This is a genomic window from Streptomyces sp. NPDC032126, assembly GCF_055580085.1.
This window is the reverse complement of the sequence record NZ_JBVIMA010000003.1, coordinates 284187-341152: the sequence shown is the minus strand read 5'-3', so window position 1 is coordinate 341152 and position 56966 is coordinate 284187. Positions and strand designations below refer to the sequence as shown.

Here is a 56966-nt window from a genome sequence, read left to right as displayed (position 1 = left end):
AGGATCTCCTCGTGCTCGGTGAGTGTCTTGGCGACGCGGTCGGGGTGGGCGTGCATGACGGCGACGCCCATCCGCAGCTGGCGGTCGCGCAGCTGGTCGTAGAGCCGGGACAGGATCTCGTTGCCGCCGCTGCGGACGATCTCGGCGTGGAAGCAGCGGTCGGTGACGGCTGCGGCGGCGAGATCGCCGGCGGCGGCCTCCCGCTTCTGCCGCTGAAGGAGTTCTTCGAGCCGTTCGACGAGGCCGGGCAGGGCGGGTACGGCCTTGCGGGCGGCGTGCTCCTCGACCAGGAACCGGGTCTCGACGACGTCCGCGATCTCCTGCGCGGAGACCGGCAGGACCAGGGCGCCCTTCTTCGGGTAGAGCTTGATCAGCCCCTCGGCCTCCAGGCGCAGCAGCGCCTCCCGGACGGGGGTGCGCGAGACGCCGACGGCCTCGGCGAGCTCGCCCTCGGTGAGGAGCGTGCCGCCCTCGTAACGGCGGTCGAGGACGCCCTGCTTGACGTGGGAGTAGACGCGGTCGGCGGCGGGCGGTTGTCTGACGGCCAGGCTCATGCCGACAGGATAGATACAACACGTACGCATGAGGGATCCGTTTCAGAATGCGGACCCGGTCCCGGCGAACCCGTACCCGAGTACGAAATTCCTCACAGCGAGACCGCAACCTTCTGTGCTACCTAGATGTCTCACACATGCGGCCCCACTGCTTTCCCCTCCAACTCGGCCGCACCACAGGGGCATTCGACGTATTCGGGGTATTTCAGTTGATAACCGCCATCAAGGGCTTCCGTGTCCGCAGAGCCGCAGCCGTCGCCGTGACGACCGGCGCGATGATCGCGACCGGAGCCCTCACCGCGGCGCCCGCGCAGGCTGCCGTCGCCGTGCCGACGATCACGGCCAAGAGCGGGTTCGTGATGAACGGCGCCACCGGTGCCGCCCTCTACAACAAGGCCGGTGACACGCACCGGCTCACCGCCTCCACCACCAAGATCATGACCGCGAAGGTCGTGCTGTCCACGGCGGGCGTGAACCTGGACACCAAGGTCACCATCCGGGGCGAGATCAGCAGCTACATGGTCTCCAAGGGCTACCCGTCCTCGGCCCACCTGATAGTCGGTGACAAGGTCACCGTCCGTCAGCTGCTGTACGGGATGATGCTGCCGTCCGGCTGCGACGCGGCGATGGCCCTCGCCGACAAGTTCGGCACGGGTACCACGGTCGCGGCCCGCACCAAGAACTTCATCGCCAAGATGAACACCACGGCCAAGAGCCTGGGCATGACGAACACGCACTTCGACTCGTTCGACGGTCTGAGCAACGGCAACAACTACTCGACCGCGCGCGACCTGACGAAGCTCGCCCGCAGCGTCATGACGAACGCCAACTTCAAGGCCGTCGTCAAGACCAAGGCGTACACGGCGAAGACCATCACCAGCTCGGGCGCCACCCGCACCATGGGCACCTGGACCAACACCAACACGCTGCTCGGCTGGAACGGCACGCTCGGCCTCAAGACCGGCTCCGGTCCCGACGCCAAGTACTGCCTCGTCTTCGCCGCCACCCTCAACGGGGAGTCGGTGATGGGCACCGTGCTCACCTCCGCCTCGGCGGCGGACCGCACCAACGACGTGAAGAAGCTCATCAACTTCGGCTACGCCAAGATCAGCTGACGCACCGCCACGGGCGTGCGGCCAAGGGGAAATCCACTTGGCCGCACGCCCGTTCGACCTCTAGCGTCAGCACCTCGACGTGTAGCTCAGCAGCAGAGCACCGGGCTCGAGACCCGGAGGGCGCAGGGGCGGCACCTGCCACGTCGGCTATGAACGACCACGCTGAGCAGCAGCACCCCGCCGAGGCGAACCCCGGTTACGCGGCCGGCCAACTGGCCCGCGCCCTGCACACGGCCCGCACCCACGACGACCCCGGCACCCGCCGGCGCGCCGAGGAACGGGGCCGCACCTGGCGCGCCGTGCTCGCCGGCATGGCGGACGGTCTGCTGACCATCGGCTCGCGCACGCCCGTCGCGGGACTGCCCGCGTGGGTCACACCCGAGGTCGTGCGCGGCGGCTTCGCCACCGGCGAGCCCAGCGCCGGCGGCCCCCTGCTCCCGTACGAGACCGAGGCCGCGCGCCGCGCCGGACTGCCCGAGACCCGGCGGGCGCTCTTCACCCACTTCCTGTCCGAGGACGGGCTCCCCACCCTCTACGGCCTTCTCGACAGCGGATGCTACGAGGTGGCCGTCCCCGAGGAGGCCGCCCTGCTCACCGTGGCGTGGCTCGTGCGCGCCGGGGAGACCGACGCGGCGCTGGACCTGGTGACGGAGCTGGCGCCGTTCGCGGACCGGCTGCGGTTCACGCCACGGCCCGCCGACCGTCCCGCGCCCGACGCCGACGCCGTCCACCGCGTCACGGTCGCCGACGCCCGCGCGACCCTCACGGCGCGCCGCCCCAGCACACCCGTGGAGACCCAGCGCGAGGCCCTCACCGTCTGGCAGCCGTTCGGCGACGAACTGCTGGCGCACTGGCTGGAGGTGACGGACCCGCAGGGCTGGATCCGGATCCCCGAGGACCCGGCCGCCCCCTGGCACGCACGCGGTGCCGCCCTGCTGCGCCGCTACCACGAGCTCGCCGGCCGGCACACGTACTGCGCCAGGCATCGCGACCCGAAGCGGAACCTGGGCATCCTGCGCGGCGCCCTGGAGGAGAGCGCCGCCGGGCGCGAGCTGACCGCGCGGCGGCTCGGGCTGCTGCGGCACGCCGTCGCCGCGATGGTCCGGCGCCGCGGACTGCCCGGCTCCGAGCGGCACACCGCGCTGCGCCGCGAGCAGGCGGTCCAGGCCGCGCTGCCCTCGCACCGGGCGCTGGCCCTGCTGGTGGCGGACCGTCTGGCCGGCCTGCCGCAGCAGGGCGGGGTGCCGGAGGTCGAGCCGCTCGTCGCCGGGGTGACCGAGGGGGAGGCGGCCCGCACCGGGCTGCCCGTGGGCTCGGCCGTGCCGCCGTCCGTGCGCCGCCCCGTCGAGGCCGCGCTCAGCGCACCCGTCGGCACGCTCGTGGAGCGTGGTGTGGTGCCCTCGGCGGAGGTCCTCGCCGAGCTGGTGCCGCAGCTCGTGGCCGCGACCGTCGCGCGGGCCCACCGGGACCCGGCCCTGCGCACCCTGGCCGCCGCGAACCACCGCGCGTTCGCCGGCCGCCGCTCCCTGCTGCTGCTCGGTCTGGAACGGCAGGTGCGGGCGGAGGAGCTGCCTTGGGTGCGGGCCGTGGCCGCCCACCGCGTCGACGGCGAGGCCGGTGAGGTGGCCGCCGCCGCGCTGCGCCGGCTGGGCGGACTGGCCGTGCACGCCTTCCCGGGCACGATCCTGCCGAATCCGCTGATCCGCGAGCTGTCCGTGCTCGCCCGCCAGGCCGACCTCGGCGCCCCCTTCGTGGAGGAGCTGGCCGCGGACATCTTCATGGGCACCTTCACCCCGAAGTTCCTCGTGGCCGCGCGTGTCGCGGCCGAGCTCCTCGGCGGCGGTTCCCTCTACGAGCGGTACTACGCCCTCGACTACCGGGCCGTGCGCAACCTCGCGATCGTCGAGGCCGGCGACGCCTGCACGGCCGACGGTGCCGACGGGACCGCGGGGCCCTCCCGTGGGGCGCGTACGTCCCCGGGGTTCGCCGCGTTGTGCGAGCGACGGGCCGCCGCGCTGGCGCCCGGGTCGGGAGGGGGCTCCTGGATCGCGGAGAACGGCACGGTGATCGAGCAGGCGCAGATCCTCACCACGCACAATCTGGCGGTCCTGGTCCACCGCGTGGGCATCGCCCCGGACGACGGCTGGGACGAGCTGGCCCGGCGCTCCTTCGTCACCGTGTGCCGGCTGACCCTCCGGCTGCACCACGACCGGGGGTCGCTGAGCACCATCAAGGACATCGCCTACGCCTGGCGGCAGATGGTCTTCCAGCTGTCCCTGTGCAGGCCGGGCGGGCGGGCCCGCACCCTGGCCTGGCTGTCCGAGGAGGTCGCCCGGCACCCCTGGCACGTCGCCGGCCGGCTCGCGCCCGCCCTGACCGGGCTCCACCAGGTCGCCGAGGGCGGCTCGGCGGAGGAGGGCACGGGCCGGCGCATGCTGGGCTGGAGCACCGGCGGCCACTGGCTGCGGCCCGACCCGGTGCCTCCGGCTCCTCGGGCGCCTACGCCCAGGTGATCAGCCGCTTGGGCTGTTCCAGGATGGCCGCCACGTCCGCGAGGACCTTGGAGCCCAGTTCGCCGTCGACCAGACGGTGATCGAAGCTCAGCGCCAGGGTGGTGACCTGGCGGGGCTTCACCTTGCCCTTGTGGACCCACGGCTGGAGCTTGATCGCGCCGATCGCGAGGATCGCCGACTCGCCGGGGTTGAGGATCGGCGTGCCGGTGTCGACGCCGAACACGCCGACGTTGGTGATGGTCACCGTGCCGCCCTGCATCGCCGCCGGGGAGGTCTTGCCCTCCCGCGCCGTCGACACCAGGTCGCCGAGGGCCTCGGCGAGCTGCGGCAGCGTCTTGTCGTGCGCGTCCTTGATGTTCGGCACGATCAGACCGCGCGGGGTGGCCGCGGCGATGCCCAGGTTCACGTAGTGCTTGAGCACGATCTCCTGGTTCGCCTCGTCCCAGGACGCGTTGATGTCCGGGTTGCGCTTGATGGCGACCAGCAGGGCCTTGGCGATCAGCAGGAGCGGGTTGACCCGCAGGCCCTGCATGTCCTTGTCCTGCTTCAGCTCGTCGACGAGCTTCATCGTGCGCGTGACGTCGACCGTGACGAACTCGGTGACGTGCGGCGCGGTGAAGGCCGAGCCGACCATCGCCTGGGCGGTCGCCTTGCGCACCCCCTTGACCGGGACACGGGTCTCGCGCACCGCGTCGTACGACGCGACCGGGGCCGGGGCGGGCGTGGCCACGGGGGCCGCGATCGCCGGGGCCGGGGCGACCGGGGCCGGGGCGGTGGGCGCGGCCGTCTGCTGCGGTGCGGCCGCCGCGTGGACGTCCTCGCGGGTGATGATGCCGTCCGGGCCGGTCGGGGTGACCGTGGCCAGGTCGACGCCGAGGTCCTTGGCCAGCTTGCGCACCGGCGGCTTGGCCAGCGGGCGCTCGGCGACGGCCGCCGGACCGGCGTGACCGTGCCCGTTCAGCTCGGCCTGGACGGCCTGGGTGACCTGGGTGGCCGGCGACGCCTCCCGGACCGTGACCTCGGGGCCCTTGCGGGGGCGGCGCTTGGTGGAGGAGGCCGCGACGCCGTAGCCGACGAGGACCGGCTGGCGGCCCTGCGGCTTCTCCTCCTCGGGGGCGGGCGCGGGCTGCGCCGGGGCCGCGGCGGCCGCGGGTGCCTCGGCCGGGGCGGCGCCGCCGGCCACGTCCACGGCGATGATCGCCGTGCCCACGTCCACCGTGGTGCCCTCGGGGAAGCGCAGCTCGCGCACGACCCCGTCGTAGGGGATGGGCAGTTCGACGGCCGCCTTGGCGGTCTCGACCTCGCACACCACCTGGCCGTCCGTGACGGTGTCGCCGGGCTGGACATACCACTTGAGGATCTCGGCCTCGGTGAGTCCCTCGCCCACGTCGGGCATCTTGAACTCCCGCACGGACGCTTCAGTCATCGTCGTCACGTCCCTCTCCTCAGTACGCCAGGGCACGGTCGACGGCGTCGAGCACCCGGTCCAGGCCCGGCAGGTACTCCTCCTCCAGGCGGGCCGGCGGGTACGGGGCGTGATAGCCGCCGACCCGGAGCACCGGGGCCTCCAGGTGGTAGAAGCAGCGCTCGGTGATACGGGCGGCGATCTCCGCGCCCGAGCCGAAGAACACCGGCGCCTCGTGGACCACGACCAGGCGGCGGGTCTTCTCCACGGACGCCTGGATGGCGTCGAAGTCGAGGGGGGAGACCGAGCGCAGGTCGAGGACCTCCAGGGACTTGCCCTCCTCGGCGGCCGCGTCGGCGACCTCCTGGCAGAGCTTCACCATCGGGCCGTAGGCGGCGAGGGTGAGGTCGGTGCCCTCGCGGACCACGCGCGCCTTGTGCAGGGGGCCGGGGATCGCCTCGGTGTTGACCTCGGCCTTGTCCCAGTAGCGCCGCTTGGGCTCGAAGTAGATCACCGGGTCGTCGCTCTGGATGGCCTGCTGCATCATCCAGTACGCGTCGGACGCGTTGGACGGGGAGACGATCTTCAGGCCCGCCACGTGCGCGAAGAGCGCCTCGGGGGACTCGGAGTGGTGCTCGACCGCGCCGATGCCGCCGCCGTAGGGGATGCGCACGACGACGGGCAGCTTGACCTTGCCGAGCGAGCGGGCGTGCATCTTCGCGAGCTGCGTGACGATCTGGTCGTAGGCGGGGAAGACGAAGCCGTCGAACTGGATCTCCACCACCGGGCGGTATCCGCGCAGGGCGAGGCCGATCGCGGTGCCGACGATGCCGGACTCCGCGAGGGGGGTGTCGATGACGCGGCTCTCGCCGAAGTCCTTCTGCAGGCCGTCGGTCACCCGGAAGACGCCACCGAGCTTGCCGACGTCCTCGCCCATGATGAGGACCTTCGGGTCCGCCTCCAGGGCGCGGCGCAGCGACTCGTTGATCGCCTTGGCCAGAGCCATCTTTTCCGCTGCCATGTTCAGGCCCCCTCTACGTCTGCGAACGACGCCTGGTAGGCGGCGAACTGGGCTCGCTCCTCGTCGACGAGCGCGTGCCCGTCCGCGTACACGTTCTCGAAGATGGCGAAGTGGTCCGGGTCCGGCATGGCACGGACCGCTTCGCGCACTCGCCTGCCCAACGCCTCGGACTCGGCTTCGAGTTCCGCGAAGAATCCCTCGTCCGCGTGGTTTGAGGCCTCCAGGTAGCGGCGCAGGCGCAGGATCGGGTCCTTCGCCTCCCAGGCCTGGCGCTCGTCGTCGTGGCGGTAGCGGGTGGGGTCGTCGGAGGTGGTGTGGGCGCCCATGCGGTAGGTGTACGCCTCGACGAGGGTCGGGCCCTCGCCGCGGCGCGCCCGCTCCAGGGCCCACTTGGTGACCGCGAGGCACGCGAGGACGTCGTTGCCGTCGACGCGCACACCGGGGAAGCCGAAGCCCTGCGCGCGCTGGTAGAGCGGCACACGGGTCTGCTTCTCGGTCGGCTCGGAGATCGCCCACTGGTTGTTCTGGCAGAAGAACACGACCGGGGCGTTGTAGACCGCGGAGAAGGTGAAGGACTCCGCGACGTCGCCCTGACTGGAGGCGCCGTCGCCGAAGTAGGCGATCACCGCGCTGTCCGCGCCGTCCTTGGCGATGCCCATCGCGTAGCCCGTGGCGTGCAGCGTCTGGGAGCCGATGACGATCGTGTACAGCTGGAAGTTGTTGCTGTTGGGGTCCCAGCCGCCGTTGTTCACGCCGCGGAACATGCCCAGCAGGTTCGTCGGGTCGACGCCCCGGCACCAGGCGACGCCGTGCTCGCGGTAGGTCGGGAAGACGTAGTCGTCCTCGCGGGTGGCGCGGCCGGAGCCGATCTGGGCGGCCTCCTGGCCGAGCAGCGAGGCCCACAGGCCCAGCTCGCCCTGGCGTTGCAGGGAGGTCGCCTCGGCGTCGAAGCGACGGGTGAGCACCATGTCGCGGTACAGGCCGCGCAGCTCGTCGGGCGTGATGCCGGCGACGAACTGGTCGTACGTGGTGTTCTCGACGCGCTCGCCCTCGGGCGTCAGCAGCTGCACGAGCTCGGGCTCGGCGCTCTTCGCGGCGGCCTTCTTCGCAGCGGCGGTGGTGCGCCTGGCGCCGGTGCCGGCCGCCTTGCTGCCGGTGGTGCCGGCCTTGCTTCCGGCGCTGCGTCGCGGCTGGCGCGCGGCAGTGCTCTCCACGGTCACGTGTGCTCCTCCGTCGGTCCGGCCCCCGGGGTTGCCGGGTGGCCAGTGCGGCTCACCTGATTCCGACATCCGGGCACGGGGTGGGTGCCACTCGGCCGGGAACAGGCGTGACAGGTGCCCCGGCGAGCGCCCTGCGGCTATCACGTTACCCAGTGCTCCACATTTCTGTGAAACATCCCCTGACCTGCGTTTTTGCTTGGATTTCCAAGTAAATCCGCAGACCCGGTAAGGACCCTGGTCACAGCCTTGCAGGAGGCCGGAGCAACGGCACGTTATCCCGCGCACCCAGGCCACGGGAAGAGTTTCTCGGCAGCCGCCCTCGCCGCGCTCCGGCGACCCGCCCCGGCGTACGAGCCTGACTTTCCGCGGGCGATTCCGCACCTCGCGACCGTGCGCTCACCGGACGACGGCCTGGAGCGACACTTCCCGCACATCCTGTGAACGGAAACGACTGTCTGTGACAACGCCCAGCTCACAGGCCCATTGTGTGCCCTAGCATCTGGCGCGTGCCGCGACTCTGTGTACCACCCCTCGTGCCCCACGCGCCCCCTTTGAGCGCCCTTCTCCGCCGGTACGCCGCCGGTACGGCCCTCGCCTGCGAGCCGGTCGAGCAGGGGCTGCTGAACCGGGGCTACCGCCTGCGCACCACCCGCGGCCACTACTTCCTGAAGCACCACTTCGACCCCGACACCGCCGACCCCGCCGCGATCGCCCGCCAGCACCACGCCACCCGGCGACTGGCGGACCTGGGCGTGCCCGTCGCGCCCCCGCTCCCCGGCCGGGACGGCCGCACGGTCGCCGTCGTCGGCGGCCACGCCTACGCCCTGCACCCCTGGATCGACGGGCGCCACCACCACGGCACCCAGCTCACCACGGCGCAGTGCGCCCGCCTCGGGGCGCTGCTGGGGGTGGTGCACGCCGGTCTGGAGCGCGTGATGGCGACGAAGGGGCGCGTGCCCAGCCGGTCGGGCCCCCACCCCGTGGAGAGCGCCGACCCCGTCGACACCTTCACGCTGATCGACGATCTCCTCGCGCGCGTGCGCCGGCACCGGCCGGCCGACTCCTTCGACGAGCTGGCCCGGCACCGGCTGCTGGAACGCCGGGCCCTGCTGGAGCGGCACGCGGACCGGCGGCCTCCGCGCGGCGGCTCGGTCGGCTGGGTGCACGGGGACTTCCACCCTTTCAACCTGCTCTACCGGGGCGAGGCCCCCGCCGCCATCGTCGACTGGGACCGCCTGTGCGTACAGCCCCGCGCGGAGGAGACCGTACGCGCCGCCGTCATCTTCTTCGTACGGCCCGACGGCACCCTCGACCTGCCCAGGGCCCGGGCCTACGCGCGCGCGTACCGCAGGGCGGCCGGGGCCACACCGTCCCAGCTCGCGGCGGCCGTGCACCGCGTGTGGTGGGAGCGCCTGAACGACTTCTGGATGCTGCGCTGGCACTACGAACGCGGTGACACGCGCGCGGACTCCCAGTTCCCCGCCTCGTCGGCGCTCGCCGTGTGGTGGACCAGGGAGTACGACACGGTGTGCGACGCGTTCGTCGACTGACCCGTCTGCCCGCCACGCACCACGCGCGCGGGGAGCGGCTCTTCGGCTCCACGCGCGCGTGAGGGACGGTCAGCAGGCCCGGGCGGCCCGGCGTTACGGCAGGCTGAACGGAGTCGGGTCGCCGCCCGAGCCGCCGCCCGAGCCCGGGTCCGACGTGCCGCCGTCGGTCGGCGTCGTGTCGGTCGGATCGTCGCTCGGCTGGGTCTCGGTGTCCGAGGGCTGGCCCGACGGCTCGTCACTGGAATCGCCGGACGGGCTCTCCGACGGCTTGTAGGACGGCTTGTAGGACGGCGACCAGTTCGACCCGGAGTCGGAGCCGGTGCTGTCGTCCGAGGTGTCGTCGGAGGACTCGTCGGACGTCTCCTCGCTCGGCGACGCGGTGGCGGAGTCCTGGGTCGCGCTCGGCGAGGCGGTCGGCGACTGCTTCGTACCGCCCTTGTTGTCGTTGCCGCCCGCGTTCTGCAGCGCCAGCGCGACTCCCGCGGCGATCGCGATGACCGCGAGGACGGCCAGCACCCACAGCTTGCCGCGGCCGCTGCCCTTGTTGCCGTGGCCCTCGAAACCGCCGTCGTCGCCGCCCCCGTACCCGGTGGGCAGGATCGGCTGGGGGATCTGCGTGGTGCCGTCGCCGGCGTGCGCCATGACCGCGGTGCCGGCGAAGCCCGCCGACGGGGTGTTGCCGTTCGCCGGCGCGTCGACCGGGCCGGTGTTCCAGGTGCCGGTGTGGGCGCCCTGGTCGTAGAGCATCTGCAGCGCGTACTGCACTAGTCCGCGCATCTCCTCGGCCGTCTGGAACCGGTCGTCGGGTTCCTTGGCGAGGGAGCGCATGACGAGGCCGTCGAGCTCCGGCGGGCAGGCGCCGTCCGACTGCCGGGACGGCGGGACGGGGATGTCCTGAACGTGCTGGTAGACCACCGACAGCGGCGTCTCGCCGGTGAACGGGGGCCGCAGCGCGAGGAGTTCGTAGAGGAGGCAGCCCGTCGCGTACAGGTCGGAGCGGTGGTCGACGGCCTTGCCGAGCGCCTGCTCCGGCGACAGGTACTGCGGGGTGCCCATCACCATGCCGGTCTGCGTCATCGTCGTGGACGCGCCGTGCAGGGCGCGGGCGATGCCGAAGTCCATCACCTTGACGGCACCGTTGTGGGTGATGATGACGTTCGCCGGCTTGATGTCGCGGTGCACGATGCCGTGCTGATGCGAGTAGGCCAGCGCCTCCAGCACCCCGGACACGATGATCAGCGCCTGCTCGGGGCCCGGCGCCTCGGCGTTGAGGAGGAGGTCGCGGATCGTGCGCCCCTCGACGATCTCCATCACGATGTACGGCACGGACTGGCCGCCGACGAAGTCCTCGCCGGAGTCGTACACGGCGACGATCGCGTGGTGGTTGAGACCGGCCACCGACTGGGCCTCGCGCGTGAAGCGGGCCTTGGACACCGGGTCTTCGGCGAGGTCGGCGCGCAGCAGCTTGACCGCGACGGTGCGTCCCAGCCGGACGTCCTCCGCCGCGAACACTTCGGCCATGCCGCCCCGGCCGAGCCTGCGGGTCAGGCGGTACCGGCCGTCCCCGACGAGCCCGCCGTTGCCCCAGTTCTCCGGCGCGTCCGACATGCCGCCGCCAGTCGCCTCGGGGTCGGACGGGCCCTGAGAGCGCTGCTGCTGTGCCATCAGTCCTCGCCGTCGTTTCTGCCCGCGGTGCGCGCGGTGTTGTCACGGTCTTAGTCGGCCACGCTACAGCCTCCACGGGGGCCGCCGGACCGGGACGACCCCGCTGACCGGCCCGAGACGGACCGGCCGTACCAGCCGTATCACGGGCCGTGGTGCGCTTTCTGTGTACCGCTCGTACGCCTGCTGTAACGCTTCCGCGACGCTTCCTTCGCGTACGGTCACGGAACGGGCACCGAGCTTGACGTGTCAGTGCCCTCGGGCAGACTTGGCCGAGAATGAGACATTCGATCATCGACAGTCGAGCCGGCGCCAGAAGGCCGATGGGGGACGCAGAGACATGAGCCAGGACGGCGCACACGGCCGGTACGCGGGGCGTTCGCTCGCCGGTGGCCGCTACCAGCTGCGCGACTTGCTCGGCGAGGGCGGCATGGCCTCGGTGCACCTGGCGTACGACGCCGTGCTCGACCGCCAGGTCGCGATCAAGACGCTGCACACCGAGCTCGGCCGTGAGCAGGCCTTCCGCGAGCGCTTCCGCCGCGAGGCCCAGGCCGTGGCCAAGCTCACGCACACCAACATCGTCTCCGTCTTCGACACCGGTGAGGACGATGTCGACGGCATGACGACCCCGTACATCGTCATGGAGTACGTCGAGGGCAAGCCGCTCGGCTCTGTTCTCGACGCGGACGTACGGCAGTTCGGCGCGATGCCCGCCGACAAGGCGCTGAAGGTCACCGCGGATGTGCTGGCGGCGCTGGAGATCAGCCATGAGATGGGGCTGGTCCACCGCGACATCAAGCCGGGCAACGTGATGGTGACCAAGCGCGGCGTCGTCAAGGTGATGGACTTCGGCATCGCGCGCGCGATGCAGTCCGGCGTCACGTCGATGACGCAGACCGGCATGGTCGTCGGCACCCCGCAGTACCTGTCGCCGGAGCAGGCCCTCGGCCGCGGTGTGGACGCCCGCTCCGACCTGTACTCGGTCGGCATCATGCTGTTCCAACTGGTCACCGGGCGGCTGCCGTTCGACGCGGACTCGCCGCTGGCGATCGCCTACGCGCATGTGCAGGAGGAGCCGGTCGCCGCGTCCTCCATCAACCGCGCGCTGCCGCCGGCCGTGGACGCGCTGATCGCCCGCGCGCTGAAGAAGAACCCGAACGAGCGCTTCCCGACCGCCGTCGCCATGCGCGACGAGTGCCTGCGCGTCGCCGCCTCCTTCCAGGCGACGCCGCCGAGCATCGTGCCGGGCACGCCCACGCAGAGCGGCGCGGGCGTCGGCTCCGCGGTGTTCCCGCCGGTCGGCCAGACCCCGCCGCCGGCCGCGGGCCAGGTGCAGACGCCGTACCAGCCGCAGACCCCGAACCCGTACAGCACCCCGGCGCCCGCCCCGGCCTACGGCTACCCGCAGCAGGGCGGCTACCAGACGCCGACGCCCTATCAGCAGGGCGCGCCGACGCCTCCCGCGTACAACCTCAGCCCGCAGCCGTCGAGGTCGGTGTCCTCGGGCGGCGGCAAGAACAACAGGCCGGTGATCATCGGCTCGGTGGTCGTCGCGGTCGTCGCGGTGGGCGCGCTGATCGGGGCGCTGTTGTACGCCGGCGGCAGCGAGGACGAGGGCGGCGGCACCACGACCTCCTCCCCGCCGGCGACGCGGGCGGCCGGTTACCGGGGCCCGGACACGTCCAAGACGATCGACCCGACGGAGTGCAGCGAGCCCGAGGAGTCGTACAACGACCCGGACAAGATCCGGATGCCGAGCTTCAAGTTCAAGAACATCACGTCGGTCAAGGAGTGCTTCCAGGCCGCCGGCTGGACGATGAAGATCAAGCAGTACGAGGAGAACACGTACGGCGAGGGGACGGTCATGGACCAGTTCCCGTCCGCCGACACGGACGTCGACCCCAAGCACATGCCGGAGATCGAACTGAGCGTGTCGACGGGGTACCCGCCGGCGGGCTGACCCCCACGGACACAGAGGGCCCGGCGATCTTCGCCGGGCCCTTGGTCATGGGCTGTGTCTATAGCGTCTCTAGGTGTCTTCTATAGGTGTCTTCTATAGGTAGGGCCCGCCCGAGCGGCCGCCCGGGTGCTGGTCGTCGGCGCCCTCGTGGGCGACGCCCGGCGGCAGCGCCCGGCGCATCTGCTCCAGCTGGGCCCGCGCGGCCATCTGCTGGGCGAACAGCGTGGTCTGGATGCCATGGAACAGGCCCTCCAGCCAGCCGACCAACTGCGCCTGGGCGATGCGCAGTTCCGCGTCGGAGGGCGTTCCGTCGTCCGTGAAGGGCAGCGAGAGCCGCTCCAGCTCCTCGACCAGCTCCGGGGCGAGACCGTCCTCCAGCTCCTTCACCGAGCTGCGGTGGATCTCCTTCAGCCGGACCCGGCTCGCCTCGTCCAGGGGAGCGGCGCGCACCTCCTCCAGGAGCTGCTTGATCATGCTGCCGATCCGCATGACCTTGGCCGGCTGCTCGACCTGCTCCGTCACCGGGATCTCGCGGGAGTCCTCGTCTGCGTCCATGCCGCCGAGCGCCATGCCGTCCTGGCCCACCACCAGGATCCGCTGGGCGTTCTCCGGCGACCTTTCGTTCCTCGGCATCTCCATGCCGCCATTCTCTCGCACGCGTACATCTCATCAGCGGGGTGCCCCCGATGGGGGGTGATCCACCGTCTTGCCCGCACGAACCGCCCGACATGGACGCGCGTGAAATGCCCCGAACGTCCCACTGTGTGAGGCTTGCCCCGTGACGGCATGGTGGCGCGCGTGGTGGGTGACGGGAGCGGCCCTGCTCGCCTGCGGAACGGTCCCTTCGTACGGCGTCGAGCACCACGCCGCGCCGGCCGCTCCCTCGGCGTCGGCGTCGGCGTCGTCCTCCCCCGCCGAGCCGGACCGGGCGGGGAGTGGGGCGGGCGAGGGGCGGGTCCGGCCGGGGCGGACCGTGAGCGCGCCGGAGGACGACGATGACGTGGCGGAGGAGGGCGCGGCGGAGGACGGCGGCGAGGAAGAGGAGGGCGTCGAGGAGGAAGGCGTCGGCCCGGCGCCGAGCCCCTCCCCGACCACCGCCCCGGTTCCTTCCACGGCCCCGGATCCGGCCGAGGCGCAGGCCGCCGAACCCTCCGAGCCCGCCGGCCGCGTGCTGCGCGTCCTGCCGCTCGGCAGCGGCCTGATCCTGATCGGCCTGGGCTTCGGCCTCGCGTTCTTCGCCCTGCGACTGCGACGGGACTAGGGACTTTCTTTCGGATCTGGTCGGCGCCTGGAGGCGAGGGCCGACCGCTGCGGACGTTCAGCTCTAGGGTGCGACCAGCAGGACCTTGCCCACGTGGCCGCTCTCCTCGACGAGGCGGTGGGCGTCCGGGGCCTGGGGCATCGGGATCTCGCGGTCGACGACCGGCTGGACATGGCCGGCGTCGAGCAGCGGCCAGACATGCTCGCGCACGGCCGCGACGATGGCCGCCTTCTCCCCGAGCGGACGGGCCCGCAACGAGGTCGCGCTGATCGCGGCCCGCTTGGCGAGCAGCGCGGCGATGTTCAGTTCGCCCTTGATGCCGCCCTGCATACCGATGATCGCGAGCCGTCCGTTGACGGCGAGCGCCCGGACGTTGCGGTCGAGGTACTTGGCGCCCATGTTGTCGAGGATGACGTCGGCACCCGCGCCGTCGGTGGCCCGGGCGATCTCCTCGACGAAGTCCTGCTCCCGGTAGTTGATCAGGATGTCCGCGCCCAGCTCGGCACACCGGTCGAGCTTCTCCCGGGTGCCGGCCGTGACGGCGACCTTCGCGCCGACCGCCTTGGCGAGCTGGACCGCCATGGTGCCGATGCCGCTGGAGCCACCGTGCACGAGCAGGGTCTCACCGGGGCGCAGATGGGCGATCATGAAGACGTTCGACCAGACCGTGCACACCACCTCGGGCAGCGCGGCCGCCCGCGTGAGGTCCACGCCCTTGGGGACCGGCAGCAGCTGGCCGGCGGGGACCAGCACCTTCTCGGCGTATCCGCCGCCGGAGAGCAGCGCGCACACCTCGTCGCCGACGGACCAGCCGGACACCCCGGGGCCCAGCGCGGCGATCCGGCCCGAGCACTCCAGGCCCGGGTAGGGGGAGGCGCCGGGCGGCGGGTCGTAGAAGCCCTGCCGTTGCAGGATGTCCGCGCGGTTGACGGCGCTGGCCACCACCTCGACCAGGACCTCGCCCTCGCCGGGCTCCGGGTCGGGCACCTCGGCCCACACCAGCGCCTCGGGGCCACCAGGTTCGGGAATCGTGATCGCATGCATGAGCAGGACGCTACCGCCCGGCCCGGCCCGTGGGAGCCCTCAGCGCTCCCGCGCCCGGCCGGGGTCCGGGGCCGGGTCCGGGTCCTTCACGGTTTCACGTGAAACATGCCCCGATTCCGGCGGTCGCCCACGGCAGATCCAGCAGTTCCACCTCGTGGCCCGCCCGCGACCCGCCCGGCGGTACGACGGCCAGCGCGTCGGCGGCCGCGATGCCCCGCAGCATCGCCGGACCGTTGTAGTGCAGCGGCATCGCATGGTCACCCCGCAGCACCACCGGAATGAGCCGGGTGTCGTACGGATGCCCGTGCGCCGCCTCCTTCAGCGGCAGCGCGTACGGCTCCGGCGCGGGACGCGCGGCCAGGGTGCGCAGCAGGGGTTCGGCGAGGGTGAGCAGGCCGGAGACGGCGGCGAGCGGATTGCCGGGCAGACCCACGAGGTGCTGGGTGGCGTTGAGGCGGGCCAGCAGCATGGGGTGCCCGGGGCGCACCTTGACGCCGTCCACCAGCAGCTCGGCCTCGACGCGGCGCAGGATCGGGTGGACGTGGTCGACGGGGCCGCTCGCGGTGCCGCCCGTGGTGACGATCAGGTCGGCGGCGGAGGACGTCACGGCCCGATGCAGGGCCTCCGCGTCGTCGCCGAGCCGCCGGACGTCCAGCACCTCGGCGCCCAGAGCCCGCAGCCACGGCGGCAGCATCGGGCCGAGTGCGTCCCGGATCAGTCCGTCGTGCGGACGTCCCTCGGTGAGCAGCTCATCGCCCAGGACGAGGACCTCGACGCGGGGACGCGGGACGGCGGCGAGGGTGTCGTATCCGGCGGCCGCCGCGAGGCCGAGGACGGCGGGGGTGACGACGGCTCCCATGGGCAGCAACTGATCGCCGCTACGGCACTCCTGGCCCCGGGGCCGGATGTCCTGGCCGTGGACGACGTCCCGGGTGGGGTGCAGCCGGCCCTTGTCGTCGAGGCGGCCGTGTTCGCTGCGCAGGACGGCGGTGGTGTCCGGGGGGATGCGGGCGCCGGTGGCGATCCGGACGGCCTCGCCGTCGGCGAGCGGGGCGGGTGCCGCGTGGCCGGCCAGCACGCCCTCGTCGCGCACGGCCCAGGGGCCCGGCCCGGCGACCGCCCAGCCGTCCATCGCGGAGGTGTCGAACGAGGGGAGGTCGGTCAGGGCGGCCAGGGGAGCGGCGAGGACGAGGCCGAGGGCGTCGGCGAGGGTGACGGAGACGGGGGTGCGGCGGGCGGCACCGGCGCGGGCCGCGATCGCCCGGGCCTCGGGCCAGGGGGTCGCCCGGTGGTGGGTGTCGTGGCGGGGGGAAGCGGGCTGCGCGGCCCCGGGCACACCTGCGGGGCCCCGGGCGGCGGAGCCGTTGCCGTCCTTCACGAGGGCCAGCACCTCCTCGACGTCGAGGTCCTCGGCGTCCTGGTCCTCCCGGACACCCCGGGCGGTCATCCGGCGTCCGGGCGGGTGTCGGGGGTGGCGTCGGGGGCCACGTCGGGCTTGCCGTCCCCGGTGTCCTCCCGCGCCCAGCGCAGGGCCAGGTCGGCGGCTTTGCGGGCGGCCTCGGCGACCGCCTCGGGGCCGCCCCCGGCGTGTGCGGCGGCGTAGCCGACGAGGAACGTGGTCAGCGGGGCGGCGGGCCGGGCCACGCCGTGGGCGGCGTCGCGGGCGAGGTCGAGAAGGACGCCGGTGTCGACCTCCAGGTCGATGCCCAGCTCGTCCTTGACTGCGGAGATCCATTCTTCCAACACGTGGCCATGCTCCCTGATACGTGCCCTGGCGGCGGCGAGGTCGTCCCAGGTGTCGCAGTCGAAGGACGCGACGGGGTCGGGGACGCGGGTGAGGTTGAGTTCAGCGGTGAGCAACCGCAACGGACGCCCGGCGAGGCCGTGCTTGTGGCCGGGGGCGGAGGGGTGCTCGGCGGCGGCGTGCTCGTCGTCGGCGGCGGAGGCGGCGGCGCGCTCATGGCCTGCGGCGGTGGCGGGCTCGCGGCCGGAGGCGACAGCGGGCTCGCGGCCGGAGGCGGTGGCGGGCTCATGGCCTGCGGCGGTGGCGGGCTCGCGGCCGGAGGCGACAGCGGGCTCGCGGCCGGAGGCGGTGGCGGGCTCATGGCCTGCGGCGGCGGTGGGCTCGCGGCCGGAGGCGACAGCGGGCTCGCGGCCGGAGGCGGTGGCGGGCTCGTGGCCGGAGGCGGCGGTGGGCTCGTGGCCGGAGGCGGTGGTGGTGAGGAGTTGTCGCAGGCGTCGGGTGGCATAGGCGGCGACGAGGGGCTGGTCGCGGCCGTCGGCGTCGGTGAGCAGGGCGCCCTCGGCGCCGCTCGACCGAAGGGCGGTCAGCAGTCGGCGTACCGTGCCGGACGCGAGGAAGGGCAGGTCGGCGGAGAGGACGACGACCTGGTCGGCGGTGACGCGGTCGAGACCGGCGCCGAGCGCGGCCAGCGGGCCACCGCCGGGCGGTTCCTCGCGCGCCCAGGTCACGGGGCGGGCCGTGGGGCGGGGGTCGGCGACGACGACCGTCGTGCGCGCGTCGGCGCAGGCGGCGAGCACCCGGTCGAGGAGCGCGCGTCCGCCGACGCGCAGGCCCGGCTTGTCGGCGCCCCCGAGCCGCCGGGCACCGCCACCGGCGAGGACGATGGCGTCGTAGGGCTCGTTCGAGGTCACCCCCCGAGTATGCGACCCTCCGGCCCGGGGGAACGGGCCGGAGGGCCTCCGTCGTCACGGGGTGCTCGGCAGCACCGCTGTCAGACGGTCCGCGGCGGTACCGCCGTCACAGGGTCCGCAGCAGCACCGCCGGTTGTTCGACGCAGTCCGCCACATAGCGCAGGAAGCCGCCCGCGGTGCCGCCGTCGCAGACCCGGTGGTCGAAGGTGAGCGAGAGCTGGACGACCTGGCGCACGGCCAGTTCGCCCTCGTGCACCCACGGCTTGGGCACGATGCGGCCGACGCCGAGCATCGCCGCCTCGGGGTGGTTGATGATCGGCGTGGAGCCGTCGACGCCGAACACGCCGTAGTTGTTGAGCGTGAAGGTGCCGCCGGTCAGGTCGGCGGGCGTGAGGCTGCCCGCGCGGGCGGCCTCGGTGAGCCGGCCGAACTCCGCGGTGAGTCCCTCCGCGTCGCGCGCGTGGGCGTCCCGGACGACGGGGACGACCAGTCCGCGCGGGGTCTGGGCGGCGAAGCCCAGGTGCACATGGTCCAGCTGGACGACCTCGCGGGCCTCCAGGTCGACCGTGGAGTTCAGCTCGGGGTAGCGGGCCAGGGCGGCCGTGCAGATCCGGGCGAGGAGCGCCAGCAGGGAGATCTTCGGCCCCCCGGCCGCGTTCATCGCCGTACGCGCGCGCATGAGTTCGGTGGCGTCCGCGTCCACCCAGCAGGTCGCGTCCGGGATCTCGCGCCGGCTGCGGGACAGCTTGTCGGCGACCGCGCCCCGGACTCCCTTGAGGGGGACGCGGGTGCCGCCGGTGAGGGCGGAGGACGCGGTGACCGTCGGTGCCGTCACGCGGGCGGGCGCACCGGGCGACGGCTGGAGCTGGGGGGCCTGGGCCGGGGTCGCCTGGGTACGGGGCCGTGTGCCGCGTCCCTGCGCGGCGGCGACCCGCAGCGCGTCCTCCACGTCGGCCCGCAGAATCAGTCCGTCGGGCCCGGAGCCGGTCAACTCCCGCAGATCCAGGCCGTTCTCCCGGGCGAGCCGCCGCACGAGGGGCGAGATCACGGGGACGGGTCCCTCACCGCGGCCGGTGTCGACGGCGGGAGCGGCACCCACGGGGGCCGAAGGGGCCGCCGGAGAGCCGCTCGCCACGCCGTTCGCGGCGGTCGGCGCTGCGGCCGACGCGGTGGCCGAGGGGGTCGTCGGCCGGACCCGCCTGCGGCGCGCGGGAGGCGCCCCCGTGCCGTAGCCCACGAGCACATTGCCGGAGCCCTCGCGCCCGGAAGCCGCACCCGAACCACCGCCCGGGCCTGTGCCGGCGCCGCCGCCCGGTACCGCTCCCGGGGTCCCGTCCGCGCCGGTCGGCCGGTCCAGCGAACCCTCGTCCGATCCATCGGCCGGACCGCCGGAGGCCGGCGCGCCGACGGCGACCGTCAGCAGCGGGGCGCCGACCGGCAGTTCCGTGCCCTCCTCGCCGAAGCGGGCGGTGACCACGCCGCCGTAGGGGCAGGGGACCTCGACCATCGCCTTGGCCGTCTCGACCTCGACGACGGGCTGGTCGATGGCGACGACATCGCCGACCTCGACCAGCCAGCGCACGATCTCCGCCTCGGTGAGCCCCTCACCGAGGTCGGGCAGCTTGAACTCCAGCACCTGTGCCATCAGTTCTGGGCCTCCCATTGCAGACGCGCCACGGCGTCCAGGATGCGGTCGACGCCGGGCAGGTGGTGGCGCTCCAGCATCGGCGGCGGATACGGGATGTCGAAGCCGGCGACGCGGAGCACCGGCGCCTCCAGGTGGTGGAAGCAGCGCTCCGTGACGCGGGCCGCGATCTCCCCGCCCGGGCCGCCGAAGGAGCCCGATTCGTGCACGACGACCGCACGGCCGGTCCGCCGCACCGAGGCGCAGACCGTCTCGTCGTCGAAAGGCACCAGGGAACGCAGGTCGACGACTTCGAGGTCCCAGCCCTCCGCCCGGGCCGCCTCGGCGGCTTCGAGGCAGACGGGCACCGACGGACCGTAGGTGATGAGGGTGGCGCTCCGGCCCGAGCGCCGCACCACCGCGCGGCCTATCGGGTCAACGGTCTGCGGGTCGTCCGGGTTCCAGGTGTCCTTCGACCAGTACAGCCGCTTCGGTTCGAGGACGACGACCGGGTCGTCGGAGGCGATGGCGGCGCGCAGCAGCCCGTAGGCGTCGGCGACGGTGGCGGGCGTGACGACATGGAGCCCCGGAGTCGCCATGTAGTACGCCTCGGAGGAGTCGCTGTGGTGCTCGACTCCGCCGATGCCGCCGCCGTAGGGGACGCGGATCGTGATCGGCAGGGGCATCTTGCCGCCCGTGCGGTTGCGCATCCGCGCGACATGGCTGATCAGCTGCTCGAACGCGGGGTAGGCGAAGGCGTCGAACTGCATCTCCACGACCGGACGCAGCCCGTACATCGCCATGCCGACGGCGGTGCCGAGGATGCCGGCCTCGGCGAGGGGGGTGTCGGTGCAGCGGTCCTCGCCGAACTCCTTGGCGAGGCCGTCGGTGACGCGGAAGACGCCGCCCAGCGTGCCGACGTCCTCGCCCATCACATGGACGGTGGGGTCGGCGGCCATCGCGTCGCGCAGCGCGCGCGTGAGGGCCTGGGCCATGGTGGCCGGCTTGAGGGCGACGGTGGCCATCAGTGGGTCCCTTCCTGCTCGGCGTCCAGCTCGGCGCGCAGCAGGGCGCGCTGCTCCCGCAGCTGCGGGGTGGGCTCGGCGTAGACGTGGGCGAACAGGTCCATGGGGTCGAGCTCCGGGTCCCGGTTCATGCGCTCGCGCAGGGCGGCGGCCATGGCCTCGGCGTCCTGGCGGGCGGCCTCGATGCCGTCCTCGTCGAGCAGGCCGCGCTCGGTCAGCTCGTGCTCCAGCAGCCGGATCGGGTCGTGCTCGCGCCAGGTCTCGACCTCGTCCGCGCCGCGGTAGCGGGTGGCGTCGTCGGCGTTGGTGTGGGCGTCGATGCGGTAGGTGATCGCCTCGACGAGGGTGGGGCCGCCGCCGGCGCGCGCGTGGCGCACGGCGTCGGAGAGGACCTCGTGCACGGCGGCCGCGTCGTTTCCGTCGACCAGGCGGCCCGGCATGCCGTATCCGACGGCCTTGTGGGCCAGGGAGGGCGCGGCGGTCTGCTTGGCGAGCGGCACGGAGATCGCGAAGCCGTTGTTCTGGACGAGGAAGACGACGGGGGCCTGCCAGACGGCCGCGAAGTTCAGCGCCTCGTGGAAGTCGCCCTCGCTGGTGCCGCCGTCGCCGACCATGGCCAGCGCGACCACGTCGTCGCCCTTGAGGCGGGCGGCGTGGGCGAGGCCGACGGCGTGCGGGAGCTGGGTGGCGAGCGGGGTGCACAGGGGGGCCACGCGGTGGGCGTACGGGTCGTAGCCGGTGTGCCAGTCGCCGCGGAGCAGGGTGAGCGCCTCGACGGGGTCCACGCCGCGTGCGACGGCGGCGAGGGTGTCGCGGTAGCTCGGGAAGAGCCAGTCGCGTTCCTTGAGGGCCAGCGCGGCGGCGACCTCGCAGGCCTCCTGACCGGTGCTGGAGGGGTAGACGGCGAGGCGGCCCTGCTTGGTGAGGGCGGTGGCCTGCGTGTTGTACCGGCGACCGCGCACCAGCTGGGCGTAGAGCCGGCGCAGCAGCTCCGGGTCGGCCTTGGCTGCGGCCTCGGTGCCCAGGACGCGGTACGGCTCCGCGTCGGGCAGCAGCGGCGCGGGGTCCATGCGGGGCTGCCAGGCGGGCGGCGGCGTGGGCCGGTAAGCGCCTCGCTGCTCCATGACCGTCATGACGGCACCTCCTCGTGGGAGCGGCTACGGGGAGGCGCGTCGGCTGTGATGCGCCTCACCTACCGATTGTTCGGTCGTCGGCACATTTTGGCTACGGGTGGCCTCAGGCTGTGGACAAACGGTTCTGCACAGCCTGAGATGGACGCAGTACGTCCATGGTAGGGAGGCGGGGGGACATGGCACCTGAACAAATGGCCGACGGGCCGGACCCGACGCTCGTCCTCCCACCCGCGCGCCCCCTCGACGCGATAGACCAGGACATCCTGCGGATGCTCCAGGCCGACGGCCGCGCGTCGATCCGATCGGTCGCCGAAAGCGTCCATGTCTCGCGCGCCAACGCCTACGCGCGGATCAACCGGCTCGTCGAGGACGGCGTGATCCGTGGCTTCGGCGCGCGTGTGGACCATGAGCGGGCGGGCCAGGGCACGTCGGCGTACATCACCCTGAAGATCGTCCAGAACACCTGGCGCACTGTCCGCGAACAGCTGCGCCAACTGCCCGGCGCCTCCCACATCGCCCTGGTCGGCGGGGATTTCGACGTGCTGCTGCTGGTCCACACGCCGGACAACAGGGCCCTGCGCGAGCTGGTCCTCACCCGGCTCCAGGCCATTCCCGAGGTGCTGAGCACGCGCACGCTCCTGGTCTTCGAGGAGGAGGACCTGGAACCGCAGAGCTGAGCCCCGGCTCCGGGGGGCCGGAAGCCGGGGCCGGGGCCGCGTGGGCGGGGTCAGCCGGCGCGGCGGAGGCCGGTGAAGACCAGGCGGGCGACCGCGTCCGCCACCTCGCGTTCGCCGGCGCCGCGGCCGTCGGGGCGGTACCACTCGACGATCGAGTTGATCATGCCGAAGACCAGGCGGGTGGCGAGACGGACCTCGACGTCGCCGCGCACGTCGCCGTCCGCGGCGGCCGCCTTGAGGAGCTCGGCGACCCGGTGGTCGAAGTCCCGGCGCCGCTCCAGCGCCCACCGCTCGGTGTCCGTGTTGCCCCGCACGCGCAGGAGGAGGGTCACATAGGGGAGTTCGGCGATGAGGACCTCGACCATGCGCCGCACCACGTACTCCAGGCGGGCGGCGGCGCGCCCCACGCGCGCGTGCTCCTCGTCGAGGATCCCGAACAGGCCGTCCAGAGCGCGGCTGACGGCCCGCCGCAGCAGTTCCTCCTTGCCGGCGACGTGGTGGTAGATCGACGACTTGGAGATGCCGGCCGCCCGGGAGAGATGCTCCATGGACGTGCCGTCGTAGCCGCGCTCGTTGAAGACCTGCACGGCGACCGAGAGCAGGGTCTCCGGGGTGTACGTGTCGCGCTTGGCGGTGGTCACGAGGCGCCCTCCCGCTTCTCGGTGGCGTAGGAGTGCCGGTAGAGGGCGAGGGAGGGCGCGTAGCGGCCGGAGGGGTCGCGTTCGTGCAGGTCGTCCAGGAGGGAGCAGGCCCAGGTGCGGCCCAGCCTGCGGCTCCACTCGAAGGGGCCGAGGGGGTAGTTCACGCCGAGCCGCATGGCGGTGTCGATGTCCTCCTCGGTGGCGACGCCCTTGGCGACGGCGTCGTGCGCGAGGTCGACGATCCGGGCCACCGTCCGGGCGACGATCATGCCGGGCACGTCACCGATGACGCTGACGTCCTTGCCGAGCGCCTGGAACAGGCCGATCGCCTCCGACAGGGCCTGCGGCGAGGTGTCCTGGGAGGTGGAGAGCGCGATACGGGTGGCCTTGCGGTAGTCGAGGGCGAGGTCGAAGTAGACGACGTCGCGGAACTCCACGGAGGTCTGCCCGTCGGCGAGCGCCAGCTGTCCGTCGGAGGGCAGCACCAGGCGGGTGCCGTGGTCCTCTTCCTCCTCGCGCACCGGGATGCCCGCCTCGCGGATCATCGCGAGCAGCTCGGACGCGGGACCCAGGTCGCCCTCGGCGACCACGTACGCGGGCGGCTGGTGCTTCTCCGCGGTGTGCGGCTCGGCGGCCTCGGCGTCCTCGCGGTAGTCGTACCAGCCCTGGCCCGACTTGCGGCCGAGGCGGCCCGACTCGACCAGGCGGCGCTGGGCGAGGGACGGGGTGAAGCGCACGTCCTGGAAGAAGGACTGCCACACGGAGTGCGTGACGGACTCGTTGACGTCCTGGCCGATCAGATCGGTCAGCTCGAAGGCGCCCATCCGGAAGCCGCCCGACTCGCGCAGGACGGCGTCGATCGTGGCCGGGTCGGCGCCCTGGGCCTCGTAGACCGCGAACGCCTCGGCGTAGAAGGGCCGGGCGATGCGGTTGACGATGAAGCCGGGCGTGTCGGCGCAGGCCACCGGAGTCTTGCCCCAGGCGCGGGCCATCTCGTACGCGCGCGTGGCCGACGTGACGTCGGTGGCGTACCCGGAGACGACCTCGACCAGCGGCATCAGCGGGGCCGGGTTGAAGAAGTGCAGGCCCACGAAGCGGCCGGGGTTGCGCAGGACGCCGCCGACGGCCGTCACCGAGAGGGACGAGGTGTTGGTGGCGAGCAGGCAGTCGTCGGAGACGATCGCCTCCAGCGCGCGCAGCAGCTCCTGCTTGACGTCCAGCCGCTCCAGGACGGCCTCGACGACCAGCGCGCAGTCCGCGAGTTCGGTGAGGTCCTCGGCGGGCAGCAGGCGGGCGCGGGCGGCGTCCCGGTCGGCGGGCGTGAGGCGGTCCTTCTCGACCAGCCGGTCGAGGCGCGCGCCGATCGCGGCGGCCGCTTCCCGGGCGCGGCCCGGTGCGGCGTCGTACAGCCGTACCCGGTGGCCCGCGACCAACGCGACCTGGGCGATGCCCTGGCCCATGGTGCCCGTGCCCACGACGGCCACGGGGCTGCTGAGGTCGAGTGCTGTCATGTGCGCGATCCTCCCGCACGGGGTTTTCCACAGATGCGGCAGGCCCCCTTGTCCCGACCGATCGTTCGGTTACTCTAACCCTGACTGCTCATTCCTGCCCATGTTTCTGCCCAGGTCATGAACTCGACGGCGAGTTCTTTGAAACAAGGAGTTGGTCCCGCATGGCCGCCCAGCTGACCGCGCACGACCTGATCGCCAAGCACCGGCCCACCCTCGACCAGGCGCTGGAGGCCATCCGCACGCGCGCGTACTGGTCCCCGCACCCCGAGCACCCGAAGGCGTACGGGGAGAGCGGCAGCCTGGACGCGGCGGCGGGCAAGGCCGCCTTCGACGCGCTGCTGAACAGCCGCCTCGACCTCGGCCAGCCGGGCACGGACGACTGGGTGGGCGGCGAGGTCTCGCCGTACGGCATCGAGCTGGGCGTGACCTACCCGCACGCGGACGTGGACGTCCTGCTGCCGGCCATGCGGGAGGGGCAGCGCGCGTGGCGCGACGCGGGGGCGGAGATCCGCTCGGTGGTCTGTTTGGAGATCCTCAAGCGGATCTCCGACCGGACGCACGAGTTCGCGCACGCGGTCATGCACACCTCCGGCCAGGCGTTCATGATGGCGTTCCAGGCGGGCGGCCCGCACGCGCAGGACCGCGGCCTGGAGGCGGTGGCCTACGCGTATGTGGAGCAGGTGCGCACCCCCGACACGGCGGAGTGGAGCAAGCCGCAGGGCAAGCGGGACCCGCTCGCGCTGACCAAGCGGTTCACGCCCGTCCCGCGCGGTGTCGCGCTGCTCATCGGCTGCAACACCTTCCCGACGTGGAACGGCTACCCGGGCCTGTTCGCCTCCCTGGCCACCGGCAACGCGGTCCTCGTGAAGCCCCACCCACGCGCGGTGCTGCCGCTCGCGCTGACCGTGCAGGTCGCGCGCGAGGTGCTCGCCGAGGCCGGCTTCGACCCGAACCTGGTCGCGCTGGCCGCCGAGCGGCCCGGCGAGGGCATCGCCAAGACCCTGGCCACGCGCCCCGAGATCCGGATCATCGACTACACCGGCTCGACCGCCTTCGGCGACTGGCTGGAGACCAACGCCCGCCAGGCGCAGGTCTACACGGAGAAGGCCGGCGTCAACACGGTGATCGTCGAGTCGACCTCCGACTACAAGGGAATGCTGTCCAACCTGGCGTTCTCGCTGTCGCTGTACAGCGGCCAGATGTGCACCACCCCGCAGAACCTCCTCGTGCCGCGCGACGGCATCCGCACCGACGAGGGCCCCAAGACCTTCGACGAGGTCACGGCCGACCTCGCGCGCGCGGTCGACGGCCTCCTCGGTGACGACGCCCGCGCGAACGCGCTGCTCGGCGCCATCGTCAACCCGGATGTGAAGGCCCGCCTGGAGGCGGCGGCCGGGCTCGGCGAGGTCGCGCTCGCCTCCCGTGAGATCAGCAACCCCGACTTCCCGGGCGCGGTCGTGCGCACGCCGGTCATCCTCAAGCTGGACGGCGCCAAGCCGGACGCCGAGGCCGCCTACATGAGCGAGTGCTTCGGTCCGGTCTCCTTCGCCGTCGCCGTCGACTCCGCGGGCGACGCGGTGGAGCTGCTGCGACGGACGGTGCGGGAGAAGGGCGCGATGACCGTGGGCGCGTACACGGTCGACCCCGAGGTCGAGGAGGCCGTCCAGGAGGTCTGCCTGGAGGAGGCCGCGCAGCTGTCGCTGAACCTCACGGGCGGGGTGTACGTCAACCAGACCGCCGCGTTCTCCGACTTCCACGGGTCGGGCGGCAACCCGGCGGCCAACGCCGCGCTGTGCGACGGCGCGTTCGTGGCCAACCGCTTCCGGGTCGTCGAGGTGCGCCGGGAGGCCTGAGCACCGATCCAGGCTGAAGCCTGGTCCAGGCTCAGGCCCGGTCCAAGCTCAGGCCCGGTCCAGGCTCCAGTGGTACAGCGTCATCGCCACGCTCGTCGCCAGGTTGTAGCTGGAGACCTGGGGGCGCATCGGCAGCGACAGCAGGTGGTCGGCACGCGCGCGCAGGTCGGGTGACAGGCCGCTGCGCTCGCTGCCGAAGGCCAGCAACGCGTCGTCCGGGAGCTTCACGCCGCGGATGTCCTCGCCCTCCGGGTCCAGCGCGAACAGCGGGCCCGGGGGCAGTTCCGCGATCGTGAGGCGCTCCACCGCCGTCGCGAAGTGCAGCCCCGCCCCGCCCCGCACCACCGTGGGATGCCAGGGGTCGAGGGTGCCGGTCGTGACGACCCCGGTCGCGCCGAAGCCCGCCGCCAGACGGATCACGGCGCCCGCGTTGCCCAGGTTGCGCGGGTCGTCGAGGACCACCACGGGCGCGGGGCGCGGAATCCGGGCCAGCGTCTCCAGGTGGGCCGCGCGGGAGGGCCGTACCGCCAGGGCGGCCACCGCGGTGGGGTGCGGGCGCGGTACCAGGTCCTCGTAGACCGCCCTCGGCACCTCGGCCAGCAGGCCGGCCATCCGCTCCCGTACGTCCGGTGCCAGCTCGTCGGCGAGGGCGAGCGTGGCCGCGCGGTCGGCGGTGACGGCCACCGGAACCTCGGCGCCGAAGCGCAGCGCGTGCTTGAGGGCGTGGAAGCCGTCGAGCAGGACGGCGGCGCCGGCGAGGCCGCGCCACGCGCCGAGGGGGTCGTTCATGCCGTGAAGCCTACGTGGCTGTGCTCGGGCCGCTCCGCCTCCCGCGGGGGCTCCTGCCGCTGAGGCGGGACACCGGGGCCGCCGTCCTTGGTGAAGAAGCGGACACGCGCGTGTGCGACGAGGACGCCCAGGCGGCGCAGGAAGGGCGTCGGCAGGAAGACGGAGTCCGCCGCGATCATCGCCAGCGAGAAGAACGGCAGTCCGAGGATGAGGGCGATCGCCGCGTGCTCGGTCATCATCACGGCCAGCAGGACGTTCTTGACCCGCCGGTTGAACAGGGTGAAGGGGAAGGCCACCTGCGCGATCACGGTGCCGTAGGTGATGAGCATGACCATGGTGCCGTTGCTGGACAGCAGGTCGCCGAGGCCGGGCCAGGGCGAGAAGTAGTCCAGGTGGAGCGGGTAGTAGACGGCGGTGCCGTCCTGCCAGCGCGAGCCCTGGATCTTGTACCAGCCGGCCGTCGCGTAGATCATGCACGCCTCGGCCATGACCACCACGAGCGCGCCGTTGTGCAGGACGTTCGTGATCACGTCGAGCAGGATGCGCGGCTCGGCGGACCGCGCCCGCCGCCGGCCCGTGAGCCACCACAGGGCGTGCGCGGCCCACGCGGCCCACAGGAGGGCGGGGATCGGCCACTCACCGCCGAACAACTTGCCGGACGCGGTCGCCGCCACCAGAGCGACCCCGGAGACGGCCCACAGGGCGGGCCCGGCCCGGTCGGGGATCCACTCGCCTCGCGCGCGTGCCTCCTCGGTGCGCCGGGCGCGCCGCGCGTCCAGCGACCAGACCTGGCCGCACCGGGTGAAGACCAGGTAGATCGCCATCAGGTGCAGGACGTTGTCGCCGCCGTCACCAAGGAAGACGCTGCGGTTCTGCAGCGACAGCACCCCGACCATGAACAGCACCGACATCGTGCGGGTGCGCCAGCCCACCAGCAGCAGGGCGGCGGCCAGCACGGCGAGCGCGTAGACGATCTCGAACCACACCCGGCTGTCGGACCAGATCAGCGCGGTGAAGGCGCCGTTCATGTCCAGCAGCCGCCGGGCCAGCGTCCAGCTCCACGGGCCGTCGGGGCCGTACATCTCCGCGCGGTGCGGGAACTCGCGCAGCAGGAACAGCAGCCAGGTCAGGCTGAAGCCGATACGGATGACGGCGCTCTGGTACGGCCCGAGCGCCGAGCCGGTGGCCCGGGCGACAGCGCTCGACAGGGCCAGGGTGATCCGGTTCATCGCGCACCTCCCTCGGCCTCGTCGCCGGACACGGTCCACCAGGGCATGACGCGGTAGGACGGCTGCAGGGAGATCTTCTCGGAGGACCAGTCGGGCGGTGCCACGTTGGTGGAGCGGGAGCGCAGCTGGACCCGCTCGACGACGCCGTCCTCGCCGACCACGCCGCCGCGCTCCAGGCGCATGACGGCGATGCGGCGCACATACGCCTCGGACAGGGCGCCGCGCTCGCCGACCGGACGGTCGTCGCTGTCGTGCGTGGCGACGACGAAGTCCCACGCGCGACGCACTTCGTTCTGCTGGGTGTGGCTCGGCACCAGGTTGCCGTCGATGGCCCGGCCGTCCTGAGCGGACAGGTCGAACCAGCCGGTGGTGCGCGACGTGCCGTCCGGGGTCCTGATCTGGGCGCGGACCTGGACGGCGATGTTCTGCTGGAGCGGGTTCGGCGCGAAGAGCTTCCAGTTCTGCTCGAACTCGGGGTAGATCCACTCCTCGATCGCCTTGCCGTGCGACTTCGTCACCGTGTTCGACGGCGCGACGTGCAGGAACACCATCCCGAGGTGGACACAGACCGCCACGGCCACGGCGGCGACCGCGACGGCCGCGCCGATCTGGTAGCGCAGGGAGAGGGCGGCGACGCCGGTGCGGGCCTCGGCGGGCGCGGGCCCGGCGGAAGGCTCCCCGGCTGCGGACCCCTCAGCGGGAGTGCCCGCGGTCTCGCCGGTCTCCGCCTGCGCGGCCGTCCCGGCTGCCCCGCCCGGCGGTCGCTCCGATGCCTCCGCGTCCGGCCCGTACGGGGCGTCGGCGCCTCCGTCGTGCGTGTTCATTCCGCCCCGTTTCCGATGTCCGGTTCTCTTCCGGCCGCCCGCCGACCTCTGCACCCGGAATCGGATTCACCCGGACGGCTGTAGCGCGGCGGTTCCACGGAAAGGTACTCAGCTCCGCCGCCGTGCGCAGCTTTCCCCCCTCGACCACCGAGGGTGGGACGGTCCACAGGCGGTCCCGGCAGGTTATCCACAGCGGTTGACACCCTACGACGGCCGACTCACCATGGAATGGCACGGACCGAACGATCGGTCGGGAACCGAGGTCGAGGGGGACCGCATGGCGACAGCAGCCGCGCAGCACACGGTCGGCACCGAGGACGCCCTGGAGCGCGCCTTCGACGCCGCGGTGGCCGCCGACGAGCGCATCGAGCCACGCGACTGGATGCCGGACTCGTATCGCGCGACGCTGGTGCGCCAGATCGCCCAGCACGCCCACTCCGAGATCATCGGCATGCAGCCGGAGGCCAACTGGATCACGCGCGCGCCCTCGCTGCGCCGCAAGGCGATCCTGATGGCGAAGGTCCAGGACGAGGCCGGCCACGGCCTGTATCTCTACAGCGCGGCGGAGACCCTCGGCACCAGCCGCGACGAGCTCCTCGACAAGCTCCACACGGGCCGCCAGAAGTACTCCTCGATCTTCAACTACCCCACGCTGACCTGGGCGGACGTCGGCGCCATCGGCTGGCTGGTGGACGGCGCGGCGATCACCAACCAGGTGCCCCTGTGCCGCTGCTCCTACGGCCCGTACGCACGCGCGATGGTCCGCGTCTGCAAGGAGGAGTCCTTCCACCAGCGCCAGGGGTACGAGCTGCTGCTGGCCCTCAGCCAGGGCACCCCCGAGCAGCACGCGATGGCGCAGGACGCCGTGGACCGCTGGTGGTGGCCGTCGCTGATGATGTTCGGCCCGCCCGACGACGAGTCCGCGCACTCCGCGCAGTCGATGGCCTGGAAGATCAAGCGGTTCTCCAACGACGAGCTGCGCCAGCGATTCATCGACATCTGCGTCCCGCAGGCGGAGTCCCTCGGCCTGACCCTGCCCGACCCGGAACTCTCGTGGAACGAGGAGCGGGGGCACTACGACTCCGGCCCGATCGACTGGACGGAGTTCAAGGAGGTCCTCAAGGGCAACGGCCCGTGCAACGAGCAACGGCTGACCCAGCGCCGCCGGGCGCACGACGAGGGCGCCTGGGTGCGCGAGGCCGCCGCGGCCTACGCGGCCAAGCACAGCGACGAGACAGGAGAGCGGCAGGCATGACCAACACCGACTGGCCCCTGTGGGAGGTCTTCGTGCGTTCGCGCCGGGGCCTGTCCCACACCCACGCCGGCAGCCTGCACGCGCCGGACGCGGAGTTCGCCCTGCGCAACGCGCGCGATCTGTACACCCGGCGCGGCGAGGGCGTCTCCATCTGGGTCGTCCCGTCCGCCGCGATCACCGCGTCCTCGCCCGACGAGAAGGACCCCTTCTTCGAGCCGGCCGCCGACAAGCCGTACCGCCACCCGACGTTCTACGACATCCCGGAGGGGGTGAAGCACCTGTGACCGCGCCCACCGACCGCGCCGTGTCCACGGCCGCCGACCACACCGTGTCCACGGCCGCCGCCCTCGCCCTCGGCGACGACGCGCTGGTGCTCTCCCACCGCCTGGGCGAGTGGATGGGGCACGCCCCCGTGCTGGAGGAGGAGGTCGCCCTCGCCAACATCGCGCTGGACCTGCTGGGCCAGGCCCGGGTCCTGCTCTCGATGGCCGGCGACGAGGACGAACTGGCGTATCTGCGCGAGGAGCGCGCCTTCCGCAATCTGCAGCTGGTGGAGCAGCCGAACGGCGACTTCGCGCACACCATCGCCCGCCAGCTGTACTTCTCCACCTACCAGCACCTGCTGTACGCGCACTTGGCCGCGGGCGACGGGGCGTTCGCGCCGCTCGCCGCGAAGGCCGTCAAGGAGACCGCCTACCACCGCGACCACGCCGAGCAGTGGGCCCTGCGCCTCGGCGACGGCACCGAGGAGAGCCACGCCCGCATGCGGGCGGCGTGCGAGGCCCTGTGGCGGTTCACCGGGGAGATGTTCGAGCCGGTGGAGGGCCTGGACGTCGACCGGGAGGCGCTGGAGGCGGCCTGGCTGGAGTCCGTCGGGGGCATCCTGCGCCGCGCCACGCTGGGCGTGCCCGAGGGCCCGAGGAGCGGCGCGTGGACGGCCGGCGCCGGCCGGCAGGGCCTGCACACCGAGTCCTTCGGGCGGATGCTCGCCGAGATGCAGCATCTGCACCGCAGCCACCCGGGGGCGTCATGGTGACCACCCTCACCCCGCTGGAGGCGGAACTCCTTGAGGTCGCCGGTTCCGTGCCCGACCCCGAACTGCCCGTGCTCACCCTCCAGGAGCTGGGCGTCGTGCGCGCCGTGCGGGTGAGCGAGCCGGACGCCGAGGGTGCCGCCGCCGTCGAGGTGGAACTCACCCCGACCTACACCGGCTGCCCCGCCCTGGAGACGATGTCCGTGGACATCGAGCGGGCGCTGCACGCGCACGGGGTGCGCGAGGTCACCGTGCGCACGGTCCTCAGCCCCGCCTGGTCCACGGACGACATCTCCGCCGAAGGGCGCCGCAAGCTGCGGGAGTTCGGCATCGCGCCCCCGCGCGCCCGGCGCGACGCCGGGCCCGTCCCCCTGGACCTCGGCCCGACGCGCACGCTCACCGCGCCTGCGGAGCGGGTGCGCTGCCCGCACTGCGGATCCGAGGACACCGAGCTGCTCAGCCGGTTCTCGTCGACCGCGTGCAAGGCGCTGCGGCGCTGCCTCGCCTGCCGCGAACCCTTCGACCACTTCAAGGAGTTGTGATGGCCCGCTTCCACCCGCTCCCGGTGGCCGCGGTGGACCGGCTCACCGACGACTCCGTCGCCCTCACCTTCGCGGTGCCGGCCGCGCTGCGCGAGGAGTACCGGCACGCGCCGGGCCAGCATCTCGCCCTGCGGCGCGTGGTCGACGGCACCGAGATCCGGCGGACGTACTCGATCTGCTCCCCTGCGCCCGAGCCCGGCGGCGAGGGCCCGCACACGCTGCGGGTGGGGGTGCGGCTGGTCGAGGGCGGGGAGTTCTCGACGTACGCGCTCAAGGAGATCGCCGTCGGCGACGAGATCGAGGTGATGACGCCGGCCGGGCGCTTCACCCTCGACCCGGCGCCCGGGCTGTACGCGGCGATCGTGGGCGGCAGCGGCATCACCCCGGTGCTGTCGATCGTCTCGACGCTGCTGGAGCGCGAGCCCGGGGCACGGTTCTGTCTGATCCGCAGCGACCGGACGACGGCCTCCACGATGTTCCTGGAGGAGGTCGCCGACCTCAAGGACCGCTGGCCGGACCGGTTGCAGCTGATCACCGTGCTGTCGCGGGAGGAACAGCAGGCCGGACTGCCCTCCGGGCGACTGGACCGGGAGCGGCTGACCTCGCTGCTGCCGTCGCTGGTGCCGGTGGCGGCGGTGGCGGGCTGGTTCCTGTGCGGGCCGTACGGGCTGGTCGAGGGCGCGGAGAAGGCGCTGCGGGAGCTCGGGGTGCCCCGGGCGCGGATCCACGAGGAGATCTTCCATGTGGACCCCGTCGCGCCCACGTCCGCGATACCCGCGCCCGCCCACAGCACGGTGACCGCCCGGCTCGACGGCCGCGCCGGAAGCTGGCCGGTGCGGGACGGGGAGTCGCTGCTGGAGACGGTGCTGCGCAACCGCCCCGACGCGCCCTACGCCTGCAAGGGCGGGGTGTGCGGGACCTGCCGGGCCTTCCTGGTCACCGGCGAGGTGCGGATGGACCGCAACTTCGCGCTGGAGCCGGAGGAGACGGACGCGGGCTATGTACTGGCCTGCCAGTCGCATCCGGTGACGGAGAAGGTGGAGCTGGACTTCGACCGGTAGGACGCGCAGGGGCTTCGACCGGGGGACGTCCGCGATCCGTTGCGGGCGTTCCCTTCTTCTAGAACCTGTTCTATCTTGACGGACCGTCAGATCCGGTGGCCGTCGCCGCCGGATCGCCGCACCCGTCGGGAGGACAGGGCCGTGGACTTCACCTTCAGCGAGGAGCAGTTGGCGGCGGCCGAGGCGGCCCGGGGAGTGTTCGCGGGGGTGGCGCCCGACGCGGTGCCCAGCCCGGCGCTCACCCGGGGCGCCCCCGTCGCCGAGGGCTTCGACCGGGCGCTGTGGGCGAGGCTCGCCGACGCCGATCTGCTGAGCCTGCTGCTCGACGAGGAGTCCGGTGGGGCGGGCCTGGACGCGATCGCGCTGTGCCTGGTGCTGCGGGAGTCGGCGAAGGTGCTGGCCCGGGTGCCGCTGCTGGAGCACAGCGCCGCGCTGGCGGCCGTGCAGCGCTACGCGGGAAGGGGGCCGGCGCGGGAGCTGCTGGCGCGGGCCGGCCGGGGGGAGATCGTGCTGACCGTCGCCGCGCACGGCCGCACCGGACACGACCCGGCGGAACGAGCGGTCACCGCACGACGGGCCGAAGGGCACGGCGAGGCGGGCACCGGCGACCTGGGCTCGGGCACTGGTGACTTGGGGGCGGGCGCCGGTGACATGGGGGCGGGCGCCGGAGGTCCGGGTGGGGGTTGGGTTCTGGATGGGGTGCAGACTTTGGTGGCGTGGGCCTACGACGCGGACTTCGTCGTCGTCCCGGCGCACACCGGCGGCGGCCGTACCGTCCTCGCGTTGGTGACGCCGGGCCGGGACGGGACCGTACTCGCCGAGCAGGTGTCCACGAACGGCGAGCGGCTCGGGGAGCTGCGGCTGGAGTCGGCGCGGGTGGCGGACGCGTACGTCGTCGAGGCGGAGGGCGCCTGGGAGTGGCTGCGGGAGTTGCTGGCCACCGGGACGTGCGCGCTGGCGCTGGGGTTGGGGGAGCGAGTGCTGCGGATGACGGGCGAGTACGCGGGCAAGCGGGAGCAGTTCGGGCATCCGATCGCCACGTTCCAGGCCGTCGCCGTACAGGCCGCCGACCGCTACATCGACCTGCGCGCGATGGAGGTCACCCTGTGGCAGGCGGCGTGGCGGATCGCCTCGGGGGCGCCGGGGGCGCTGCCGGCCGCCGGGGACGTCGCCGTGGCGAAGATCTGGGCGGCGGAGGGCGTACGGCGGGTGGTGCAGACGGCACAGCATCTGCACGGCGGCTTCGGGGCCGACGTCGACTATCCGCTGCACCGGTACCACGCCTGGGCCAAGCACCTCGAGCTGGCGCTCGGCCCGGCGGCGGCGCACGAGGAGAGCCTGGGCGACCTGCTGGCCGCCCACCCCCTCGCGTGAGCCCGAGCCCCAGGCAGGGCGGCCCTAGACCACGAAGCCCGGCTCGCCCGCGTCCGTGACGACGGGGCGGCCGGTGGCCTCCCAGCTCTGCATGCCGCCGGCGACGTTCGCCGCGTCGATGCCCTGCTGCACGAGGTACATCGTGACCTGGGCGGACCGGCCGCCCGAGCGGCAGATCACATGGACGCGGCCGTCCTGCGGGGCGGCCTCGGTGAACTCGCCGTAGCGGGCGACGAACTCGCTCATGGGGATGTGCAGGGCACCTTCCGCGTGCCCCGCGACCCACTCGTCCGTCTCGCGGACGTCCAGCAGGAAGTCGTCGTCCTTGAGGTCGCCGACCTCGACCGTGGGCACACCAGCTCCGAAACTCATGCCCCCGACGCTACCCGACCGTGTCCAGTCCCTCAGGCGACGAGCTCCGCCAGCTCGGCCTCGCGGGCCGCGACATCGGCGAGGAGCTGTTCGGCGATCTCGTCGAGGAGGCGGTCCGGGTCGTCCGGGGCCAGCCGGAGCATCGAGCCGATGGCGCTGTCCTCCAGCTCCTTGGCGACCTGGGTGAGCAGTTCCTTGCGCCGGGAGAGCCATTCCAGGCGGGCGTAGAGCTCCTCGCTGTGGCTGGGCCGCTGCTCGGGCGGCACCGGGCCGGCCTCCCACTCCTCGGCCAGCTCGCGCAGCAGGGGCTCGTCGCCCCGCGCGTAGGCGGCGTTGACGCGGGAGAGGAACTCCTCGCGGCGGGCCCGTTCGCCCTCCTCGCGGGCCAGGTCGGGGTGGGCCTTGCGGGCCAGCTCGCGGTAGAGCTTGCGGGCCTCGGCGCTGGGGCGCACCCGCTCCGGGGGGCGCACCGACTGGTCCGTGAGCATCGCGGCGGCCTCCGGGAACAGGCCGTCGCCGTCCATCCAGCCGTGGAACAGCTCCTCGACCCCCGGCATCGGCAGCACCCGGGCCCGGGCCTCCTCCGCCTTGCGGCGGTCCTCGGGGTCGCCGGTGCGGGCGGCGCGGGCCTCGGCGATCAGCGCGTCGAGCTCGTCGAGGCGGGCGTACATCGGGCCGAGCTTCTGGTGGTGCAGCCGGGAGAAGTTCTCGACCTCGACGCGGAAGGTCTCCACCGCGATCTCGAACTCGATCAACGCCTGCTCGGCGGCCCGCACGGCCCGCTCCAGCCGCTCCTCGGGGCGCGGCTGCTCGGGCTCTGCTTCGGGGGTCGTCACCCGACCAGACTAGCGCTGCGGAGGGGCGGGGCCGGGGGCCGAGGGGGTGGGTCTGCGCCCCAGCGGCACGACTGTCCCGCAGCCCGTCCCGCCGCCCGCATCAGACGCCCATCTCCGCCGCGATACGGCCCGACCTCACCCCCGCCACCAGATCCGCGTGGTCCGCCTCCGTGCGGTCGGCATAGGCGACGGCGAACGTGGCGATCGCCTCGTCCAGTTCGTCGCTCTTGCCGCAGTAGCCGGAGATCAGGCGGGGGTCGGCGCTGTGGGAGTGGGCGCGGGCCAGGAGGGCGCCGGTCATACGGGCGTAGTCGTCGATCTGGTCGGCGGCGAGAGCGGACGGGTCGACGCTGCCCTTGCGGTTGCGGAACTGGCGGACCTGGTAGGGCAGGCCGTCGACGGTCGTCCAGCCCAGCAGGATGTCGCTCACCACCTGCATGCGCTTCTGGCCCAGCACCACCCTGCGGCCCTCGTGCTCGACCGGCGCGGTGTCGAAGCCGGCCGTCAGCAGGTGCGGCAGCAGGGCCGAGGGGCGGGCCTCCTTCACCTGGAGGATCAGCGGCTCGCCCCGGTGGTCCAGGAGCAGGACGACGTACGAGCGGGTGCCGACACTGCCCGTGCCGACGATGCGGAACGCCACGTCGTGCACCGCGTGGCGGGCGAGCAGCGGGTGGCGGTCCTCGGAGAGCGTCGCGAGGTACGGCTCCAGGGACGCCGTCACCGCCGCCGCCTCCTCATCGCCGACCCGGCGCAGCACCGGCGGCGCGTCCACGAAGCGCCGGCCGCCCTCCTCCGTCGGCTCGGTCGACTTCGCCGCGAATCGTCCGCTGGTGTTGGCCCGCGCCTTCTCCGAGACCCGCTCCAGCGTGCCCAGCAGGTCGTGGGCGTCGGTGTGGGAGACCAGTTCCTCGTCCGCGATGGCGTTCCACGCGTCCAGGACCGGCAGATTCGCCAGCAGCCGCATCGTGCGCCGGTAGGCGCCCGTCGCGTCGTACGCCGCCTTGCGGCACGTGTCCTCGTCGGCGCCCGCCTCCCGGCCCGCCAGCACCAGCGAGGCCGCGAGCCGCTTCAGGTCCCACTCCCAGGGGCCGTCCACCGTCTCGTCGAAGTCGTTCAGATCGATGACCAGGCCGCCGCGCGCGTCGCCGTACAGGCCGAAGTTGGCCGCGTGCGCGTCGCCGCAGATCTGGGCGCGGATCCTCGTCATGGGCGTGCGGGCCAGGTCGTAGGCCATGAGGCCCGCCGAGCCGCGCAGGAAGGCGAAGGGGGTGGCCGCCATCCGGCCCGCCCTTATCGGCGTGAGGTGTTCGATGCGGCCGCGGTTGGACTCCTCGACCGCCGTCACCGCGTCCGGGCGGGAGGGGTCGGCCTCGAACACGGCGTGCGCCGCGCGCGGGACGCCCCGGCGCAGGGCCTTGCCCTCGTCCTTCGGAGAGCCCTCGGCCGGCCAGTCTGCGAGCCCGCGCACCCTCGGCAGCCGCCCACGCCCCGCCCCGGCGACCGCCGCGGCGGCCACAGCCTCCGCGGTCGTCTCCGCACCGGCCCCGGCCACCGCCGACGCCGCCTCCACACCCGCACCGGTCCCGGTCACGACGACCGCCTCCCCCGTACACGTACGAACATCAACTCGTGCAGACCGTACCGCCGACGGCCCCGACCGCGGCAGGCCTGTGGACAACTCCCCGCGCGGCTCCCCACCTCGCGAAACCTCGCGAAGCTCGGCGCCGCCCCCACTTGACCCGCCGGGCCGGGCGCCCCAAGGTCGTCCCATGTCCGAGATGATCTTCGACCTGCCCGTCGACGAGGTACTGGCCCGGTCCGTCACCCTCCGCCGCCTCGACGGCATGCCGCTGCTCGTCGTCGAGCACCCCGAGGCGCGGGGCGCGGTGTGCGTGCGGGGCGCGCAGGTGGTGGCCTGGCAGCCGCGCGGGCACGAGCCGGTGCTGTGGCTCAGCGAGCGGGCGGTCTGGGCCGAGGGCGCGCCCGTGCGGGGCGGCATCCCGCTGTGCTGGCCGTGGTTCGACGACGCCGGCGAGCCGATGCACGGCTTCGCCCGGACCAGCCTCTGGGAACTCACCGGATGCCATGAGACCGACGACGCGGTACGGCTCACGCTCGGGCTGCGCGGCACGCCGGACACGCGCGCGTTGTGGCCGTACGACTTCGAGCTGGCCGTCCGGATCACGCTGGGCCGGGAGTGCGCCGTCGAGCTGGAGGTCCGCGCGGACGCGCCCAGCGTCGCCGCGCTGCACACCTATCTGCACGTCGGGGACACCGGCCAGGTGGACATCGCGGGGCTGGGCGAGGCGTACACGGACGGTCTGCGCGAGGGCGCGCCAGGGCGGCAGGACGGGCCGCTGCGTCTCACCGGGGGTGCGGAGATCGAGCGGTACTACACGCGTGCGGCGACGGTCTCCGAGGTGCGCGACGGCGAGCTGGGCCGGGTCGTCGAGGTGCGGCACGAAGAGCACAGCGAGGTGGTGGTGTGGAACCCGGGCGCGGAGGTGATCCGGGGCATGGCCGACCTCGCCGACGACGCCCACAGCACGTTCGTGTGCGTGGAGACGGCACGGATCGGCCGGCCCCTGCCCGGCACGGCACGAGACACCCCGGCCCGCCTCGCGACGACGCTCACCGTACGGCCGCCGCACCACTCGTAGCCGCACCGCTCACAGCCACCCCCGCCGTACCGCCTCCACCCCCGCCTGGAAGCGGCTCTGGGCGTTCAGTCGTTTCAGCAGGTCCGCCATGAGGCGGCGGACGGTGCGGATGGAGACGCCGAGCTTGCGGCCGACGCCCTCGTCGGTGAGGCCGTCCTCCAGCATCCTCAGCAGGGCCAGGTCGCGGTCGCTCGGGCCGTCGCCGTCGAGGTCGGCGCTGGGGGCCTCGCCGAGCGGGACGGCCCGCTCCCAGACCAGGTCGAACAGCTCGTCCAGGGCGGCGACGACGCTCTTGAGCCGGATGACGAACGCGCCCTCCCGGCTGGCGTCCTCGTTGACCGGGATCACCGCGACGGAGCGGTCGCACAGGATCAGCCGCATCGGCAGCGAGGGCACGGTGCGGGTCTGCCCGCCGCGGGCGGTGAACCAGGTGGCGTAGTCGACCGTGGCGGCGTCGTTGCGCACGCTGTCCAGGTAGACGGTCTGCATCCGCACGCCCCGGTCCAGGTTGTGCTCGTCGAGCGGCCGGCAGGCCTCCAGCGCCGCGCCGCTGAGCGCGCCGCCGGGCATGAACGCGCGGACCTCGGAGGTCGCCTGCTGGGACAGTTCCGTCAGCCGCACCCGGACGCTCTCCACGCCGTTGAGGCGCTCCACGCCCTCGGCGCCCGCCTGCACGCGCGCGGAGGTGTACTCGGAGGCCAGGGCGGCGACGACGGCGAGGTCGCGGGAGATGGCGGCCTGGCGGGCGTCGAGGTCGGCGCGGATCTGTTCGAGCAGCGGGGTCAGACCCACCTGGGGATTGACCGGGACCAATTGGCCGGCGCCGCTGGAAGATCTGATCAGGGACAGCTTGGTGAGCCGGTCGAGCGATGCGCGTATCTCTTCCTCGGGCGCTCCGACCTGCTTCTGGATTTCCGCCATATCCCAGTCGGGGTGGAGAAGAAGCGCCCGATACACGTCATGATCCTGCTTTTTCAGCCCGACGCTCGAGAGCATCCCGGTCCCCCTTGAAAGCCGTCACGATCACCCTGGTCAGAGCGCCCTCATGATACTGACTGGTTTGCGCAGGTCAACGCCCCAACTGGAGCTCCTCGGCCCGCGCGGAGAGGGCATTCTCGACCCCCTCGCAGATGACGGCCACCAGTTCCCGTTCCCTTTGGTCGCACACCATGGAAAGGGTTTCCTCCAGGACCGTCCAGTTCTTCAACTGGCGTCGGGTCAGTTGACGGAACAGGGCCCGGTGTATTCCCGTGGCGCACAGCAGGGAGGCGAGCAGTGCGCCGTTCCTGTTCGGCGGGGGATAGCCGAACAGGGCGTGGCGGACGGCGGTCACCTGGCGTTCATAGGAGGGGTGATCGGCGGGTTCGTACCGTTCACGGGCCAGGAAACGGTTGCCGCGGCGGACGGGAGTGAGGGCGCCGGACCGCAGGAGGTCGTCCAGGACCGTCCCGTACGCCTCGTCGGCCGTCGTGCGCACCCAGGCGCTCACCGGGCGCGGCCGCTCCCGCCCGGTCACGACGGTCCCCCGGCGCACCTCCACGCGCCCGTCGAGCGCGAGGGAGAGCAGGAGGGCCCCCGCGGCGCCCGTGCCGGCCTCGGTCCGCCGGGCGGGCAGGTCCCCGTCCAGGGCGCCCGCGGCGAGCAGGAGGTACGTCCGCGCCAGCACCTACGCCGCCTCCGCCAGTTCGGGGGCCGGCGCGGCGTCCGCGTCCCGCGCCTGCGGCCCGCCGATGCGCCGTACCGACGGCAGCAGGACCACCCACACGCAGGGCACCATCACCAGCGCCGCCCCCGTGAGCAGGGTCCCGTCGGTGCCGAGCCGGCCGGTCATCGGGCCGATGAGGGCGTAGGCGAGCGGCATCGACATCATCGTGAGGAGGAAGTCGTACGAGGCCACCCGGGAGAGCACCTGGTCGGGGATGACGCGCTGGAGGGTGGCCTCCCACAGGGTGTTGAGGAGCACGACGCAGGCGTCGGCGACGGCGGCGGCCAGCGCCAGCCAGGGCGTGGACCAGCCGAGCCACAGGGCGAGCAGCGGCAGGCCGGAGGCGAGCAGCACGAGGTTGCCCGCGATCAGCGGCCGGCGCGGCCGCCAGCGCAGCGCCAGCACCCCGCCGGTGAGCGAGCCCACGGCCATGCCCGCGCTGACCACGCCCCAGGCGGCGGGTCCGCCGAGGCGCTCGTCGGCCAGCACCGGGCCGAGGACGAAGAAGACGGCCATGCCGAAGTTCCACAGGGCGTGCACGACGAGATTGGCGGACACCCACCGGCGCCGGACCATCTCGCTCCACCCCTCGACCAGATCGGCGCGGAAGGAGGTCTTGCCGGTGGTGTCGGGGCGGGTGGCGGGCAGCCGCAGCAGGACGGCGATGTTGACGGCGAAGGTCGCCGCGTCGATGACGTACACGGACTGGGTGCCGGCGAGGGGGATCAGCATGCCCGCGACGGCCGGCCCGATGACCATGCAGGTGCTGCGGGTCAGCGCCTGGATGGCGACGCCCTGCTGGAGCAGTTCCTTGCCGACGAGCGCCGGCAGCAGGCCCTTGGACGCCGGGCCGAACAGTCCGGCGCCGACGCCGTAGAGCGCGTTGCCGGCGGCGAGGACGAGGGCGGAGCCGTGGCCGGTGACGAGGAGTCCGGCGAGGGTGAGCTGGACCGTGCAGCGCAGTACGTCGGCGGCCGCCATGAGGCGCAGCCGGGACATCCGGTCGGCGAGGACGCCGCCGACGAGGGTCGCCGCGAGCCGGCACAGCAGCCCCACGGCGAGCACCGCGCCGAGTTCGACGGCCCCGTCGCCCTGTCCGATGACGGCGAAGGCGGTGACCAGGGGGACCATGCCGTCGCCGAAGCAGGAGGCGGCGAAGCCGGTCCAGTACCGCCGGAAGGCGGGGATGCGCAGCGGGCGCAGATCCGCGCGCAGCACGCTGGTGAGGCTCACAGCAGCCGCCTCCAGGCGTCCTCGTAGGCGGCCATGAAGGCGCGCTGCTGGACGCCGGTGCCGAACGTCGGCGCGACCAGGGACTGTTCGGCGAACTCTCGGCGTACGGCGGCCAGGCGGGCGTCGAGCGCGTCGATCGAGTCGGCCGAGACCAGGGCGAGGCCCTGCCAGCTGGTCGTCGCCCGCACCTGCGGCGGGTCGTTGACCCCGAGCAGGGCCGCGACGCGCAGTTCGTGGATGTCGTCCGGCGCGGTGAAGCGCGCGGGGTCCGGCAGCTTGACGACGGTGCCGCGCGGCAGGTGCAGCGAGGTCGTGGCCACACAGCGGTCGGTGGGCTCGACCGCGGCCGTCACCGGGCGGCCGAGCGCCACGTCCACGGCGGCGCCGGCCAGCGAGAAGCCGTGCTTGTACAGCACCCCCTCCTGGATCAGGCCGCCGCCGACCCGGGCCGCGACCTCGCCGAAGTGGAACGTGCCATCCCGGTCCAGCAGCAGCTCCATGTGGAAGACGCCGTCGGTGTAGCCGAGGGCCTGAAGTGCCTTGCCGGCGACGGCGCGTGCCTGCTCGCACCGCTCGTCCGCGCCCGTGCCGTCCGCCCGGTAGATGTGCAGCGGCTCGGCGTCGGTCGTGTACGACAGACAGGGCGCGGCGTAGCGGCCCACCGAGGAGAAGACCACGGCGCCGTCCTGCATCGCGCCGTCGACGATCCACTCCTCGGCCACGTCGACAAGGTCCTCCACGACGAAGGGCGACGTCGCCGAGGCGGCCAGTCTCTCCAGCAGCGCCTCGTACGCGGCCTCGGTGCGCACCAGTTCGGTGTGCGCCGTGCCGCCCCCGGCGACCGGCTTGACGACACAGGGGCCGGGGAAGGGCGTACGGACCAGTTCGCTGCCGGGCACCACCAGGCGGGAGGCGGCCGCGGGCAGTCCCGCCGCCAGCACGGCCTGCTTCTGGAGGTGCTTGTCCCGCATGAGCACCGCGTGTTCGGGGCGGGTGCCCGGCAGGTGCAGCAGCGAGGTGAGGGCCGCCACCGTGGAGACGGCGAACTCGTCGAACGTGACGACGGCGCGCAGGTCCTCGTGCAGCCGCTCGCCGAAGTGCCGGGTGAGCCCGGCCCACACGTCGCCGACATCGGTGATGTCCTCGACGACGATCTCCTCGGTCTGCTCGGGCAGCGCGATCGACGCGCCCCGCAGATGGGCGCGCACATCGCGCACCATGACGGGCCGCAGACCCCGCCCGACCACCTCCCTGACCAGCGACGGATCCCAGCCGATCACCGCGACGGCGGCGCCGTCCCCGCCCTCTCGCACAACGCTCTCTTGCCCGACCATGGGTCTGACCTCCAACTGTTGCAACTGTTGTTCAGATGCGTTCGACGGCACGGCTGCCCAGGCGGTTACGGGTGTCGAAGACGTGCTGCGAGGCGGACTCGATCAGGTCGTAGTCGAAGCTGTCGTGGTCGGTGAGCAGGACGGTGACGTCCGCCGCGGCCAGCTCCTCCTCGGTCAGCTCGGCCATCTCGATCCGCGGGTCGCGGGGCAGCCCCTCGACGCACGGGTCCACGGCACGCACGCGTGCGCCGGCCTCCAGGAGCTTCAGCGCGACGTCCATGGCGGGCGACTCGCGCATGTCGCCCGAGTTGGCCTTGTAGGACAGGCCGAGCAGCAGGACACGGCTGCCGTCGAGGACGCGGTCGCGCTTCTTCAGGGCCTCGCCGATGCGCTGCACGACGTAGCCGGGCATGCCGCGGTTGATGTCGTTGGCGAGGTTGACGAAGCCGAGGGAGCGGCCGGTGCGCTCGCGGGACAGCCAGTCGAGGTAGATCGGGTCGATGGGCAGGCAGTGGCCGCCGACGCCCGGTCCCGGGGTGAAGGCCATGAAGCCGAAGGGCTTGGTGCCCGCGGCCCGGATGGCCTCCCAGATGTCGATGCCCATGTCCGCGGCGAACATGGCGGTCTCGTTGACCAGCGCGATGTTGACGCTGCGGAAGGTGTTCTCCAGCAGTTTGGCCAGCTCGGCCTCGCGGGTGCCGCTGACCGCGACCGTGCGGTCGACGATCGCGTCGAAGAACTCCTGTACGGCGGCCCGCGACGACTCGTTGATCCCGGACACCAGCTTGGGGGTCTTCTCGAACGTCCAGGTCGCGTTGCCCGGGTCGATGCGCTCGGGACTGTAGCCGAGCGAGAAGTCCTCGCCGGCCCGCAGGCCGGATCCCCGCTCCAGCAGCGGGGCGACGACGTCCTCCGTGGTGCCGGGGTACGTCGTGGACTCCAGGATGACGACGGCGCCGGGCCGGATCAGCGGCGCCAGGGAGGTGGAGGAGCCGATGACGGCGGACAGGTCCGGCTCGCCGTCGGTGAGCGGGGTCGGCACGCTGATCACCGCGATGTCGAACCCGGCCGCGTCCGCGAAGTTCGAGGTCACGCGGTAGCGCCCCGAGTCGAACGCGTTCATGAGGTCGAGGTCCGATACGTCCTCGACATAGGAGTCGTGGTGGCGAAGTCGCGCGACGCGCGCCTCGTTCACCTCGACGCCGATGACCTGGAATCCCGCCCGGACCGCCTGGAGGGCGAGCGGAAGCCCCACATAGCCCTGTCCGATCACCGCGACGGTCTTCTGCACTGCACGCATGACTGTCCCCCTGCCGCTTTCTGAATGGATGTGTGTGTTGGGTCGGTTCGCGCTGCTCGGCCGCGCGGGCTACGGGTAGCTCTGCCGGGTCGGCCGGACGGAGATGTTGTCGAGGTGGACATGGGCCGGCCGGGAGACGATGAAGTGGACGAGGTCCGCGATGTCCTCGGGCCCGAGGATCGGCCCGATCTCCTCCTGGTACGAGGTGAACCAGTCGGCGTCGTAGCCGGCGCTGGCCTGGAAGCCCGTGCCGACGACACCCGGCTCGACCAGCGAGACGCGGATGCCCTTCGGGCCGAGTTCGCGCCGCAGCCCCTCGGCGGCGCCGTGGACGGCGAACTTGGTGGCGCCGTACACGCTGTTGAACGGGGAGACGTTCCGGCCGACGTTCGACCCGAGGACCACCAGGTCGAAGGGGCGGCGCGGCGGGGTCTCCGGCTCGCCGTGGGTGAGCATCGCGCCGGCCAGCGTCCGCATCTGGCGGAGCGCGCCGAGGACGTTGGTCTCGAACAGCTCGGCCCACTGGGTGTCGTCGGACGTCATGACGGTGCCGGGCAGGCCCCGCCCTGCGTTGACCACGCCGACGGAGGGGCCCTGGCCGAGCTGGGCGAGGCACGCCTCGACGCACTCGGCGACGACCTCGGTGCGGCTCGCGTCACCGGCCACGGCGACGACCTGGCCGCCGAACTCCTTGAGGCCGGTCGCGACCTCGTGCAGCCGTTCGCCGCCGCGGGCGTTGACGACGAGGTCGAAGCCCTCGCCGGCCAGTCTGCGGGCGATGGCCAGCCCGATACCGGACGAAGCGCCGGTGACGATCGCCGCCCGCCTGACCTGCTGTTGCACAAGAACCTCCGAAAGTATGTACGAGAGTGGGGGGGGTGGGTCAGGAGGCCGCCCGGCGCACGGCCAGGGCGGGGGCCGGGAAGAAACCCGTGCCGGAGGCCCACGCGAGGGCCGTGTCGAGCCAGGTCTGCCGCGGCGGCGCGAACTCGACACCGAGGCGGCGCAGCAGGGCGACCGTCCGCGTGTTGTCGAAGGCGACATTGCGGTCGGGCCGGTGCTCCCAGGCGCGGCTCATGTCCGCGCTGCGCGCGTCGGCGCTCTCCAGACGCCCGAGGGCCTGGATGAACTCACCGCGCTCCACCAGCCGCACCGGATGCCCGAACGCCCGTATCCAGCGGACCAGTTCGTCGTGCGCCACGGTGTGCGGCGTCTCGACGTGGTAGACGTCCGGCGGCACATCGGGCGCGAGCGCGAGCCGGCCGATGCCCGCCGCGACGGTGTCCACATGGGAGAACCCGAAGGTGGCGTGCGGGCTGCGCGGCGCGCATCCGGCGAGGATGTAGCCCTTGAGCGTCTGGTAGACGCGGTTGTCGCCGATGTTGCTCTGGAAGGCGCCGGTACGGCTGTGGGCGGCGACATGGTTGGTGCGGTACACGTACGCGCGCGTGCCGAGGTCGCTCGCCTCCCTCAGCAGCCGCTCCGCCTCGAACTTCGACGCCTCGTACGGCGACAGGAACCGCTGCCCGAGGTCGAAGTCGGCCTCGCTGAACCGGCGCGGCCCGCTGTCGTGGTACCCGGCGACGGCCAGCGTCGAGACGTGGTGCAGGGGTGTCTCCGGCCGGGTCGTGCGGATGAGGTCGACGAGGTTGCGCAGTCCGCCGACGTTCACCCGGGCGAGTTCCTCCGGGCGGGCCACGAGCCGTACGTCGGCGGCCGAGTTGACCACCGCGGTCAGCCCGTCGAGGGTGCCGCGGGCGGCGAGCTCGCGCAGGGCGGACGCGTCGGCCAGGTCGCCCTCGACGACCCGCACCCGGTCCCCCGACGGCAGCCGCTCGGCCGCGCCCCGCCCGCCCGCCGCGCGGACCAGGCAGGTGACCTCGGCGCCCTGGGCGACCAGCTGGTCCAGGAGGTGCGAGCCGAGGAAGCCGGTCGCCCCGGTCAGCAGCACCCGCGGCGCCTCCGTGACCAGGGCGCGCGCCCCGGACGCGGCGGGAGCGGTCCCCGCGTGGGCGGGCAGGCCGGAGGTGGTGTGCGCGGACTCCTCGATCGCCGGTACGGCGTCGGAGGCTGCGGCCGCCTTCAGGATCTCCTCGGTGAACCCGGCGAACGCGCGCCGGCCCGTGCCCGTGGCGCGCTCCTCCTCCGTGCACACGAGGTCCGCGACGAACCGGTCCCCGACCAGACGGGCCGTCAGCACCATCGGATACAGGGGATCGTGCCGCACCGCGCGCGCGGGCCCGCAGTACTCGGGCGCGAACGTCCACGTGACGTGCCGGCCCCGGGGCGCCTTGAACTGCCCGAGGTAGTTGACCGCCAGGTCGGACACCGCGTCGGCCTCGTCCAGGCGCCGTTCCTCCGCCTCGGCCACCAGCCGCTCCACGTCGGCGGTGTCACGGCCGATCACCAGCGGTTTGACGGCGGTGAACCAGCCGACGGTGTCCAGATAGGCGTCGCTGCCGTCCCGCCCGTGCGTCTCCACGGTGACCCGGGTCCGCGTGCTGCCGGTGGCGTCCTGCAGCGCCCGCGTCATCGCGCCGACGGCCAGCGCCTCCATGCGCAGCCCGGTCCCGAACGCCTCGACCAGCGCGCGCGTGACGTCCTCGTCGGCGACCCAGGTGTACGTCGCCCCGTACCGTCCCTCGCGCGGCCGGGGTGCGCGCGGCTCGGGCTCGGGCTGGGGCTCGGCGAGGGCCGCGGCCCAGTCGTAGTACGACCGCGCGGGCGGCAGCGCCGGACGCGCGCCCCCGGCGGCCGTCTCGTACGCCCGGAGCAGGTCGTCGAGGAGGATGCGCCAGGAGATGGTGTCGACCACCAGGTGGTGGCAGACCAGCAGGAGGCGGTCCGGGGTCGTCCCGCCGCCGCGGAAGACATGGCAGCGCAGCAGACGGCCGGAGGCCGGGTCCAGGGAGCGGTTGAGCTCGGCGCTCGTGCGGGCGATCGCCTCCGCGGCCAGGGGGGCGGACGCGACGGACGACCAGGTCACGGCCAGGGTGCCGGACGTCGGGTAGGTGGTGTCGAGGGCTCCGTCGGGCCCGACGCCGCCGCGCAGGGCCTCGTGGCGCTCCAGGACCGCCGTCAGCGCCGAGCTCAGCGCGGGCAGGTCGAGGGCGGGCTCGCAGGCCAGCAGCATCGCCTGGTTCCAGTGGGCGCTGCCGCCGGGGACCGCCTCGAAGAACCAGCGTTGGGCCGGGCCGAGGGTGCCGCGCCGGTCGGCCGCCGCGGCATCGACGGCGTCCGTCGTGGTCACCCGGCGGGCCGCCGCCTCGGCGAGCCGCGCCGCCGTGGGGTGGTCGTACACATCGGTGACGACGACCTCATGACCGCGCTCACGGAGAAAGACGACGGTCCGCATGGCGAGGATGGAGTCCGCGCCGAGCGCCAGGACGTCGGCGTCGACCGCGAGGGTCCCGAGGCCGAGGCTCGTGCCCCAGAACGCGGCGAGGTCGGCGGCGAGCCGGGCGTCGGCCGGGCGCGGTGCGGGTGCGGCCGCGGGTCCGTCGTGGCTGGTCGCGCAGTTCCCCGCGCCCCTTTCGGCGCTGCGCGCCGCCGCGCCCTGGCCGGTCAGCCACCGCTCTATCCGGCTCAGCAACGCCCGGTTGTCGCGCTTTCCGTTCGCGTCGACCGGGAAGTCCGGGAGGGGGACGATCGGGGCGGGGACGGCGTAGCGGGGCAGGGTGTCCGCCATCCGCTCCGGGAGGGCGGCGAGGTCGGCGCCCTCCTCCGCGCGGACCGCCGCGACCAGGCGGGTCTGGCCGCCCACCGTGCGGGTGAGCACGGCGGCCTGTTCGACGCCGGGGCACCGCGCGAGCACCTGCTCGATCTCGGCGAGGTCCACGCGGTAGCCGTTCACCTTGGTCTGGCGGTCCGCCCGGCCGAGGAAGACGAGGCTGCCGTCGGGGCGCCGGCGGCAGCGGTCGCCGGTGCGGTACACCGGCCCGGCGTCCGTCGTACGGAAGCGGCTGCCCGCGTCCGGCCGGGCGCCGACGTAGCCGAGGGTGACGCCGGGGCCGCCGACGACCAGCTCGCCGTCGTCCAGGGTGAGGGTGTTGCCGCCGATCGGCGTGCCGATGGGCACGGACGCCTCGTCCTCGGGCAGGTCGGCCGGCGAGGAGGCGACGAAGCAGGCCGCGCCGACGGTGGTCTCGGTCGGGCCGTAGTGGTTGACGACGCGTCGGGCCACGCCCTCGTCGAAGAGGGCGCCCGCGAACTCCCGGGACAGCAGCTCGCCGCCGATGATCACGGTGTCCAGCGCCGCCGTCGCCGCCTCCCGCCCGGGCAGCAGCGCCGCGAGGTGCGAGGGGGTCGTCTTCAGGCAGGTCACCCGGTGCTCGGCCAGCTCCCGCCACAGGGCGTACGGGTCGCGGGTCACCTGGTCGGAGACCACGTGGACGCGTCCGCCGGTGGCCAGGGCGAGCATCCAGGCCGTGTGACCGAGGTCGGCGGCGAGGGTCGTCATATGGGCCAGGACGGGCGGCTCACCCGTGTCGAGGCCGAGCCGCCGCGCGAGCGAGGAGGCGTAGTGGGCGGCGTTGCGCTGGGCGACCGCCACGGCCTTGGGCTCGCCGGAGGAGCCGGAGGTGAAGGAGTAGTAGACGACGTCGTCCGGGTCGGGCTGCCAGCCCCACAGGCCGGTGCGGGCGGCGCCCGCGATCACGGCGTCCACGTCGACCACGACGACCTGGCCGTCGCCGTCGCCGTCCGCCGGGACGATCCCCGCCTCGGTGGCCAGGACCACGCGGGCGCCGACGGTGTCCAGTCGGCGTTCCCGGTCGCCGGCGCTCCAGTCGGGGCTGACGGCGACCACGGGGTTGCCGCAGCCGAGGACCCCGTACAGCAGGGCCATCAGGCGGGCGTCGCGCGGGCCGGCGACGGCGACGGGTTCGCCCGGCGCGACGCCGCGGTCCTTGAACTCCTCGACCAGATGGCCGACGAAGGCGCCCAGCGAGGCGTAGGTCCACGAGCGGTGCGCGTCCGACAGGGCGAGGCGCCCGCCGGCGTCGCGCACGTTCCTTTCGAGCAGATCCCCGAGACTGCGGTCCACGGGCTTCCTTTCTGTGGCGTGGGCGGAGGCGGCGGTCCCGGTCATCCGAGGTCCGCCGACCGCACGAGCCGGTCCACCTGGGCCCCGTACGCCTCCAGCCAGCCGCGGACCTCGGTCTCGGCGAAGCGGCTCGGGTCGAACGCGAAGTTCAGCGAGAGCGCGCCGTCCAGCCGGTCGAACACGACGGCCTCCAGCTGCCGCAGCACCCGGCTGCGCGGCCTCGGCAGCCCGTGCGGCCGCTCCAGGCCGGCGTCCTGGAAGTCGAGCTGGCGGTAGCTGCGGCCGTGCCCGGTGCTGGGCTGCGGCTGGTTCTGGTAGATGAAGTGCAGCGCGAAGAGGTCGTCGAGCTGCTTGCCGCGGAAGGGCTCCACGGAGTCGAGCAGATCGGCCATCGGGTACATGCGGTGCTTGGCGAGGTCCCGCATCCGCTCGGCGATCTGCGCGTGCAGCCGCTGCGGCGTGTCCGCTCCGGCCAGCGTGAGCCGGACCGGCATCGGGGTGATGAACACGCCGATCCGGTGGTCGTCGTCCCCGCCCTGCCGGCCCGCCGTGGACGTGCCGATCAGCAGGTCGTCGGTGCCGGTGAGGTCGGCGAGGAAGCGGGCGAAGGCGCTCAGCAGGACGTTGTAGACGGTGACCCGGCCGGCCGCCGCGTAGGCGCGGACGGCGTCGGCGCGCTCGGGGTCGAGCAGCAGGTTGACGTAGGCGCTGGACTCGCCGGAGGCGGCGGCCGGCGGCTCGGTCGCGGGCAGCAGGGTCGGCCCGGTGACGCCGGCGAAGACGGACCGCCAGTGCGCGCGGGCCTCCTCGATGCCGGGGCCGGCCGCGTAGGCGCGCTGCCGGGCGGCGAAGTCGTCGTACTGCGGGGCGGGTTCGAGGTCCGCCGGGTCCTCGCCGCGCTCCAGCGCGTGGTAGACGCGCTCCAGGTCGTCGATCAGCAGGGCGATGGACCAGCCGTCGATGGCGATGTGGTGGAGGTGGCCGACGATCAGGTGCTCGGTCGGGGACAGGGTGAGCAGTTCCAGCTCGAACGGCACCTCGGACTCGAGGTCGAAGAAGCGCGTCGAGCGTTCGACGGCGGCGTGCACGGCGGCCCGCACCTCCGCCTCCGTGACCCCCTGGAGGTCCTGGAAGCGGGGGCGGGGGCGGAAGTCCTCGACGGTGCGCGCCACGGGCGGGTCGCCCGGCTCGTACACGCTGCGCAGCACCGCGTGGCGCCGGCTCAGATGGCCCAGGGCGGTCTCGAACAGGCCCGGATCGAGCGGGCCGGTCACCTCGAAGAAGACGTCGACGTTGCCGAGCTGCTCCTTGGCCAGCCCGAACCAGCGCTCCTGGAACAGCGAGGTGACGCCCGTCCCGGCGGCCGCGCCGGTCCGCTCCTCGGGAGCCTCCCCCGGCCCGGCCTCCGCCCGCAGCAGCGCGCGGAAGTCGCCGAAGTCGGGGGCGTCGAACAGCTCGTGCGGGGAGAGCGAGGTGCCGAGGGCCGCGTTGATCTCCGACATCAGGAGGATCGCCGAGATGGAGTCCCCGCCGAACTCGAAGAAGTTCGTGTCGTCGGCCACCTCGCAGCCGAGGGCCCGCTCCCAGGTCTCGCGTGCGATCTCGTCGATCCGGTCCACTGTTTCCACCCGTTTGTCCGTTTCTGTGTCAGTTCAGTGCGTCGCGTGAGCGGCGTTGTCGCAGGCGCGGATCAGGGCCGCGCCGAAGTCCCGGCCGAGGGCGCGCAGGGTGCTCTCGTCGAAGAGGGCCGTCGCGTACTCGACGCGGCAGTCGTAGTCGTCGCCCGCCTCGTCGACGTAGAGCGTGAGGTCGAGCTTGGTCGACCTGCTCCGGACGTCGACGGGGACGACGGTCGCCCCCGGCAGCGAGAACTCGGTGCCATGGGCCTCGTCGTAGGCGAGCATCACCTGCGGCGGGCGGCCGCCGGTCGCGACCCGGGTCACGCTCGGCGCCTCGTACGCCTCGTGCAGGGCGTCCCGGACGCCCTCCAGGAGGTCCTCGACGCGGGCGCCCGGCGGCACGTCGAGGTTGAGCGGGACGGTCCGCATGAAGCAGCCCAGGGCGTCGTCGCCGATCTCCTCGCCGCGGTTGGCCAGCGGGATCGAGATCGCGAACCGCCGCTCCCCCGACCGCTCGGCGAGCACCGTCGCGAACGCCCCGCAGCACAGGGTGAACGCGGTGGTCCGCAGCTGCCGGGCCCGCTCCCTGACCCGGGCGGCGAGCCCGCGCGGCAGCTCCACGCGGAAGGAGGAGCCGTAGCCGTCCGCGCGTCGGGGCCGCGGCCGGTCGGTGGGCAGCTCGACCGACGCGAACCGCTCCCGTGGCGGCCGGCCCGCCGTCTCCGCCGCCGCGACGGGACCGTCGTCCGCGGCGAAGCCGGGGTCCTCGCCACGCGTCCGGGCCTCGTACGCCGTGCGCAGCGAGGCGAGCAGCGGGCGCAGGGACTGCCCGTCGCAGACGGTGTGATGCACCGTCAGGCTCAGTACGTGGTCGTCGTCGCCGGTGCGCAGCAGCAGCGCCCGCAGCAGGGGCCCGACGGCCAGGTCGAAGGGGCGGGCGCCGTCGTCGGACAGGAGGGTGCCGACGTGCTCGGCGGTGGTCTCGACGAGGTCGAGCTTGACCGGGTGCGCGCCCTCGACGATCCGCAGCGCGCCGTCGACGTGCTCGAAGCCCAGCCGCAGCGCCCGGTGCCGGGCGACCGTGTCGTCGAGGGCCGCCGCGAGCGCGTCGGTGTCGAGGGGGCCGCGCACGGCGAACGCCAGCTGGATGTTGTACAGCCCGGGCGCGCGCGAGAACTTCTCGTGCAGCCACATGGCCTCCTGGGTCTCCGACGCGAGATCCAGCCCCACGCCGGGCGGCCCGGCGGGCTCCCGTACGGCGTCCCCCTCGAAGCGCCGCACGGCGAGCGCCAGCGACTCCACGGTGACCGACCGGGCGAAGTCCCGGCTGCGCAGCCGCACCCCGAACTCGGCGTTCACCCGGGCGATCATCCGCATCAACGCCAGGGAATGGCCGCCCCGTTCATGGAAGTCGTCGAGGACGCCGACCCGCTCGGCCTTCAGGACCTCGGCCCAGATCGCGGCGAGACGGCTCTCCGTCCCGTCGCGCGGCGGCACCGGCCCGGCGGCCCCCGGCAGCGGCCCGGCCGGCTCGGGCAGCAGATTGTGGTCGGTCTTGCCGCTGGCCGTGCGCGGGAACTCGGCGAGCGTGGTGAAGGTCGCCGGGATCGCGTGCGGCGGCAGCCGGTCGAGCATCCCGGCGCGCAGCTCGCGGGCGGCGGGCGGTTCGCCGGGCGTCTCGGGCACCACGTACGCGGCCAGCTCCCGCTCCCCGCCGCGCGTCCACACCCGTACAGCGGCGTCGCGCACCCCGGGGCACTCCTTGAGCACGGCCTCCACACCCTCGGGCTCGACCCGGAAACCGCGGATCTTGACCTGCCGGTCGCGCCGGCCGAGGTGGTGCAGGACGCCGTCCGCGTCGAGGCGGGCGAGGTCGCCGGTGCGGAAGAGCGTGTCGCCGAGGGCGTCGGTCAGGAAGCGGTCGCTCGTCAGCTCGGGCGCGTTCGCGTAGCCGCTCGCCAACGCCGGGCCGCCGAGGCAGAGTTCGCCGACCTCGCCGTCCGGGACGGGGCGCAGTTCCTCGTCGACGACGAGGACCCGGGTGCCGCGGATCGGGCGGCCCACGGGCACCCGAGCGTCCCCGCCGGGGCCGAGGTCCGCGGTGTCGTACGTCGTGACGTCGGCGCACGACTCGGTCAGCCCGTACTGGTTGAGCAGCCGCCGCCCGGGCAGCGCCGAGTGGAACAGCTCGGCCAGGTCGCGGTCGAGGGTCTCCCCGCTGCACGTCCACAGGTCCAGGCCGGGCAGCCGCGCGCCGAGGTCGGGGTAGGTGGTGAGCAGCGCCCGCAGCAGGGACGGCACCAGGCAGATCCGGGTGACCGCGTGCTCGGCGAGCACCTGGATGAGCAGATCCAGATCGAGGGAGGCGTGCGCGGGCGGCAGCACCACGGGCACGCCCTGCGCGAGGGCGCCCCACACCTCCCAGACCGAGTCGACCACGGAGGGCGCGGTGTTCTGCACACACACGTCCCGCTCGTCGAACGGCTGCTCCTCCCACATCCAGGTGCAGCGGTTGAGCGACGCCTCGTGCGAACCGATCACGCCCTTGGGCCGCCCGGTCGACCCGGAGGTGTACAGCACCCAGGCCGCGTCCCCGGGCGCGAGCGGGACAGAGAGGAAATCGCCTGATTCCGGGGCGGGTTCGCCTCCGACCGGGCACACCCGCCTCCCCGTCGCGCGGCCTGCCTCCACGTCGTCCGTGATCACCGTGCGGACGTCGCTGTTGTCCAGGACGAAGGCGCGGTGCCCCTCCGGCGCGGCGGGGTCCAGGGGCGTGTACGCGGCCCCCGCCTTCCACACGGCGAACGCGGCGATCACGAACTCGGCGGAACGCGGCAGCAGCAGCCCCACCACGTCACCCGGCCGCACTCCCTGGCCGACCAGCCGCCGGGCCAGGTCACCGGCCGCCCGGTCCAGCTGACCGAGCGTCAGCCAACCGTCGCCGGCACGGCTCACCGCGCGCGCGTCGGGGTGCGTCAGGGCGCGGGCTTCTACGAGATCGCGCAGGTTCGCGGCTCTCTCGCGCATGGCTCAACCTCAATTCGGGCTATGACGAGGGGGGTTCGGGGGGTTCGGAGGGTGGATCAGGCGGCGAGCCGGCGCACCAGCAGGGCGATCCGCCGGGCGTACTCCTCCAGCTCGGCGACCGTGACGTACTCGCCGTCGGTGTGGGCGCCGTGGCTGTCCAGGCCGCCGGGGCCGCAGATCACCGTGTAGTCGGCGGCGTCCTGGCCCCAGATCGCGTCGCTGGTGAAGGCCTCGCCGAGCTGGTCGCCGGCGAGCCGGTCGAGGCCGCACTCCGCGAGGAGCGCCTCGTGGTGCGCGGAGCGGTTGCGCAGCGAGGGCAGGCCCTGCTTGAGCCAGCGCCAGTGCAGGACGCGGTCGAGGTCGCCGGCCCACAGACGCGCGAACCGGCTCGGCCCGTACTCCCGCTTCACCCGCGCCACCGTGGCGGCGAGGATCTCCTCGGCGCGTTCCCGCACGGCCGTGGCGGCGCCGGGGTCGCAGTAGGCGATGTTGACGAGCAGCCGGCCGCTGCCGTAGACGCGGTTGTGCTGGGTGCCGGTGTGCAGTCCGGCGATGCAGCAGCGCACGTCACGGCCCTCGACGTGGTCCTTCAGACCGGACGCGAGACCGGTGGCGACCGCGCCGAGCACCAGCGTGGCGTTGGCGTTCTCGTAGGGGAAGTCGTCCGTGCTGTCCGGGGCGTCCATGGTGACTTCGAGGGTCATCGTCGCGAAGGACGTGTCGTGGACGAGCAGCCCGGTCGGCTCGGCGAAGACCAGCAGCGACGCCCGGCCGCGCCGCTCCAGCGCCGGCTTGGTGCCGTAGCACCCCATGGCGCCGCCCTCCTCGCCGGGCACGGAGAGCACCGTCGTGCGTACGGTCCGGGCGAGGTCCGGGTCGTCGCGGTACGCCCGGGCGACCCCGCACAGCGCGGCCACCAGGGGGCCCTTGTCGTCGACGGCGCCCCGGGCGCGGATCACCCCGTCGTCGAGGGTCACCGGCAGATGCGGGGAGACCGTGTCGACGTGGGCGTTGATCACCAGGGTGCGGGCGGCGTCGGGGGCGCCGAGGCTCGCGGCGACCACCGGCTGGTCGGCCAGCCATGCGTCCAGGCCCGCCCGCTCCCGTACGAGGACCGGGGTGCGGGGGTCGGCCAGCACGTCGGCCGGGTCGGCGACCTCCGTCGACACCGCGAAGCCCAGGCCCTCGGCGAAGGCACCGAACAGCTCCTGGGCCCGCCGCGTCTCGGCAGGGTCCCCGCCCTCCAGGGGGCTCACGCTCGGCACCTCGAGAAAACGCAAGAGAAAGTCGACCGCGGCCTGATCCATCACCGCGCGGCCTCCCTCGGGCGCGGTCGCGGTGCGATCTCCGCTGGGCGCCATCGCGGTGCGATCTCCGCTGGGCGCCATCGCGGTGCGATCTCCGCCGGGGGCCGTCGCGGTGCGGCCTCCGCCGGGCGCCGTCACCGTGAGCTGCTCGCCGTGCGCCGTCGCCGTGCGGTCTCCGCCGGGCGCCGTCACCGTGGGCTCCTCGCCGTGCGTCGTCATCGGGCCGTCTCCTCGGTTCGGTCCAGCAGGTCCGCCAGGGCTCGGACGCACGCGTCGACGCTGTCGCGCAGCGCCTCCGCGTCCTCGCAGCGGATGCCGAGGTGCGGCTGCACCAGCAGATGGGGTTCGAGGCTCAGCGTCATCCCGGGGTACGCGTCCAGGACGACGGCCAGCGTGTCCGCGACCCGGCCGCTGCCCAGTCCGGGCAGACAGGGCTCCGCGTCGCCCTTCGTCCGCGGGTGCGCGTCCTTGATGTGGACGTGCCGCACGTACGGCAGGACGGCCTCCGCCATGGCGACGGAGTCGTAGCCGTACCAGACCCCGTTGCCGGTATCCATCAGGAACGCGAGATGCTCGTCGCCGGTCTCGGCCATGAGCCGGCCGGCCGACTCCACGTCCCGTCCGCCCCAGCCGACGCAGTTCTCGTGCAGGAACCGGCGCCCGTGCCGCGCGGCCAGCTCCCGCAGGGCGAGCAGCCGCCGGACCGTCTCGTCGTGCCACGCCTCGTCGTCGTCCAGATCGCCCCGCGCGTACGACATCACCCGCACGGAGGGCGCCCCGAGCCGGCCGGCCAGCTCCAGCCAGCGCTCTGCCGTCGCGAGGTCCTCCTCCAGGGTGCTGTCGGTGATCCGCCCGGCGCCGACGGGGCTGTCCAGGGCGACCACCCCGAGGCCCGCCTCCGCGAGCGCCCCGGCCAGCTCGTCGACCTCACCCCCCGGGATCTCACCGAGGGACCGGCCGCCGACCGAGCGCAGCTCGATGGAGCGCAGCCCCAGGGCGCGGACGTTCGCGATCTGCTCCCGCCAGGTGAAGCCGCACTCGTCGCCGATCACGGCGAGCCGCTCCCGCCACCCACCGCTCACGAGGCCACCCCGTCGGTCAGCCGGTCCAGCAGCAGCGCCGCCTGGGCCTCGTCCATACGGTTGTTGAAGCCGACCTGGGCGTGCAGATAGGTGCCCAGACCGTCCCGCCCGTGGTTGCGCAGCACCCGCAGCCGCTGGGCGACCGGCTCGTCGCAGACGACGATCCCGAAGTCACCGGCGCCGTAGGCGTAGTCGTGCGGCCCGTGGATCACCAGGGCGTCCGCGGAGGAGCGTCCGGCGCCGCTGAGCCGTCGTACGTCGAGCAGTTCGACGACCCCGACGGCCGACGGGTCGGTCGCGTCGGACCCGGACTCGCGTACCAGCAGCGGCGCTTCGGCCCGCTGCTCACCGCGCCACAGCACGCTCGCCCCCTGCACCAGCCGCCGTTCGGCCGCGGCGATCGTCTGTGCCCGGCTGCCCGAACCCGGGGCCAGGACCACCGGCGCACCGCCGAACCGCTCCTGGCGCACCAGCAGCAGACCCACCGCCGCGCTGCTCACGCCGACCGCGCTGCGGCCCGTGATCCGCGCGACGTGCTCCTCCAGCCGGCGCACCCGGGCGCCGACGATGAACGACTCGGCGCGGACGGTGGCGTCCAGGTAGGACATGAGCGTCCGGGCCAGGTCACGCCCGGCGGTAGAAGTCACCGACGATGTCGCAGACATGCGCCGCCTCCTCATCCAAGAGATCCGAATAGAGCGGGAGGGCCAGCACCCGGGTGGAGGCCTCCTCGGCGACCGGCACCGGCCGCGTGCAGTCCGCCACGTCGGCCAGACAGGCCTGCCGGGACAGCGGCAGCGGGTAGAAGATCTCGGTGGTGACGCCGTGGGCGCGCAGATGGGCCTGGAGCTCGTCGCGCCGGTCGAACTCGGCGACGTAGACGTAGCCGACGTCCTCGGGGTCGAGCGCCGGCAGC

At 73.3% G+C, this 56966-nt stretch carries 47 protein-coding genes and 1 tRNA gene (2 of these 48 cut by a window edge); 15 read left to right on the top strand and 33 right to left on the bottom strand.

Going from position 1 to position 56966, the window contains the following annotated elements; genetic code table 11:
• Positions 1-554: the 5' portion of a GntR family transcriptional regulator gene (locus ACZ5NW_RS14510; RefSeq protein ID WP_468744142.1), read on the bottom strand. The gene continues 97 nt to the left of window position 1, outside the view; 554 of the gene's 651 nt are visible here — the first part of the coding sequence; the start codon lies at positions 552-554; its stop codon lies off the left edge, out of view.
• Positions 555-763: 209 nt separating this feature from the next.
• Here ACZ5NW_RS14510 and ACZ5NW_RS14505 point away from each other — a divergent pair, with 209 nt between their 5' ends.
• The 3 genes from ACZ5NW_RS14505 to ACZ5NW_RS14495 all read left to right on the top strand — a co-directional run bounded on the left by ACZ5NW_RS14505 (position 764) and on the right by ACZ5NW_RS14495 (position 4182).
• The gene (locus tag ACZ5NW_RS14505) at positions 764-1669 is read left to right on the top strand and encodes a D-alanyl-D-alanine carboxypeptidase family protein (RefSeq protein WP_468744141.1); all 906 of its coding nucleotides are present in this window, start codon (positions 764-766) and stop codon (positions 1667-1669) included.
• Between the two features lie 75 nt (positions 1670-1744).
• Positions 1745-1816 (top strand) — tRNA-Ser (locus tag ACZ5NW_RS14500).
• Positions 1817-1818: 2 nt separating this feature from the next.
• Positions 1819-4182: a hypothetical protein gene (locus ACZ5NW_RS14495; RefSeq protein ID WP_468744140.1), complete on the top strand. Its 2364-nt coding sequence runs from the start codon at positions 1819-1821 to the stop codon at positions 4180-4182.
• Here the strand turns inward: ACZ5NW_RS14495 and ACZ5NW_RS14490 are convergent.
• From ACZ5NW_RS14490 to pdhA (ACZ5NW_RS14480), 3 genes are read right to left on the bottom strand one after another with little or no spacing between them, the layout of a single operon-like run.
• Positions 4169-5617: a dihydrolipoamide acetyltransferase family protein gene (locus ACZ5NW_RS14490; RefSeq protein ID WP_468744139.1), complete on the bottom strand. Its 1449-nt coding sequence runs from the start codon at positions 5615-5617 to the stop codon at positions 4169-4171. The two genes, ACZ5NW_RS14495 and ACZ5NW_RS14490, sit on opposite strands and share 14 nt — an antisense overlap.
• A 10-nt stretch (positions 5618-5627) precedes the next feature.
• Positions 5628-6608 (bottom strand): alpha-ketoacid dehydrogenase subunit beta, encoded by a 981-nt coding sequence (locus tag ACZ5NW_RS14485; protein WP_468744138.1) that lies wholly within the window; start codon positions 6606-6608, stop codon positions 5628-5630.
• Positions 6609-6610: 2 nt separating this feature from the next.
• The gene (pdhA, locus tag ACZ5NW_RS14480; protein WP_468744137.1) at positions 6611-7828 is read right to left on the bottom strand and encodes a pyruvate dehydrogenase (acetyl-transferring) E1 component subunit alpha; all 1218 of its coding nucleotides are present in this window, start codon (positions 7826-7828) and stop codon (positions 6611-6613) included.
• 533 nt (positions 7829-8361) lie between these two features.
• Here pdhA (ACZ5NW_RS14480) and ACZ5NW_RS14475 point away from each other — a divergent pair.
• Positions 8362-9378, top strand: coding sequence for a phosphotransferase (locus tag ACZ5NW_RS14475; protein ID WP_468744491.1), 1017 nt, complete (start codon positions 8362-8364; stop codon positions 9376-9378).
• 93 nt (positions 9379-9471) lie between these two features.
• Here ACZ5NW_RS14475 and ACZ5NW_RS14470 read toward each other — a convergent pair whose 3' ends face one another.
• Complete coding sequence (locus ACZ5NW_RS14470; RefSeq protein WP_468744136.1) at positions 9472-11043, bottom strand: protein kinase domain-containing protein; 1572 nt, start codon at positions 11041-11043, stop codon at positions 9472-9474.
• A 337-nt stretch (positions 11044-11380) separates the two neighbouring features.
• Between ACZ5NW_RS14470 and ACZ5NW_RS14465 the strand changes: the two genes are divergently transcribed.
• The gene (locus ACZ5NW_RS14465) at positions 11381-13000 is read left to right on the top strand and encodes a protein kinase domain-containing protein (protein WP_468744135.1); all 1620 of its coding nucleotides are present in this window, start codon (positions 11381-11383) and stop codon (positions 12998-13000) included.
• A gap of 93 nt (positions 13001-13093) precedes the next feature.
• Here the strand turns inward: ACZ5NW_RS14465 and ACZ5NW_RS14460 are convergent, their stop codons facing one another.
• Entirely contained in the window at positions 13094-13639 is a 546-nt protein-coding gene (locus ACZ5NW_RS14460) for a bacterial proteasome activator family protein (protein WP_468744134.1), read from the bottom strand.
• A 139-nt stretch (positions 13640-13778) separates the two neighbouring features.
• Between ACZ5NW_RS14460 and ACZ5NW_RS14455 the strand changes: the two genes are divergently transcribed.
• Complete coding sequence (locus tag ACZ5NW_RS14455) at positions 13779-14261, top strand: hypothetical protein (RefSeq protein WP_468744133.1); 483 nt, start codon at positions 13779-13781, stop codon at positions 14259-14261.
• 63 nt (positions 14262-14324) lie between these two features.
• On the opposite strand, the gene ACZ5NW_RS14450 is transcribed toward ACZ5NW_RS14455, so the two are convergent.
• From ACZ5NW_RS14450 to pdhA (ACZ5NW_RS14425), 6 genes are all read right to left on the bottom strand, one after another.
• Entirely contained in the window at positions 14325-15305 is a 981-nt protein-coding gene (locus tag ACZ5NW_RS14450) for an NAD(P)H-quinone oxidoreductase (protein ID WP_468744132.1), read from the bottom strand.
• 94 nt (positions 15306-15399) lie between these two features.
• Positions 15400-16752 (bottom strand): molybdopterin molybdotransferase MoeA, encoded by a 1353-nt coding sequence (locus tag ACZ5NW_RS14445; protein WP_468744131.1) that lies wholly within the window; start codon positions 16750-16752, stop codon positions 15400-15402.
• Positions 16749-17960 carry an NTP transferase domain-containing protein gene (locus ACZ5NW_RS14440; protein ID WP_468744130.1) on the bottom strand — a complete coding sequence of 404 codons (1212 nt, stop codon included), beginning with the start codon at positions 17958-17960 and terminating at the stop codon, positions 16749-16751. The genes ACZ5NW_RS14445 and ACZ5NW_RS14440 overlap by 4 nt, the downstream gene beginning before the upstream one ends.
• A gap of 106 nt (positions 17961-18066) precedes the next feature.
• Positions 18067-19605 carry a dihydrolipoamide acetyltransferase family protein gene (locus ACZ5NW_RS14435; protein WP_468744129.1) on the bottom strand — a complete coding sequence of 513 codons (1539 nt, stop codon included), beginning with the start codon at positions 19603-19605 and terminating at the stop codon, positions 18067-18069.
• Positions 19605-20609, bottom strand: a complete 1005-nt coding sequence (locus tag ACZ5NW_RS14430; protein ID WP_468744128.1) for an alpha-ketoacid dehydrogenase subunit beta — start codon at positions 20607-20609, stop codon at positions 19605-19607. Before ACZ5NW_RS14430 ends, ACZ5NW_RS14435 begins: the two co-directional genes overlap by 1 nt.
• Positions 20609-21742, bottom strand: coding sequence for a pyruvate dehydrogenase (acetyl-transferring) E1 component subunit alpha (gene pdhA / locus ACZ5NW_RS14425; protein ID WP_468744127.1), 1134 nt, complete (start codon positions 21740-21742; stop codon positions 20609-20611). Before pdhA (ACZ5NW_RS14425) ends, ACZ5NW_RS14430 begins: the two co-directional genes overlap by 1 nt.
• Before the next feature lie 176 nt (positions 21743-21918).
• Here pdhA (ACZ5NW_RS14425) and ACZ5NW_RS14420 point away from each other — a divergent pair, with 176 nt between their 5' ends.
• Positions 21919-22419, top strand: a complete 501-nt coding sequence (locus ACZ5NW_RS14420; RefSeq protein ID WP_468744126.1) for an Lrp/AsnC family transcriptional regulator — start codon at positions 21919-21921, stop codon at positions 22417-22419.
• 50 nt (positions 22420-22469) lie between these two features.
• Here ACZ5NW_RS14420 and ACZ5NW_RS14415 read toward each other — a convergent pair whose 3' ends face one another.
• Both ACZ5NW_RS14415 and ACZ5NW_RS14410 read right to left on the bottom strand, forming a co-directional pair.
• Positions 22470-23060 carry a TetR/AcrR family transcriptional regulator gene (locus ACZ5NW_RS14415; protein ID WP_468744125.1) on the bottom strand — a complete coding sequence of 197 codons (591 nt, stop codon included), beginning with the start codon at positions 23058-23060 and terminating at the stop codon, positions 22470-22472.
• Positions 23057-24571, bottom strand: a complete 1515-nt coding sequence (locus ACZ5NW_RS14410; protein WP_468744124.1) for a 3-hydroxyacyl-CoA dehydrogenase — start codon at positions 24569-24571, stop codon at positions 23057-23059. Before ACZ5NW_RS14410 ends, ACZ5NW_RS14415 begins: the two co-directional genes overlap by 4 nt.
• A gap of 161 nt (positions 24572-24732) precedes the next feature.
• Between ACZ5NW_RS14410 and paaN the strand changes: the two genes are divergently transcribed.
• Positions 24733-26424, top strand: a complete 1692-nt coding sequence (paaN, locus tag ACZ5NW_RS14405; protein ID WP_468744123.1) for a phenylacetic acid degradation protein PaaN — start codon at positions 24733-24735, stop codon at positions 26422-26424.
• Positions 26425-26472: 48 nt separating this feature from the next.
• Here paaN and ACZ5NW_RS14400 read toward each other — a convergent pair whose 3' ends face one another.
• The 3 genes from ACZ5NW_RS14400 to ACZ5NW_RS14390 are packed head-to-tail and all read right to left on the bottom strand — an operon-like array spanning position 26473 to position 29266.
• Positions 26473-27213 (bottom strand): TrmH family RNA methyltransferase, encoded by a 741-nt coding sequence (locus ACZ5NW_RS14400; protein WP_468744122.1) that lies wholly within the window; start codon positions 27211-27213, stop codon positions 26473-26475.
• On the bottom strand, positions 27210-28442 hold the full coding sequence (locus ACZ5NW_RS14395) for an HTTM domain-containing protein (RefSeq protein ID WP_468744121.1): 1233 nt from the start codon (positions 28440-28442) through the stop codon (positions 27210-27212). The genes ACZ5NW_RS14400 and ACZ5NW_RS14395 overlap by 4 nt, the downstream gene beginning before the upstream one ends.
• A complete protein-coding gene (locus tag ACZ5NW_RS14390) occupies positions 28439-29266 on the bottom strand; it encodes a DUF5819 family protein (RefSeq protein ID WP_468744120.1) in 828 nt (275 codons plus the stop codon). The genes ACZ5NW_RS14395 and ACZ5NW_RS14390 overlap by 4 nt, the downstream gene beginning before the upstream one ends.
• 277 nt (positions 29267-29543) lie before the next feature.
• Between ACZ5NW_RS14390 and paaA the strand changes: the two genes are divergently transcribed.
• The 6 genes from paaA (at position 29544) to ACZ5NW_RS14360 (ending at position 34531) form a co-directional block, all read left to right on the top strand.
• Positions 29544-30521 (top strand): 1,2-phenylacetyl-CoA epoxidase subunit PaaA, encoded by a 978-nt coding sequence (gene paaA, locus ACZ5NW_RS14385; RefSeq protein ID WP_468744119.1) that lies wholly within the window; start codon positions 29544-29546, stop codon positions 30519-30521.
• The gene (gene paaB / locus ACZ5NW_RS14380; RefSeq protein ID WP_397962134.1) at positions 30518-30805 is read left to right on the top strand and encodes a 1,2-phenylacetyl-CoA epoxidase subunit PaaB; all 288 of its coding nucleotides are present in this window, start codon (positions 30518-30520) and stop codon (positions 30803-30805) included. Before paaA ends, paaB begins: the two co-directional genes overlap by 4 nt.
• Entirely contained in the window at positions 30802-31557 is a 756-nt protein-coding gene (gene paaC / locus ACZ5NW_RS14375) for a 1,2-phenylacetyl-CoA epoxidase subunit PaaC (protein WP_468744118.1), read from the top strand. Before paaB ends, paaC begins: the two co-directional genes overlap by 4 nt.
• A complete protein-coding gene (gene paaD, locus ACZ5NW_RS14370; RefSeq protein WP_468744117.1) occupies positions 31551-32096 on the top strand; it encodes a 1,2-phenylacetyl-CoA epoxidase subunit PaaD in 546 nt (181 codons plus the stop codon). The genes paaC and paaD overlap by 7 nt, the downstream gene beginning before the upstream one ends.
• Entirely contained in the window at positions 32096-33157 is a 1062-nt protein-coding gene (locus tag ACZ5NW_RS14365; RefSeq protein ID WP_468744116.1) for a 2Fe-2S iron-sulfur cluster-binding protein, read from the top strand. The genes paaD and ACZ5NW_RS14365 overlap by 1 nt, the downstream gene beginning before the upstream one ends.
• Positions 33158-33298: 141 nt before the next feature.
• Positions 33299-34531, top strand: a complete 1233-nt coding sequence (locus ACZ5NW_RS14360; protein WP_468744115.1) for an acyl-CoA dehydrogenase family protein — start codon at positions 33299-33301, stop codon at positions 34529-34531.
• Between the two features lie 24 nt (positions 34532-34555).
• On the opposite strand, the gene ACZ5NW_RS14355 is transcribed toward ACZ5NW_RS14360, so the two are convergent.
• The 3 genes from ACZ5NW_RS14355 to ACZ5NW_RS14345 all read right to left on the bottom strand — a co-directional run bounded on the left by ACZ5NW_RS14355 (position 34556) and on the right by ACZ5NW_RS14345 (position 37330).
• Entirely contained in the window at positions 34556-34885 is a 330-nt protein-coding gene (locus ACZ5NW_RS14355) for a rhodanese-like domain-containing protein (protein WP_468744490.1), read from the bottom strand.
• Between the two features lie 50 nt (positions 34886-34935).
• Positions 34936-35739 (bottom strand): hypothetical protein, encoded by an 804-nt coding sequence (locus ACZ5NW_RS14350; RefSeq protein WP_468744114.1) that lies wholly within the window; start codon positions 35737-35739, stop codon positions 34936-34938.
• Positions 35740-35839: 100 nt separating this feature from the next.
• Positions 35840-37330, bottom strand: a complete 1491-nt coding sequence (locus ACZ5NW_RS14345; protein ID WP_468744113.1) for a DUF2252 domain-containing protein — start codon at positions 37328-37330, stop codon at positions 35840-35842.
• Between the two features lie 178 nt (positions 37331-37508).
• Between ACZ5NW_RS14345 and ACZ5NW_RS14340 the strand changes: the two genes are divergently transcribed.
• Positions 37509-38399, top strand: coding sequence for a D-hexose-6-phosphate mutarotase (locus ACZ5NW_RS14340; RefSeq protein ID WP_468744112.1), 891 nt, complete (start codon positions 37509-37511; stop codon positions 38397-38399).
• A gap of 9 nt (positions 38400-38408) precedes the next feature.
• Here ACZ5NW_RS14340 and ACZ5NW_RS14335 read toward each other — a convergent pair whose 3' ends face one another.
• The 13 genes from ACZ5NW_RS14335 to ACZ5NW_RS14275 all read right to left on the bottom strand — a co-directional run.
• Entirely contained in the window at positions 38409-39320 is a 912-nt protein-coding gene (locus ACZ5NW_RS14335; protein ID WP_468744111.1) for a LuxR C-terminal-related transcriptional regulator, read from the bottom strand.
• Between the two features lie 148 nt (positions 39321-39468).
• A complete protein-coding gene (locus ACZ5NW_RS14330; protein WP_468744110.1) occupies positions 39469-40065 on the bottom strand; it encodes a GPP34 family phosphoprotein in 597 nt (198 codons plus the stop codon).
• A complete protein-coding gene (locus ACZ5NW_RS14325) occupies positions 40066-41337 on the bottom strand; it encodes an MFS transporter (protein ID WP_468744109.1) in 1272 nt (423 codons plus the stop codon).
• Positions 41334-42671, bottom strand: coding sequence for an ATP-grasp domain-containing protein (locus ACZ5NW_RS14320; protein WP_468744108.1), 1338 nt, complete (start codon positions 42669-42671; stop codon positions 41334-41336). Before ACZ5NW_RS14320 ends, ACZ5NW_RS14325 begins: the two co-directional genes overlap by 4 nt.
• A gap of 31 nt (positions 42672-42702) precedes the next feature.
• Complete coding sequence (locus ACZ5NW_RS14315; protein ID WP_468744107.1) at positions 42703-43971, bottom strand: nucleotide sugar dehydrogenase; 1269 nt, start codon at positions 43969-43971, stop codon at positions 42703-42705.
• A gap of 69 nt (positions 43972-44040) precedes the next feature.
• A complete protein-coding gene (locus ACZ5NW_RS14310; RefSeq protein WP_468744106.1) occupies positions 44041-44814 on the bottom strand; it encodes an SDR family oxidoreductase in 774 nt (257 codons plus the stop codon).
• 40 nt (positions 44815-44854) lie between these two features.
• On the bottom strand, positions 44855-49015 hold the full coding sequence (locus tag ACZ5NW_RS14305) for an AMP-binding protein (RefSeq protein WP_468744105.1): 4161 nt from the start codon (positions 49013-49015) through the stop codon (positions 44855-44857).
• Between the two features lie 41 nt (positions 49016-49056).
• A complete protein-coding gene (locus tag ACZ5NW_RS14300; protein ID WP_468744104.1) occupies positions 49057-50643 on the bottom strand; it encodes a condensation domain-containing protein in 1587 nt (528 codons plus the stop codon).
• Between the two features lie 24 nt (positions 50644-50667).
• The gene (locus ACZ5NW_RS14295; protein ID WP_468744103.1) at positions 50668-53661 is read right to left on the bottom strand and encodes an amino acid adenylation domain-containing protein; all 2994 of its coding nucleotides are present in this window, start codon (positions 53659-53661) and stop codon (positions 50668-50670) included.
• A 56-nt stretch (positions 53662-53717) separates the two neighbouring features.
• Positions 53718-55187 carry a M20 family metallopeptidase gene (locus ACZ5NW_RS14290; protein WP_468744102.1) on the bottom strand — a complete coding sequence of 490 codons (1470 nt, stop codon included), beginning with the start codon at positions 55185-55187 and terminating at the stop codon, positions 53718-53720.
• The gene (locus ACZ5NW_RS14285; RefSeq protein ID WP_468744101.1) at positions 55184-56050 is read right to left on the bottom strand and encodes a sugar phosphate isomerase/epimerase family protein; all 867 of its coding nucleotides are present in this window, start codon (positions 56048-56050) and stop codon (positions 55184-55186) included. The genes ACZ5NW_RS14290 and ACZ5NW_RS14285 overlap by 4 nt, the downstream gene beginning before the upstream one ends.
• On the bottom strand, positions 56047-56715 hold the full coding sequence (locus ACZ5NW_RS14280; protein ID WP_468744100.1) for a DegT/DnrJ/EryC1/StrS family aminotransferase: 669 nt from the start codon (positions 56713-56715) through the stop codon (positions 56047-56049). Before ACZ5NW_RS14280 ends, ACZ5NW_RS14285 begins: the two co-directional genes overlap by 4 nt.
• On the bottom strand, positions 56675-56966 hold the end of the coding sequence (locus tag ACZ5NW_RS14275; protein WP_468744099.1) for a DegT/DnrJ/EryC1/StrS family aminotransferase. 806 nt of this gene lie beyond the right edge of the window; the window shows 292 of its 1098 coding nt (coding positions 807-1098); the start codon falls outside the window, past its right edge; its stop codon occupies positions 56675-56677. The genes ACZ5NW_RS14280 and ACZ5NW_RS14275 overlap by 41 nt, the downstream gene beginning before the upstream one ends.

What these genes read in the sequence shown, in the direction of transcription:
- ACZ5NW_RS14450 (WP_468744132.1), bottom strand. Translation starts at nt 15,305, where the DNA reads ATGCATGCGATCACGATTCCCGAACCTGGTGGCCCCGAGGCGCTGGTG.
- ACZ5NW_RS14465 (WP_468744135.1), top strand. Translation starts at nt 11,381, where the DNA reads ATGAGCCAGGACGGCGCACACGGCCGGTACGCGGGGCGTTCGCTCGCC.
- ACZ5NW_RS14400 (WP_468744122.1), bottom strand. Translation starts at nt 27,213, where the DNA reads ATGAACGACCCCCTCGGCGCGTGGCGCGGCCTCGCCGGCGCCGCCGTC.
- ACZ5NW_RS14295 (WP_468744103.1), bottom strand. Translation starts at nt 53,661, where the DNA reads ATGCGCGAGAGAGCCGCGAACCTGCGCGATCTCGTAGAAGCCCGCGCC.
- ACZ5NW_RS14315 (WP_468744107.1), bottom strand. Translation starts at nt 43,971, where the DNA reads ATGCGTGCAGTGCAGAAGACCGTCGCGGTGATCGGACAGGGCTATGTG.
- ACZ5NW_RS14420 (WP_468744126.1), top strand. Translation starts at nt 21,919, where the DNA reads ATGGCACCTGAACAAATGGCCGACGGGCCGGACCCGACGCTCGTCCTC.
- ACZ5NW_RS14365 (WP_468744116.1), top strand. Translation starts at nt 32,096, where the DNA reads ATGGCCCGCTTCCACCCGCTCCCGGTGGCCGCGGTGGACCGGCTCACC.
- ACZ5NW_RS14485 (WP_468744138.1), bottom strand. Translation starts at nt 6,608, where the DNA reads ATGGCAGCGGAAAAGATGGCTCTGGCCAAGGCGATCAACGAGTCGCTG.
- ACZ5NW_RS14335 (WP_468744111.1), bottom strand. Translation starts at nt 39,320, where the DNA reads ATGGCGGAAATCCAGAAGCAGGTCGGAGCGCCCGAGGAAGAGATACGC.
- ACZ5NW_RS14445 (WP_468744131.1), bottom strand. Translation starts at nt 16,752, where the DNA reads ATGACCGCCCGGGGTGTCCGGGAGGACCAGGACGCCGAGGACCTCGAC.
- ACZ5NW_RS14320 (WP_468744108.1), bottom strand. Translation starts at nt 42,671, where the DNA reads ATGGTCGGGCAAGAGAGCGTTGTGCGAGAGGGCGGGGACGGCGCCGCC.
- ACZ5NW_RS14390 (WP_468744120.1), bottom strand. Translation starts at nt 29,266, where the DNA reads ATGAACACGCACGACGGAGGCGCCGACGCCCCGTACGGGCCGGACGCG.
- ACZ5NW_RS14435 (WP_468744129.1), bottom strand. Translation starts at nt 19,605, where the DNA reads ATGGCACAGGTGCTGGAGTTCAAGCTGCCCGACCTCGGTGAGGGGCTC.
- paaD (WP_468744117.1), top strand. Translation starts at nt 31,551, where the DNA reads ATGGTGACCACCCTCACCCCGCTGGAGGCGGAACTCCTTGAGGTCGCC.
- ACZ5NW_RS14430 (WP_468744128.1), bottom strand. Translation starts at nt 20,609, where the DNA reads ATGGCCACCGTCGCCCTCAAGCCGGCCACCATGGCCCAGGCCCTCACG.
- ACZ5NW_RS14410 (WP_468744124.1), bottom strand. Translation starts at nt 24,571, where the DNA reads ATGACAGCACTCGACCTCAGCAGCCCCGTGGCCGTCGTGGGCACGGGC.
- paaA (WP_468744119.1), top strand. Translation starts at nt 29,544, where the DNA reads ATGGCGACAGCAGCCGCGCAGCACACGGTCGGCACCGAGGACGCCCTG.
- paaB (WP_397962134.1), top strand. Translation starts at nt 30,518, where the DNA reads ATGACCAACACCGACTGGCCCCTGTGGGAGGTCTTCGTGCGTTCGCGC.
- ACZ5NW_RS14495 (WP_468744140.1), top strand. Translation starts at nt 1,819, where the DNA reads ATGAACGACCACGCTGAGCAGCAGCACCCCGCCGAGGCGAACCCCGGT.
- ACZ5NW_RS14290 (WP_468744102.1), bottom strand. Translation starts at nt 55,187, where the DNA reads ATGACGACGCACGGCGAGGAGCCCACGGTGACGGCGCCCGGCGGAGAC.
- paaN (WP_468744123.1), top strand. Translation starts at nt 24,733, where the DNA reads ATGGCCGCCCAGCTGACCGCGCACGACCTGATCGCCAAGCACCGGCCC.
- ACZ5NW_RS14395 (WP_468744121.1), bottom strand. Translation starts at nt 28,442, where the DNA reads ATGAACCGGATCACCCTGGCCCTGTCGAGCGCTGTCGCCCGGGCCACC.
- ACZ5NW_RS14460 (WP_468744134.1), bottom strand. Translation starts at nt 13,639, where the DNA reads ATGGAGATGCCGAGGAACGAAAGGTCGCCGGAGAACGCCCAGCGGATC.
- pdhA (WP_468744127.1), bottom strand. Translation starts at nt 21,742, where the DNA reads ATGACGGTCATGGAGCAGCGAGGCGCTTACCGGCCCACGCCGCCGCCC.
- ACZ5NW_RS14340 (WP_468744112.1), top strand. Translation starts at nt 37,509, where the DNA reads ATGTCCGAGATGATCTTCGACCTGCCCGTCGACGAGGTACTGGCCCGG.
- ACZ5NW_RS14470 (WP_468744136.1), bottom strand. Translation starts at nt 11,043, where the DNA reads ATGGCACAGCAGCAGCGCTCTCAGGGCCCGTCCGACCCCGAGGCGACT.
- ACZ5NW_RS14280 (WP_468744100.1), bottom strand. Translation starts at nt 56,715, where the DNA reads ATGTCTGCGACATCGTCGGTGACTTCTACCGCCGGGCGTGACCTGGCC.